Here is a 49,916-nt window from a genome sequence, read left to right on the forward strand (position 1 = left end):
GATGCGGTCGGTGTTCCCCGGAGGATCACCGATGAACATGTTGCGCAGCATCCGCTCGGTGACGTTGGGGGTGCGGGAATATCCGATGTAGTACGTACCGAATTCGCCCTTGCCGACCTCGCCGAACGGCATGTTGTGCCGAATGATCTTCAGCTCATTGCCGTCGGCGTCTTCGATGACGTTGAGGGCGAGATGAGAATTGGGTGGTTTCACCGCATCGGCCATCTCGATGTCATCGAGCTTGGTGCGGCCGATCACTCGCTCCTGCTCCTCGACGGACAACGAGTTCCACGATGTCATGTCGTGCAGGTATTTCTGTACGTGCACATAGCAGCCGCCGGCGAAATCGGGGTCCTCGTCGCCGATTTGGCTGGCGTTGGTGGCCACCGGCCCGTTCGGGTTCTCGGTGCCGTCGACGAATCCGAGCAGATCCCGATTGTCGAAGAACTTGAAGCCGTGCACCTCGTCGACGATGGTGATGGCACCCGCCATCGCATCGACGAGTTTGGTTGCGAGTTCGAAACATACGTCCATGGACTCGGCCCGCAGGTGGAACAGCAGGTCTCCCGGGGTCGCCGGGGCGTGGTGGCGCGCACCGTCGAGCGCGACGAACGGATGCAGTTCGGCCGGGCGGGGTCCGGAGAACAGTCGGTCCCAGGCCTCGGAGCCGATCGACACGATCGCCGACAAATGTTTGGTGGGGTCACGGAATCCGATTGCGCGGACCAGACCCGAGATGTCGGACAGAGCGTCGTGGACTGTCGCTTCCTGACCTTCGTCGATCGTCGAGACCATGAACACGGCAGCCGGTGTCAGCGGGGCCAGAACCGGCTGGGGCTGTGGTGCGGGCACACCAGGACCCTAGCGCGGACCGCCGTGAAATCCAGGCCAAGATAGAGATATGGCAGCTAGCCCCCATGGTCTGTGTGAGTTCATCGATGCCTCGCCGTCTCCGTTCCACGTGTGCGCTCACGCCGCACAACGACTGGTCGCAGCAGGCTTCACAGAGCTGGCCGAAACCGACGCGTGGCCCGCGAGCGGTCGCTACTTCACGGTGCGAGCCGGTTCGCTGGTGGCGTGGCGGTCCGACGAGTCCGGCCCGGTGACACCGTTTCGCATCGTCGGCGGGCATACCGACAGCCCGAATCTGCGGGTCAAGCAACATCCCGACCGCGTGGTGGCCGGCTGGCAGGTGGTGGCGCTGCAGCCCTACGGCGGGGCGTGGCTGAACTCCTGGCTGGACCGTGACCTCGGCATCAGCGGCCGGTTGGCGGTCCGCGTCGCGAACCGCGTCGAACACCGCCTGGTCTGCGTCGACGACCCGATCCTGCGGGTGCCGCAGCTGGCGATCCATCTGTCCGACGACCGCAAAGGAGTCAGCCCCGACCCACAGCGACACGTGAACGCGGTGTGGGGGTTGGGGGAGCAGCCGGGGTCGTTTCTCGGTTTCGTGGCCGAGCGGGCGGGCGTCGCCGAGGCCGACGTGCTGGGGTTCGACCTGATGACGCACGACACGAACCCGTCGGCAGTGACCGGTGTCGACGACGAGTTCGTCAGCGCGCCACGGTTGGACAACCAGGTGACGTGCTACGCCGGGTTGGAGGCCTTCCTCGCCGCGGGCGAATCCGACCACATCCCCGTGCTGGCGCTGTTCGACCACGAAGAGGTCGGTTCCACCTCCGACCACGGTGCCCAGTCCGAGCTGTTGCCCACCGTGCTGGAACGCATCACGCTGGCAGCCGGGGGCAGCAGGGAGGACTACCTGCGCCGGGTGGCCGGGTCGATGGTGGCGTCAGGCGACATGGCGCACGCCACCCACCCGAACTATCCCGATCGTCACGAGCCGTCCCACCAGATAGCGGTCAACGCCGGGCCGGTGCTCAAGGTGCAGCCGAACCTGCGCTACGCCACCGACGGCCGCACCGCGGCGGCGTTCGCGCTTGCGTGCGAGCAGGCAGGCGTGCCGCTGCAGCGCTACGAGCACCGGGCGGATCTGCCCTGTGGGTCGACGATCGGGCCGATGACCTCCGCCCGGACCGGCATCCCCACCGTCGACGTCGGGGCGGCGCAGCTGGCGATGCATTCCGCGCGGGAGTTCATGGGAGCCCATGACGTCGCGGCCTACTCGGCGGCGTTGCAAGCTTTTTTGTCACCGGCCTGATCTATCGTCGGCCGCATGACGCTGCATGTGGAGATGGTCACCGTCGACTGCGCCGAACCCGAGTCGCTGGCCCAGTGGTGGGCACAGGCTCTCGGCGGCACGGTAAACGCCGTGATGCCAGGCGAATTCATCATCGTCGAGTCGCCCGACGGCCCCAAGCTGGGATTCCAGCACGTCGATGATCCGACGCCGGGCAAGAACCGGGTCCACCTCGACTTCCACGCCGCTGACATGGAAGCCGAGGTGGCGCGGCTTGTCGGGCTGGGTGCCAGCGAAACCGGGCGGCACAGTTTCGGTGACGCGTTCTCCTGGGTGGTGCTCGCCGACCCAGTGGGCAACGCGTTCTGTATCGCCGGTCAATAACAGCTGCCAGCTGGCAGGATTCCGGCCATGCTGTTGTCGCTCGTCGCGGTCTCGGTGGTGCTGGCCTGCTGGTCGCTCTTCTCGCGGGGCTTCGAGCGGCTGCGGCTCACCTCGCCCATGCTGCTTGTGCTGGCGGGGATCGCGACCGGTTTCACCACCAAGGACGCGCTCGCGTCGACCCTGAACGCCGTCGCTGCCCAGCACGTGGCCGAAATCATCCTCGCTGTACTGCTTTTCGTCGATGCCACCGATGTGCGCGGTGGGTATCTCGGCGCTGACCCGCGCTCGGCACTGCGGTTGCTGTTCATCGCGATGCCGCTGGGCCTGGCCGCGTCGGTTCTGCTGGGCCTGTGGCTGCTGCCAGGCCTACCGTGGGCCGTGCTGCTGGTCATCGCGTGCGTGGTGGTGCCGACCGACTTTGCGCCGACGTCCTCGCTGCTGCGTGACGACCGCATTCCCGAACGGGTACGTGGCCTGCTCAACGTCGAGGCCGGCTACAACGACGGCATCGTCTCGCCGGTCTTCATCTTCGCCGTTGTCCTGGCCTCCGACCGCACCCAGGCCGAGACCCCGCTGGACGCGCTGGGCCGGGCAATCCCTGAGGCAGGCAAGGCGCTGCTGGTCGGCGCCATCGTCGGTGCCGTTCTGGCGGTGGCGACCAACACCGCCGAACGCCGGGCTTTGATGACCGGCCAGGCCAAACGCCTGATCCTGGTGACGGCCCCGCTGTTGTCGTTCGGAGCCAGCCTCGGCATCGGCGGCAACGGCTTCGTCTCGGCCTTCGTCTGCGGCATCGCGTTCAACTACTTCCGGACCTCGCCGACCTTCGCCACCGAACTGGAACTCGTCGACGACGTCGGATTCCTCCTGGCTTCCGGCATGTGGTTCGTGTTCGGCCTCACCGCCGTGCTGGCGCTCGGTTTCGGCGTGCCGTGGGGGATGGTCGTGTTCTGCCTGCTCGTGCTCACCGTGGTGCGCGTCGTCACGGTGCTGCTGGCGATGCTCGGCTCACCGGTCGGGTGGCCGGAGCGCTTACTGCTCGGCTGGCTGGGACCACGCGGTACCAGCTCCATCGTCTTCGGACTGCTGGCGTTCAACGCGCTCGAAGGCGTCGCCGAGGACACCGTCGTGCAGGTGCTGGTAATCGCGGTGCTGGGCAGCGTCATCGTGCACGGAGCGAGCGCGCCCGCTGCCGCCCGTGCGTACCAGCGGTCGCAAACCAGACTGGTCACCTGACGGTTGGGCTCCGCCGAGTATGCCGCTGACCTGCTCGGGGTCAAAGGCGCAGGGCCGGCAACGATACACTCTGAGCGTGACGTCTGAGCTCACCCACGACATCGACTCGGTGGAGCGGGCAGCCGCCACCCCCGATCACCCCCAGCCCTACCGCGAACTCGGCCTCAAGGATGACGAGTACCAGCGGATCCGGGAGATCCTCGGCAGGCGTCCCACCGACGCTGAACTGGCCATGTACTCGGTGATGTGGAGTGAGCACTGCTCCTACAAGTCCTCCAAGGTGCACCTGCGCTATTTCGGTGAAACCACCACCGACGAGATGCGCGCCGGCATGCTGGCCGGTATCGGCGAGAACGCAGGCGTCGTCGACATCGGCGATGGCTGGGCCGTCACCTTCAAGGTCGAGTCCCACAACCACCCGTCCTACGTCGAGCCCTACCAGGGCGCGGCCACCGGTGTCGGCGGCATCGTCCGCGACATCATGGCCATGGGTGCCCGCCCGGTCGCGGTGATGGACCAGCTGCGGTTCGGTGCGGCCGACGCCCCCGACACCCGGCGCGTGCTCGACGGCGTGGTGCGTGGCGTCGGTGGCTACGGCAACTCCCTGGGCCTGCCGAACATCGGCGGCGAGACCGTCTTCGACGCGTCCTACGCGGGCAACCCGCTGGTGAACGCGCTGTGCGTCGGCGTGCTGCGCAAGGAAGACCTGCACCTGGCGTTCGCGTCGGGCACGGGCAACAAGATCATCCTGTTCGGTGCCCGCACCGGCCTGGACGGCATCGGCGGTGTGTCGGTGCTCGCGTCGGAGACCTTCGGCGGCGACGAAGGGTCCGGCCCCGGCCGCAAGAAGCTCCCCGCGGTGCAGGTCGGCGACCCGTTCACCGAGAAGGTGCTCATCGAGTGCTGTCTGGAGCTCTACGCGGCCGGCCTGGTGGTCGGTATCCAGGATCTCGGCGGCGCCGGATTGTCGTGCGCCACATCCGAACTGGCGTCCGCCGGCGACGGCGGTATGCGGGTGGAACTGGAACGGGTACCGCAGCGCGCGACCAACATGACCCCGGCCGAGATCCTGTCGAGCGAATCGCAGGAACGGATGTGCGCGGTGGTCACCCCGGAGAACGTCGACGCGTTCATGGCGGTGTGCCGCAAGTGGGAGGTGCTGGCCACCGTCATCGGTGAGGTGACCGACGGCGACCGGCTGCAGATCACGTGGAACGGCGAGACCGTCGTCGACGTGCCGCCGCGCACCGTCGCGCACGAGGGCCCGGTGTACCAGCGTCCGGTGGCGCGCCCCGACAGCCAAGACGCGCTGATCGCCGACACCTCGGCGAAGCTGCCGCGTCCCACGACGGGCGACGAGCTGCGGGAGACCCTGCTGACGATGGTCGGCAGTCCGCATCTGTGTAGCCGGGCGTTCATCACCGAGCAGTACGACCGGTACGTGCGGGGTAACACCGTGCTGGCCGAGCATGCCGACGGTGGTGTGCTGCGCATCGACGAGTCCACCGGCCGGGGCATCGCGCTGTCCACCGATGCCTCCGGGCGCTACACCCAGCTGGACCCCTACACCGGCGCGCAGCTCGCGCTCGCCGAGGCCTACCGCAACGTCGCCGTCACCGGCGCCACACCGGTCGCGGTGACCAACTGCCTCAACTTCGGGTCTCCCGAGGACCCCGGTGTCATGTGGCAGTTCAGCCAAGCGGTCCGCGGCCTCGCCGATGGCTGTGCGGCCCTTGGCATTCCGGTGACCGGCGGCAACGTCAGCTTCTACAACCAGACCGGGACCACCGCGATCCTGCCGACCCCGGTGGTCGGCGTGCTCGGCGTGATCGACGACGTGAAGCGCCGGATCCCCACCGGTCTCGGCACCGAGCCCGGCGAGACCCTGATGCTGCTCGGCGACACCCACGACGAGTTCGACGGGTCGATCTGGGCGCAGGTCACAGGCGACCACCTCGGCGGGGTGCCGCCGAAGGTGGACCTCGACCGCGAGAAGCTCCTGGCCGAGGTGCTGGTGGCGGCGTCGCGCGACGGGCTGGTCTCCGCCGCGCACGACCTGTCCGAGGGCGGGCTGATCCAAGCAGTGGTCGAAGCCGCGCTCGCGGGCGAAACCGGTTGCCGGGTCATCCTTCCCGAAGGTGCTGACCCCTTCGTGGCGCTCTTCTCCGAGTCGGCGGGGCGCGTACTGGTGGCCGTTCCGCGGACCGAGGAGAGCCGGTTCCGGTCGATGTGCGAGGCACGCGGCCTGCCGGTGACCCGCATCGGTGTGGTCGACCAGGGTAGCGATTCGGTCGAAGTGCAGGGCCAGTTCAGTGTCACCTTGTCCGAGCTGCGGAGCACGTCGGAGGGCGTGCTGCCCGGGTTGTTCGGGTGATTGAACAGACCACAAATCGACATCCGTTACTGGTCTGGGCCTGGAACCTGGTCCGGCTCGATTTCGCAGGCATCGCCGTCGGCGCCCTGTTCTTCTGTTTGTCGCTGACCCCGTCGCTGCTGCCCAGAGACTGGTTGTTCGCCGGGCTGATCGGTGGGATCAACGCAGCCATCGGCTACGGCATCGGCGTCGTGCTCGGAAAAGTGCTGTACCGCTTGGTTTTACGGCGTAGACCGTGGTGGCCCCCGGGTAAGCGGGTGCTGTACGGCCTCAAGGCGGTCGTCGTCACCGGTGCGATCGCGGCGTGCATTCTGATGCTGATCCCGGCCGCGGCCTGGCAGCGGCAGGTGTCGGCGGTGATGGGCATGGAAGGTCCGGGCACCGCGGGCTATCTGCGCACATTGATCATCGCCGTGGCCGTCGGCACGGCGTTGATCTCCACCGCGCGGGTGCTGCGTGACGCCGTGCGGCTGCTGGCCCGGCTGTTCATCCGGCGGTGGCATCTGCACCGTGAGGTCGCGCAGTTCATCGGGACCGCGATCGTGGTGGTGCTGGTGGTCACGCTGGTCAACGGTGTGCTCTACCGCGGGTTTCTGGCCGGGGCGAGTCGGGTGTTCCAGCCGCAGAACACCACCACCCGCGAGGGTGTCAGCCAGCCCGATCAACCTGAAAGATCAGGAAGCCCAGACTCTTTCGCGCAGTGGAACACCCTCGGCTTTCAAGGCCGCAACTTCGTCGCCACCGGCCCGCACGCCGACGAGCTCACCAAGCTCAACGGAAGGCCCGCCAAGGAACCGATCCGGGTGTACGCCGGATTGCAGACCGGCGACAGTGATCAGCAGCGGATCTCGGTGGTCCTCAGCGAACTTGAGCGTACCCACGCGTTCGATCGCAAGATGCTGGTGATCGTCCCGACCACGGGTACCGGCTGGGTCAATCCGGTCGCGGCGCGGGCACTGGAGATGATGTACAACGGCGACACCGCGATGGTCGGCATGCAGTATTCCTATCTGCCGAGCTGGATTTCGTTCCTGGCGGACCGGGAGAAGTCGGTGGACTCCGGTCGGACCATGATCAATGCCATCCATGAACGCTGGGCCCAACTGCCCGCGGACCACCGGCCGGAACTGGTGCTCTACGGCGAGAGCCTGGGTTCGCTGGCCGGGCAGGGAGCCTTCAGCTGGCTGCCCGACATCGCGAGGATGGGTTTCTCCGCTGTGCTGTGGGTCGGCCCGCCGAACGCCAGCACGCTGTGGCACGGCCTGATGGTGCGCCGCGACCCGGGAACCCCGGCGGTCAGACCGCGTTACGACAACGGCCGTACGGTCCGGTTCTCCGAAGCCGTCGATCCCGGCGAAATCGCCGCCGACACGGCAGGCACGTGGGAGGGGACCCGGGTGCTGTTCCTGCAGCATCCGTCGGACCCGATCGTCTGGTGGTCGACGGATCTGCTGTTCTCCCGGCCGGATTGGCTCGTCGAGCCGCCCGCCCGCGACCGCACGGCGTCGATGCGCTGGTATCCGATCATCACGTTCTGGCAGGTCGCCGCCGACATCACCAACGCCTCGGGGGTGCCGGCCGGGCACGGGCACAACTACGGCGAGTCGGTGTTGGACGGCTGGGCGGCGGTGGCGCCGCCGGCTGGTTGGACACCGCATGACACCGAGCGCATCCGGATCGCGCTACAGAAGACCATGGCCGAGGACGGCCCCGAAAACTGATGCCCGCCAACAGGTTACGGGCGCTGCTGCTGGCCGGTGGGCTGGTGGCCTGGAGCTCCCTGGTGGATCCGCGGCTACCGGCGCGCTGGCAGCCCGCGCTGCGGGCGCTCGTGGGCACTGGCCTGGTCGCGCTCACCCGCGCGCCGACCGGCCTGCAGACGACTCGCGTGCGGCCCGGCCTGCGGTGGGGTGCGGTCGCGGCCCTCGCAGTCACCGCCGCGACCGCGGCCACGACGGCGGTGCCCGCCGCACGCGCCGTGATGCGTCAGCGGGAATTGCCCTCGGATCCGGTCGGATGGCTGATGCTGCGGATCCCGATCGGCACGGTGTGGGCGGAGGAGACGACCTATCGTGGCGCGCTCGCGAGCGTGGGCTCCGGCGCATTCGGTCCCCGTGGCGGGCGGGTTCTGCAGGCGGCGGCATTCGGCTTGTCGCACATCGCCGATGCGCGCGCGACAGGCGCCCCAGTCGTCGGCACCGTGCTGGTGACCGGTGGCGCGGGATGGGTGTTCGGATGGCTGGCCGACAGTTCCGGTGGACTGGCTGCGCCGATGCTGACGCACCTGGCCCTCAATGAGGCTGGGGCGCTGGCCGTGCTGTTCTTCCGACGCCGCTGAGCAGCGCCGCGACGCCGACGATCAGGACGGTGACGCCCAGCGGCCACCACGCTGCGATCGCGAAGTCCCTCGCGCGCAGTGGGATGAACACCACGCCGGCCGCAGTCGCCAACATCACGATGCGGGGCACCTGCATCGCGGCGGGTGCCCCCGATACCCGCGAGTTCGCTTCGGCGACCAGGACATACACCACGAGTAGGAGCAACGCCGCCACGATGGACAGCAGGCCGCTGATCTCGCGCTGGTAGCGGCAGAGCGCCACCGCGACGACGGCGGTGCCCGCAGCGACCAGGCAGGAGGTCGCCACCCCGCCACCGAACAGCCGCCCGGCGACTCGCGTCGCTGCCCACAGCAATGCAAGAACAGCCGCACACGACAGCGGTACAGGACCCGCAAGCAGCCAGAGACGGCTTGGCTCACCGAAGATTTCGATCGCGATCGAGGAGAACGAACCGGCCTGGTATTGGAAACCGCCTGCCGTTGCGACGTTCACCGCCACCAGCAGCGTGACCGTGCACACGGCGACCGCGGCCAGCACCACGCCGAGGGGCCGGCTCACCGAGCGCAGCCTGCCGTTGGCGGCGCTCGCCACTTCGAACCCGACCAATCCCAGGCCAAGGGGAATCACGACGGCCAGTGCGACCAGCGCCGAGGAAAACCGCTGCGGGCCGATGTCGAGAGGCGCGGCCCCGCTGAGCATTTTGGCGATGATCGCCAAACCGACGTAGAAGTACACCAACAGACCCACCGCAGCCAGCACCGCGGCGGTCGCGCCGATGGTCCGGGTCGGCAGGACGGCAACCAGGGTTGCGGCGAGGCCGACGAAGGCCAGGGACAACGTCGGCCACCACCAGCTGGCCATCGCCGAAGCCGGATCCGCCGAGTGGTAGAACGACAGGCCGCCCAGCGACACCGCGACGCCGGCAGCCATGACGGCGTAGGCCGCCAGCTGGATCATGCCGGTGAACCGCGCGGCCGACGGACCGAGCGTCGATCCGACCAGATCACCGGTAGCCGGCGCTTCCGGTGCCTGACGGTGCAACCGCCCGAGTGCGTAGACCACCACGACGGCGATCAGGACGGCACCGAGTGCGCCGACGCCGTTGAACACAGCGCTTCCGGCCACGGCGAGCGACAGGCCGGCCGCACGCCACATCGGCAGAACGCCGGGCACGAAGTACCCCGTGTCGTCGGTTTCGGACACGGGCCGCTTCGGCATCGTTCGATGGTAAGGCCGCCTACATCGTCCTGACGTCAGGAATCAGTTGGTGCGGTTCGGATTCCTGATCGTCGATACCGAAGCTGATGATCTTGTGCGGCGTGATGCGGATGATGGCGGTGTCCAACTCATCGCCCGCGGCGCCGCGGGCGGCAGGCACCTGGGCCTGCTCGGCGGTGCCCCTGATCTCCAGACAGCGAACCCGCCACGGATCGCGAGAGGTGATGTCGTCGACCACGAACGCGACCTTTGGATTGGTGGCGATGTTGCGGAATTTCTGGCTGTGCGACATCCGGTAACCGGCGATGTCGATCGTGCCGAGTTGTTCGTTGAACGTGAAGCCAACCGGGCTGTTCTGCGGCGTGCCGTCGGGTTGGATGGTGGCCAACCGACCCAGGTCGGCGCCGCGCAGAAAGGCGATCTCATGCGGTTTGAAGATCATGCCGTCACGGTAGAACCTCAACGAAAGTTGATGTCAACGGCGGCGTCACGGGTTGATGGTCGGCTCGCCGATCTGACGGCCCCACACGTAGTCGGTGAACATCGGTGAGCCGAACTCGAAATGGTTGTACGGCGCGATCGACAGCCCGGTGTCCATCACCAGATACGGAGCGGGCCACAGGTCGCGCGTGATCTTCTGCCAGCAGCCCGGCTTGCCCTCGGGACCGCCGTGAGCATTCACGCGCGGCAGGTTGTCGGGATACACATAGGCATTGGCCGACCCGATGCTGTACAGCGTGCCCGAGGACGCCAGCGAATAGCCGTTGTCCCCGCCGAGCGCCAGGTTCAGCTCAGGTGCGACATCGTGATAGTTGCGGATCATGCAGAGGATTTCGCCCTGATACTCGTCGAGCAGCTCCGACGTCGGAAGCAGATCCTGTGCCCCGCGCCGCAGGTACGGTCCGCCGCGTTCGGCGATGTCGGCCCCGGTGCCGGCGAACCCGATCGCCGCCATCAGCGCCGAATCGATGTTCTCCCGTTCGGCGTTGAACGTGGCTGCGGTGCGTGCCGCGTCGGTCAACCCGTCGAACAAATCTGGCGCGGCGCCGGTGTACACGTCGCCGAGATCGGCCAACGCGCTGATGTCGTGGTGCAACTGCGGCATCCGCGGGTTCAGGTCGTCGAGGATGGCGTTCCCATCGACCAGCGACCGGCCGAACTTGTCGCCGAGACCGGACAGCGCCTGGGCGGTGGCCGACAGGGTCTGGTTGAGCTTGATGGGGTCGACCTGCTCCGAGATGGCCGTGATGGTTTCGAAGAGCGTGTTGAACTCGGTGGTCACCGCGGACACGTCGATCGGTGTCGTGGTGGAAACCCGCTCGGCACTTGGCTTTTGCGGCGAGCGGAAGGCGACGTACTTGTTGCCGAACACGGTCGTGGCCTGGATCGAGGTTTCCACGTTGGCAGGTAACAGGTCCAGATAACGCGGGTCGATGTCGAGCATGACCCGCGCCTTGAGGTCATCTCCGTTGACTGTGCTGACGCCGGCGACCCGGCCGATCGGGACACCGTTGTAGGTGACCTTGGATCCGGGGTCCAGCACCAGGCCGGCACGTGAGGACACCAGGGTCAGCTGTGCCTTCGGCTGGAAAGCCCCGCGGAACTGCAGCGCGACCAGCATCAGCACAAGCGCCACGACCGCAAGGAGAGCGGCGCCGGCCGTCTTGTACGGCGGATTGTGGCGATCGGCAAACACTTTGAGACACTAAGGTATGGCCGCCCGTGGTAGTGCAGATCCGGTGAAGACCCGGGTCGCCGTGTCGGCGGTGGCCGACTGGTTGCGCGACGCCGGAGCCCCCGAACCAGGCCGGGCCGAGCTCGCCGACGCGGTGCGACTCACCGCGCGCACGCTGGCAGCGGTCGCACCGGGCGCGAGCGTCGAGGTCCGGGTACCGCCATTCGTGGCGGTGCAGTGCATCCAGGGGCCGCGGCACACCCGCGCCACGCCGCCGAACGTCGTCGAAACCGACGCCCGCACCTGGCTGTTGCTGGCCACGGGGCTTTTGTCGCTCGACGACGCCGGCGGCGCCGTGCAGCTGTCCGGTTCGCGCGCCACCGAGGTTGCGCGGTGGCTACCACTGGTCACGCTGTAGCGCTCAGCGGAAGAACGGATAATCCTGTACCCAGTGAAAACCCCTGTTGCGCAAGGTGAATCCGTTCTCATCGACCTGATCGAGCGTCATCGCAACAGGACGGCCCCGCAATGTGCCCGCCAGGTGCAGCTGTTGCCGCGTCGGGCGTGACACGGTGAGTTCGGCCAGCGCGGCGCCGCCCGGCTCCGAGGCTCGGATGGTGTCCGCCGTGACGTCGGCGGTCGTGTCCACCAGGTCGCCGCTCATCCGCTGATATGTCATTGCGCCGGGCTTGTCGAAAATCACCCGTTGCCAACGGGTCTGGTCGGTGGTCAGCGGCGGCAGCGGCTTGCCGTCGACGCTGAACTCGTGGACCGCCCAGATGCCGTACAACTCGGGCTTGGCGCTACCGCCACCGTATTGATTCCAGGCCTGCCAACCGGTCCACACGCAGCCGATCGCCACCCAGATGCCGAGCAGCGCCTGAGCTGCGGCCGCTCTCCGGTTGGCCCGCTCGGTGCCGAACAGTTCAGGTTGGCTGACGGGCTCCGACGCGCGTTGCAGGACAAAGAGGTTCGTCAACTGTCGCAGCTGCGGGGCGAGCAGCACCAAACTCATCAGCAGCAGATGGCCCGACAGGATCTTGACCGGGACGTCGAACGTCATGTTCAACAGGAACACCTGCGCCATGCTCACCAGGCCGACCAGCGCACCCAGCGTCGCGGTGCGCGGCAGGAACAGCAGCAGCCCCGCCAGCACCTCCGCGGCGCCCAATGCCATCTCGTAGGGCTGCGACGTGCCGACCTGCAGCCACAGCACCGAGGCTGGGCTGAAGTTGCCGTAGGGCTGCAGCAACGCCGTCAGCGGTGGGCTGGGCATCTGCGTCGGGATGAGTTTGGCGAATCCGTAGAACAACATCTGCCCGGCCACACACAACCGCACGAACGTCAGGAACCACGCCCAGAGCCGCGAGTAGTCACGGCGGGTACGGTCCACCAGCGACCACACCGCGGTGCCGATGACGGCGACGACCAGCAGGCAGAACACCATGACCCAGATGGCTGCCTGATCCCCGCTGCCCGAGTCCATGTGCAACACGGCTTCGACACCGAAGACATGCCTACCGACCCAGCCCAACACCGGGCCCAGCACCGTCATCTGCCACATCACGGCCGATTCCGGCAGCACCTGACCCAGGATGCCGAGGAAGGCGAACGTGATCTGTGCGAACAGCAGACAGAACAGGCCGAAGTAGATGAAGCAGAATCGGAATGAGGTCTTCGTCACGTTCGACCATGGGTGCGGCTGAGCGTCGTCGACGGATTCTGCAGGACCGGTTGCGGGCTTCTCCGAGAGTTGACTGGTCACGAAAGTCATCCTTGCCGTTGGCCAGTGGCGAATCGATGGGGTTATCCCGACGGATCGGGGTTCGGTTGTCCACACCATCGGGGCGGGCTCGGAAATGGGGCCGGGGCGTCCGTTGTTGCACGTCTGCGATACCAGAACCGGCCGTTCGATTCTTTTTCAGGCCCATCTGGACCGTAGACTCTGTGATGTCTCCAACCGCCGCCCCGGGAGCAGCCCTATCGTGACTGGTCAGGAACTCGACGACAACGAACCGCGCGAAGAGTGTGGTGTATTCGGGGTCTGGGCCCCGGGAGAAGACGTCGCCAAGCTCACCTACTACGGCCTGTACGCGCTACAGCACCGTGGTCAGGAAGCCGCGGGTATCGCGGTCACCGACGGCTCCCAGATCCTCGTCTTCAAGGATCTCGGCCTGGTCAGCCAGGTGTTCGACGAGCAGACGCTGGCCGCGATGCCAGGCCATGTCGCCGTCGGCCACTGCCGCTACTCGACCACCGGCTCCACCACGTGGGAGAACGCCCAACCCGTCTTCCGTAACACCGCGGCGGGCACGGGCGTGGCGCTGGGACACAACGGCAACCTGGTGAACACGGCTGAACTCGCCCGGCGGGCGCGCGAAGCGGGCCTCATCGACATGAAGGGCGCCCCCACGGCCACGACGGACTCCGACATCCTGGGCGCGCTGCTGGCCCACGGCGCCGCCGACGCCACTCTGGAGCAGGCGGCCCTCGAGCTGCTGCCGACCGTGCGCGGCGCCTTCTGCCTGACGTTCATGGATGAGACCACGCTGTACGCCGCACGCGACCCGCACGGCGTGCGGCCGTTGTCGTTGGGCCGGCTGGACCGCGGCTGGGTCGTCGCCTCCGAGACCGCGGCGCTCGACATCGTGGGTGCCTCGTTCGTCCGCGACATCGAGCCCGGCGAACTGCTGGCCATCGACGCCGACGGCGTGCGCTCGACGCGTTTCGCCAACCCGGAACCCAAGGGCTGCGTCTTCGAATACGTCTACCTGGCCCGCCCGGACAGCACGCTCGTCGGCCGTTCGGTCCACGCCACCCGCGTCGACATCGGCCGGCGGCTGGCCCGTGAACACCCCATCGAGGCCGACCTGGTGATCGGCGTGCCCGAATCGGGCACCCCCGCGGCGGTCGGGTACGCGCAGGAATCGGGTATCCCGTACGGGCAAGGCCTGATGAAGAACGCCTACGTGGGCCGCACGTTCATCCAGCCGTCGCAGACCATCCGGCAGCTGGGCATCCGGCTCAAGCTCAACCCGCTCAAAGAGGTGATCCGGGGCAAGCGCCTGATCGTCGTCGACGATTCGATCGTCCGCGGCAACACCCAGCGCGCCCTGGTCCGCATGCTCCGGGAAGCCGGTGCGGTCGAGGTCCACGTCCGGATCGCGTCGCCGCCGGTCAAATGGCCCTGTTTCTACGGCATCGACTTCGCGACCCCGGCGGAGCTGATCGCCAACGCCGCGCCCCAGGAGCACGAGGGGGAGATGCTGGAGGCCGTTCGACACGCCATCGGCGCCGACACCCTGGGCTACATCTCCCAGCAGGGCATGATCGCTGCCACAGAGCAGCCGGCAACCCGGTTGTGCTCGGCCTGCTTCGACGGCAACTACCCGATCGAACTGCCTGGTGAGACGGCGCTCGGCAAGAACGTCGTCGAGCACATGCTGGCCACCGCGGCGCGCACCGGAATCCCGGTCACCGCCGACAACGACAACGTCTCGGCGCTGCGCAGGCCCTGAGAGACGCGTCAGCGCGCCGGCGCTGTATCGCGCCGATCCCCGGGGCGGTAGCCTTATTTGCGATGACTAAAGGCGCCGCACAGCACGGCATCGCCGATCAGCAGGGCATTTCCTACGCATCGGCCGGGGTGGACATCGAAGCCGGTGACCGCGCTGTGGAACTCTTCAAACCGCTCGCTGCTAAAGCAACCCGTCCCGAGGTCCGGGGTGGTCTGGGCGGCTTCGCCGGACTGTTCGCACTGCGCGGCGGTTACCGCGAGCCCGTCCTGGCCTCGTCGACCGACGGCGTGGGCACCAAACTGGCGGTGGCCCAAGCCATGGACAAACACGACACGGTCGGGCTGGACCTGGTCGCGATGGTGGTCGACGACCTCGTCGTGTGCGGGGCCGAGCCCCTGTTCCTCCAGGACTACATCGCCGTCGGGCGGACGGTCCCCGAACGCGTCAGCGCCATCGTGTCCGGCATCGCCGACGGGTGCGTGCTGGCCGGCTGCGCGCTGCTCGGCGGGGAGACGGCCGAGCACCCGGGGCTGATGGAGCCCGACCACTACGACATCTCCGCGACGGGCGTCGGCATCGTCGAGGCAGACGATGTGCTGGGGCCCGACCGGGTCAAGCCGGGCGACGTGATCATCGCCATGGCCGCCAGCGGCCTGCACTCCAACGGCTACTCGCTGGCCCGCAAGGTGCTGCTGGAGATCGACCGGATGAACCTGGCCGGCCACGTCGAGGAGTTCGGCAGGACCCTCGGTGAGGAGCTGCTGGAGCCGACGCGCATCTACGCCAAGGACTGCCTGGCCCTGGCGGCGGAAACCCAGGTCCGCACGTTCTGCCACGTCACCGGTGGTGGCCTGGCCGGCAACCTGGAACGGGTCATCCCGCACGGCCTGACCGCGACGCTCGATCGCGGCACGTGGACGCCCGCGCCGGTGTTCCAGATGATCGCGCAGCGTGGCCGCATCGAACGTGTCGAGATGGAGAAGACGTTCAACATGGGCGTCGGCATGGTCGCCGTCGTCGCGCCGGAGGACACCGACCGTGCGCTGGCGATCCTGACTGCGCGACACCTGAACTGCTGGACGCTGGGCACCGTCGAGAAGGGCGGGAAGGACAGTTTGCGCGCCCAACTCGTCGGTCAGCACCCGCGCTTCTAACCCGGGAAGGGTTCTCCTCGCGGATAGAGGAATCCGGCCCTGCGGCCAAGCTGCCGTGGGGCCGGAATGCCGGTCAGCTCAGCGCCGCCAGTCGTCCTCGTTGGCCCACTCGTCGGCGTCGTCGTTTGCATCCTCGGAATCGGGAGCACCCGACAGCTCACGTTGGAGCTGGGAGAAATCGGTCTGCGGTGAGCTGTACTTGAGCTCACGTGCAACCTTGGTCTGCTTTGCCTTAGCCCGGCCGCGGCCCATGGGGGGACCCCCTCGCGCAATAACGGAGCGGCCCATTTGCTAGGCGGCTCCGATCTGTGTGTCTTTATTGTCCTGCCAACACTTTACCGTGCCCGGCGGCGAAGTGCTGGCAGGCCCTGCCTCCGACGGGGCGTGAGGGCCGTTACGCGCCGCTGCGCAGCCGGTCCACCGCAGCTCGTCCGGCGCCCGCACTGGTATCCGCGGACGGCAACGAGTCGGGGTCGATCACCGCCGCCACGGCCACCTCACCACCTGTGAGCAGCTCGGTCTCGACCGGAATACCGCGTTTGAGCAGCGCGAGCGCAATCGGTCCTTCGTCGACGTGGTCGACGACGGTGCCCAGCCGGCCCACCGTGCGGCCGCCCGCGGTCACGGGATCCCCCGCCGAAGGACGCTCGGAGGATCCGTCGAGCTGCAGCAGGACCAGCATCCGGGGCGGTTTGCCCAGGTTGTGCACGCGGGCGACGGTCTCCTGGCCTCGGTAGCAGCCCTTGTCCAGGTGGACCGCGGACCCGATCCAGCCGACCTCGTGCGGGATGGTCCGTTCGTCGGTGTCGATTCCCAGCCGGGGGCGACGCGCCGCCACCCGGTGCGCTTCGTAGGCCCAGACCCCGGCTCGCTGCACGCCGGCCGCCTCCAGTCGCTGTTTCCAGGCGTCGACCTGGTCGCGGGGCACCACGAGATCCAGTTCCAGCCCATCGGCCCGCATGCGCCGGAGGAAACCGCCGTCGGCCAGCGCCACCGCGGAAAGCTCGGCGGGCAGGGCGTCGAGGCCCAGTGCAGACAACACTGCCGAGTCGGCCAGCGCCGGACCCAGGAGGGAAAGCACCGCCAGTTCGGCGGGCTCAACCTGCACGTCGGCCCAGAACACCATCTTGCGCAGGTAGCTCAACAGCGGCTCGGCCCGCCACGCCTCGGTGTCCAGGTAGGTGGTGCCACCGAGTTCGGTCTGGATCCAGTGATCCTCGACCCGGCCCTGCAGATCCAAGCTGAGGTTTTCCGTCACGGCACCGTCGGGCAGCGCGCTGACGTGCTGCGTGGAGATGCTGTGCAGCCAGGTCTGGCGGTCTTTGCCCGTGAGGGTGAGCACTGCGCGGTGGGACCGGTCGACCACGACGGCGCCCCGGTCCGCGGCTCGCTGTTCACCGAGGGGATCGCCGTAGTGCCACACGGCACCGGCATCAGGGCTGCTGTCGGGCGCAGGAACGGCTGTCGGTACTTCTGACATGGTCCAACTCTACGGCGCTAGGGTGAGGCCCCATGGCGAGTCAACCAGCCGTCGTGGTCACCCTGGACGGACAACTCCACGATCCGACGGCACCTCTACTGCACGCCGACGATCTGGCCGCGGTGCGCGGCGACGGGGTCTTCGAGACGCTGCTGATCCGCGACGGCAGGCCCTGCCTGCTGGAGTCGCACCTGGCGCGGCTGAGCCAGTCGGCCCGGATGCTCGACCTGCCCGAGCCCGATCTGCCGGCCTGGCGCACTGCGGTGGGCATCGGCGCGCAGCGCTGGGCGGCCGAACATGCCGGCGACGGGGTGTTGCGCCTGGTGTACAGCCGGGGCCGCGAAAGTGGCGGGTCACCGACGGCGTTCGCCACCATCGGCGAACTGGCCGACCGGGTCGCCGGTGCCCGGCGCGACGGGGTCGCGGCGATCACGCTGGACCGCGGTCTGCCGCTGGGGGCCGCCGACATGCCGTGGTTGGTCGCCGGCGCCAAGACGCTGTCCTACGCGGTCAACATGGCCGCGTTGCGGCACGCCGCGCGCCAGGACGCCGGGGACGTCATCTTCGTCAGCTCCGACGGGTATCTGCTGGAGGGACCTCGGTCCACCGTCGTCATCGCGACCACAGACGAATCAGGGGCGCTGTTGCTGCTCACGCCGCCGCCGTGGTACCCGATCCTGCGCGGAACGACGCAGCAGGCGCTCTTCGAGGTGGCCCGCAACAAGGGTTACGACTGCGACTACCGCCAGCTCACACCGGCGGATCTGATTACCGCACAAGGGGTTTGGCTGATATCGAGCATCACACTCGCCGCGCGGGTGCACACCCTGGACGGACACCGCCTACGCGATGCCCCGCTGCATGACGAACTGGCCGGTCTCGTGGACGCGGCCATCGTCAGCGATCGCTGACAGTAAATCGCTTGTCGCGGTGCGCATACGGGGGTACGGTCGCTCGTACACAGGGAAGGAGGTGGTCCGACAAATTGATTGATTTATGGACATGTGAGGTGGCTGCCCGCTAGCAGCGCGGGGTGAATTGCCTGCGCGCGCTGGCGAATTCCCCGCAGCCACCCGGCCCCCGAGCCCCTCGGTCAGTCCAACCCAGGAACCAAGGCTCGGGGGCCGCTCCATGTCCGGGGCGGCATTCTCGTTACCGCGGCGGTGGCGCCGGCGCCAACGAAGCGCACGCCTGCAACGCGTTGTTCCAGGCGTTCTGATCTACTCCCGGCGGCGGAGGGGGTGTCGCACGGTCACCGTGGTTTCCCGGTGGCGGCCCGGCTGGAGGAGCTCCCTCGGGAGGCGTCGCACCGTCGGGCGGAGGGCCGTCCGGATGCCCCGGCGGCCGCTGGCCGAACCCGCCCGGAGGGGCGGGCATGCCGTGATCTTCCATGCACTGGCCGTACGCGTCGGGTGCTGCCGATTCCGGCGCCGCTGACGTTGCGGCCGGGGTCGACGCAGACGCTGCAGCCGACGAGCTGGTCTGCCCACTTGACGGTTGGCTCGACGAACAGGCGGCGACACCACCGATGAGCGCGGTGGCCGCCATGCCGGTCAAGACCGTTTTCAAGATCGTCTGTCTCATGGCGGTGACGCTATGCGGCCGTGCTGGGCGCGGGTTATCCGATAGCTATGTGTGCGCTGTGTGGCCGGTTAGCGCGGCCCGGGAGCCAGGTCCGAGCATGCTGTCATGGCCTTCTGCCAGGTGCCCGGGTCGACGCCCTGCGGCGGGCCCGCGACGGGGCCGGGTGCTGCTGGCACACCATGCTCGGTGAGGCAATGCGCGAACGAGCCGTGTTCGGGAGGCGTCGACGTGGGCGCCGGTTGCGGAGCGCTCTCGGTCGAACAGGACACCAGGGTGGCCGCGGCGGCCAGGGCGGCCACCGCATACGCGAGACGGTGCACTAGCCGACGAACCTGCTCAGCCGGGCCGACAGATGCGGGACGAGGCCGCCGTCGGCGTCGACGCGCTCCTCCACATACGCCAGATCGCCGCCCTCGATGATGCCGTAGAGCCGTTTTGCGCCACCGACAAGCACTCCGGAGCGACTGCGGGCCAGCGCATCGGTGGCCAGTTCCCACGACGACTGGTTGAGCGGCTGGCCGTAGAACAACTCCACGTAGCCGGCGGAGTGCGCGAGCAGCAATTCGATGGCCTGTGCCTCGGACGGATCCGACGGATCGTCGACGAAGCGCCAGTAGCCGGTTTCCCGCAGGGCGGGGGAGTCGTAGTCCCCGGACTCGTTGAGCCGCCAGGACCGGGCTTCCCAGTTCAGGTAGTCAGAGCCGTCGTGGGATACCACGATCTGCTGGCCGAACCGGTAGTCGCCGTCGGCGTCGCGGCCTTCGCCCTCGCCGCGCCAGACTCCGACGAGCGGCAGCAGCGCCAGCAGGGCGTCGTTGAGTCCCACGCCGTCGCGCAGGTTGGCGGTATCGGCGGGAAGCGGTAGATCCTGGAAGGCCGGGATGTTGCGGGCTGCCGTGGCCTTGGCCCGTTCGGCAGCCGCGGCGACCGCGCGGTCACCGGAGCCCGGTACGACCGATTCGGGACCGTCGGCCGGAACGTCCTGCTCGGACGTCACGACTCGTCGGTGACGAGCCGGTAAAGGGTGTACAACGCAAACCACGTGATGACCACGACGGCCGCGACAAGCATGATCTCGAAGAAGAGCACCACGGCGATGAGTCTAGTTCCTCAGCGAAGGTCTCGCGGCCCCGGGTGGTGTGCCGACGGTCACTCGCCGAACGTGAGCTTGTGTGCCAGATACGGGCGAATCCTCGCACGCAAGCTCACGTTCGGGCGAAGAGCTATGCGACCTTGACGTCGACCTCGTGGATCCCGGCACCGGTCGGCGCGACGCTGGCGTCACCGTTGCCGGCAGGCGACAGGGCGCGCAGCGTCCAGGTGCCCGGCGCGGCGAAGAAGCGGAAGTCACCGGTCGCCGACGCCACCACCTCGGCGGTGAACTCGTCGGAGGAGTCGAGCAGGCGCACGAAAGCCCCGCCGACAGCCTGGCCGGAGCCGTCGACCACGCGTCCGGTGATCACGGTTTCCTTCTCCAGGTCGACGCCGGCCGGCAACGTCTGTCCTTGCTTGGGTGCAGAGCACATATCAACTTCCCAACTCGATCGGGGCGCCCACGAGGGAGCCGTATTCCGTCCAACTGCCGTCGTAGTTCTTGACGTTCTTGTGTCCCAGCAGTTCCTGCAGCACGAACCAGGTGTGCGACGAGCGCTCACCGATCCGGCAGTAGGCGATGGTTTCCTTCTCGCCGTCCAGGCCCGCCGCGGCGTACAGCGCCGCGAGCTCCTCGTCGGACTTGAAGGTGCCGTCCTCGTTGGCGGCCTTGCTCCACGGAACGTTGATGGCTCCGGGGATGTGTCCGGGCCGCTGGCTCTGTTCCTGCGGGAGGTGCGCGGGGGCCAGGATCTTGCCGGAGAACTCGTCGGGCGAACGCACGTCGACCAGGTTCTTGACGTTGATCGCGGCGATCACGTCGTCACGGAAGGCGCGGATGCTGTGGTCCTGCGGCTTGGCCGAGTACGACGTCTCCGGGCGGCTCACCGCGTCCTTGACCAGCGGGCGGCCATCGAGCTGCCAGCGCTTGCGGCCGCCGTCGAGCAGCTTGACGTCGGTGTGGCCGTACAGCTTGAAGTACCAGTAGGCGTAGGCCGCGAACCAGTTGTTGTTGCCGCCGTACAGGACCACGGTGTCGTCATTGCTGACGCCCTTGTCGCTCAACAGCTTCGAGAACTGCTGCTGGTCGACGAAGTCGCGCTTGACCGCGTCCTGCAGGTCGTCTTTCCAGTCCAGCTTGACGGCGCCGGGGATGTGGCCCTCGTCGTCATAAGCGCTGGTGTTCTCGTCGACCTCGACGAATACCACGCCAGGAGTTTCGAGATTGCTCCCGGCCCATTCGGTGGAGACCAGGACGTCGGAGCGTGCCATAGACGAGATCCTTTCGGTTGCTTGATATTTGAGGGTCAGGCGGGACTTGGCGTGCGACGGAACCGGGCCACCAGCGGATAGATCTGGCAGCCGAGGCAGATGCCGAAAGCGGCATTGAGGAACGCTGCCACCAAGGCCAGCGCGGTGGCGGCCAAGCCCAGCGCGGGGACGCCGAGCGCGAAGCCGACGGTACCCACGACGGCGAACACGAAGCCGACCAGTTGAGCGAATTTCAGCGGAGCAACCGGTTCACGTTCGGTGACGGGACCGAGACGGGGCGCTACGAGCTTGGCGAACAACCGGCCGTACGGATGACGGCGGGGGCCGCCGATGGCGCCGATGGCGAACACCACCGCCTGCAGGCCGAGCACGACGGCGGCCGCGGTATTGCTGACCCCGGAGACCAGCAGGGTGAGAATCAATGCACCGGTGGTGACCCAGGCGGCGAATCGTGGGCCGCGCACGTCGACCTGACCGACGGTCTCGAGGTGGGGACCTGACATGTGAAGAAGCTCCTGTTGTTGTTGGAAGGCTGGAAGGTGAGCAGGCCGGAGACAAGACTCCGAGCGGGCACGTCAAGACGCGCGGAAGCGCTCAGCAGCAACAACAACAACAGCAACCCGCGACGCGGCACAGATCGACTGCGCGGCGCTTGGTGAGCACAAGCTCAATGCGGGCGGACACGAGCGACAGCTTACCCAATAACGGCCGAGTCAGGCCAACAGCGGTTCGAGCGCCGCGCGCAGGTCAGCAGCCTTGGGCACCCCGCTGGTGCGGTACCGCTGATGCCCTCCGGCGTCGAAGATGAACGTCGTCGGCAGCGACAAAACCGAAAGACGCCGCGCCGCCGCCGGATTCGCGTCCATGTCGATCTCGACGTGCGCCACCGCGGGCAGCTCGGCGCATACCTGGTCGACTACACGGCGTACGCCTGCGCACGGCCCACACCATTCCGCGCTGAAATGCAGGATGGTCGGCCCGGTACTGGACAGCCCGAGGTCGGAGGTGTCCAGCTCGGTGGCGGCCTCGTCGGTGACCCGCAGCTTCCCGGCGCGCCGGGTCACCAGCCGGCCGATCACATACGCCACGCCCAGCGCGGCGATCAGCACCGCGATCACGGTGATCATGGAAGTGCTCATGTCTGTCTGAACTCGCTCAGCTCGACGGTTACTCCCTCGGCGATGCCCTCGATGATGATGTCGGAGCCGCGGGCGCCCTCACTGGTCGGCGCGATACCGAAGGGCAGTCGCTGTCCGGTGATGGTGCTGCTGAACTCTGCGAGCACCGCGGCGGTCTTGTCCTCGGGAACCGGCTGGTCGGCAGTGCCTGCGCCGGTGAGTACCCCGGTGGCGGTCATCACCAGCGTGCTGTGGTCATCGCCGGTGATGGACAGATCCACCGTGACGCTGACGCGCTTGTCGATGCCCGCTGCCCGGGGAGTGCCGGTGAAGACCAGGCCCTGGTTGCTCGATATGCCCGATTCGGTGGTGCCGCCGGTGGGATCGTTGGTCTCTCGGGACGGCGCCTCCACCAGCAGGTCGTCGATACCCATGAACCGCCCCACGTGGGTGGAATCGATGATGATGCGGCTCTCCAGCTTCCCGACGTGCATGGGGGCGTTCGGCCGGATGAGCCAGGACGCCTCGGTCAGGTTGATGTGGTGCATGGTGGCTTCCAGCGATGCCTTGCCGACCACGGGGTGGTCCACCCCGATCGCCCGCAGCTCCACCTCGTTGTAATGGTGCCTGCGGGCCTGGGTGATGAACGGGAATCCGAGGATCGCGGCGGTGGGGTCCCAGTTCAGGGCCGCGACTGTGCGCAGCGTGCGGGCCAGGCGGTATTCGGCGTAGATGGCGGCGCCGAAGTCGACGCCGACGGCCGCCACGACGAGCGCAAGCACGGTCGCGACGAAGCCGATCACCAGTTTCCGCACCGGCATATTGTTGCCCACGTTCGGACGGGCGCTTCTCGCGACGCGGCCGAACCGCAGGTAAGGCGTTATCGTTAGAAGACAAATGGCCGGTAACGGCCATGTGTCAGCCATGAATCCGGGTAACCACCTCCGACATCGGCGTCCGGGCGGTTCCGAAGTGATTCCCGGTGCGCCGGAGGACCTGTTGGATCTGCTGCTACTCACCCTCGACTCGCATCCGGAGTCTGTCCTGCCTTCCCTGTCGCTGCTGGCCCATAACGTGCGGACAGCGCCGACCGAGGTGTCCTCCCTGCTGGAGGCGGGCAACGCCGACGTGGCGATCGTCGATGCGCGGGTGGATCTGGCCGCCGCCCGCGGCTTGTGTCGGTTGTTGGGCACGACCGGGACGTCCGTGCCGGTCGTCGCGGTGCTCAACGAAGGCGGACTCGTCGCTGTGACCCACGAGTGGGGCCTCGACGAGATCCTGTTGCCGGCCACCGGCCCGGCCGAGATCGATGCGAGGTTGCGGCTGCTGGTGGGGCGCCGTGGTGGCGCGGCCAGCCAGGAGAACGTCGGCAAGATCTCTCTGGGTGAGCTGGTGATCGACGAGGGCACCTACACCGCGCGGCTGCGCGGCCGCCCGCTCGACCTCACCTATAAGGAGTTCGAGCTGCTGAAGTACCTCGCACAGCACGCCGGACGGGTGTTCACCCGCGCCCAACTGCTGCAGGAGGTATGGGGGTACGACTTCTTCGGCGGCACCCGCACCGTCGATGTGCATGTGCGGCGACTGCGCGCCAAGCTGGGGCCGGAGTACGAATCGCTGATCGGAACCGTGCGCAACGTGGGCTACAAGGCGGTCCGCCCGTCGCGCGGACGCGCCCCTGCCGTCGGGCACACCGCAGAAGACAGCGACGATGACGACGACGACTACTCGCCGCCGGTCGCCAAGGGTCCGCTGGCCGATCGGCTGTCCAGCCAGTGACAACGATCACCTGGCGCACGTCGTTGTCCGGCGGCGATCAGCAGCAGATCCGTGCGCTCATCGTGGCGGCGACCGAGCACGACGGGATCGCGCCGGTCGGTGATCAGGTCTTGCGTGAGCTCGGCCGTGACCGGACCAGGCATCTCGTCGCTGCCGACGGCGACGAGGTGATCGGTTACCTCAACCTGACCCCGGCAGGCGGTGACGACCCGGCGATGGCCGAGCTGGTGGTGCACCCGGATGCCAGGCGGCAGGGGATCGGGTCGCAGCTGGCTCGCGCGGGACTCTCCGCGGGCGGTCCCGGCGCCAGGATCTGGGCGCACGGCAACCTCGAGCCCGCCCGTGCCCTCGCGTCGGAATTGCGGCTGGTCATCGTCCGTGAACTGCTGCAGATGCGCCGTCCGCTGGCCGACCTGCCGCCGCAGCAAGAAGTGGCCGGCGTGACGATCCGGACGTATCAGGGTCCGCAGGACGACGCCGAGTTGCTCCGGGTCAACAACGCGGCCTTCTCGTGGCACCCCGAGCAGGGCGGTTGGACCGAGCACGAGATCGCCGAACGTCGCGACGAGGCGTGGTTCGACCCCGAGGGCCTGTTTCTGGCGTTCGGTACAGAACCAGAATCATCCGGACGCCTGCTGGGTTTCCACTGGACGAAGATCCACCCCGGCGGCCTGCCGGACGGCGCCGGTCTCGGCGAGGTCTACGTGGTGGGCGTCGATCCGTCCGCCCAGGGCCGCGGGCTGGGGTCCGCGTTGACGTTGACCGGGCTGCATCAGCTGGCGGCGGCGCTATCAGGGACTTCACAGCCTGTCGTCATGCTTTACGTCGAGGCAGATAACTCGGCGGCGGTGAACACTTACCGAAAACTCGGTTTCGAGGTAGCTGTTGTCGATGCGGCCTATGGGGCTTCGCAACGCGACTAGCAGTGAACACGCTGAACCTGTTCACCGTGCGTTCATATTCCATCACCACACCGTCCACTGCGGCCGCATACGTTGCCGGGGAGTCTGACGCCGTCAAACGAAAGTGGGATAAGTGAAGCTCAACAGCATCGGTAAGAGGGTCGGCACTCCGCTGGGAGTGTTCTTGTCTGCGACGGCCGTCGCTGCGCTGACGTTGACCGCGTGCGGCAGCGACAACAACAGCGGCACCAAGTCGACCTCGGCCGCCTCCGGCAGCGCTGCGGCGTCCGCAGAGTGCGGTGGCAAGAATGCGCTGACCGCCGAAGGCTCGACGGCCCAGCAGAACGCCATCGCGCTGTTCAACCAGGCTTGGGGCCAGGCGTGCCCGGGCAAGAACCTGTCGTACAACCCGACCGGCTCGGGCGCAGGGCGTGAGCAGTTCATCGCCAAGCAGGTCGACTTCGCCGGCTCGGACTCGGCGCTGAGCGGCGATCAGGTCAAGGCCGCCGCGGATCGCTGCGGCGGAAACCCGGCCTGGAACCTGCCGCTGGTGTTCGGCCCGGTCGCCCTGGCCTACAACCTCGAGGGCGTCGACAAGCTCGTCGTCAACGGCGACGTGCTGGCCAAGATCTTCCAGGGCCAGATCAAGAAGTGGAACGACCCGGCCATCGCGGCGCTCAACGCGGGCACCAATCTGCCGGACGTCGACATCAAGCCGGTCTACCGTTCGGATTCCTCGGGCACCACCGACAACTTCCAGAAGTACCTGTCCGCCGCCGCTCCGCAGGCGTGGACCAAGGGCGCAGGCAGCGAGTTCCAGGGCGGCGCAGGCGAGGGTGCGCAGAAGTCCTCGGGCGTGGTGCAGGCCGTGCAGAACACCCCAGGATCGATCGGCTACGTGGAAAAGGGCTTCGCCGACAAGGCCAAGCTGACCGCCGCGCAGATCGACAGCGGCGCGGGCCCGGTCGCGCTGACCAACGAGTCGGCAGCCAAGGCCATCGATTCCGCCAAGTTCGCGGCCGAGGGCAACGACCTCAAGCTCGACCTGAACTCGCTGTACGGCTCGAAGGAAGCGGGCGTGTACCCGCTGGTGCTGGCGACCTACAACATCGTCTGCTCCAAGGGGTATGACGCCGACACGTCCGCAGCGGTCAAGTCGTTCCTGACGGTCGCTGCCAACCAGGGCCAGTCGGGCCTCGGCGATGCCGGTTACGTCCCGCTTCCGGACGCCTTCAAGCAGCGCCTGCTCACTTCGGTCAACGCGATCGCCTAGTTCGCTGGCGCAATTATTCTGGTGAGGATGGATTTTCGATCGTATGACCGACAGGGGCCCGGACGGGACAACCGTGACAACACCTGATCCTGCCGACGCGGGGTCGGGCGAGGCCATCGCCGCGCCCACCCCGAAGGCAGAACCCATCTCCACCGATCCGTCCCGTGGGGCGGCGAAAGTACGGCTGGGCGACCGCGTTTTCCGCGGCCTGGCCGAAGGCTCGGGCATCCTGATCGTCGCGCTCATCGCGGCGATCGGGGTGTTCCTGCTCTGGCGGGCCATCCCGGCGTTGGCCCGCAACCAGGAGAACTTCTTCCTCTACGGCGGTAACTGGGTCACCACCAACACGTCGGCGATGCACTTCGGCATCCTCGACCTGCTGCAGGTGACCGTGTTCGTGTCGGTGTTCTCCCTGGTGCTGGCGATGCCCGTCGCACTGGGCATCGCGATCTTCCTCACCCAGTACGCCCCCAAGCGGCTGTCCAGCCCGTTGGCGTACATGGTCGACCTGCTCGCGGCGGTGCCGTCGATCGTCTACGGCGTCTGGGGCCTGTACGTCCTGGCCCCGGTGCTCAAGCCGTTGGCGGTGTGGCTCAACGAAAATCTGTCGTGGCTGTTCCTGTTCAAGACAGGCAATGTGTCGCTGGCCGGCGGCGGCACCATCTTCACCGCGGGCATCGTGCTGGCGGTGATGATCCTGCCGATCATCACCGCGGTGACCCGCGAAGTGTTCGTCCAGACGCCCCGCGGGCAGATCGAGGCCGCATTGGCCCTCGGCGCCACCCGCTGGGAGGTCGTGCGCACCACCGTGCTGCCGTTCGGCATGTCGGGCTACATCAGCGGCGCGATGCTCGGCCTGGGCCGCGCACTCGGTGAGACCATCGCCCTGCTGATCATCCTGCGCGGCACCCAGACGGCGTTCGGCTGGTCGCTGTTCGACGGCGGCTACACCTTCGCGAGCAAGATCGCCGCCACGGCAAGCGAATTCAACGACCAGTACAAGGCAGGCGCCTACATTGCGGCCGGCCTGGTGCTGTTCATCCTCACATTCGTGGTCAACTCACTGGCGCGCGCCGTCGTCGCCGGAAAGGGACGCTCATGACCGCGACACTCGACCAGCCGGTCAAGGCACCGGCGTTCCAGGGCGTCAGCGTTCGTCGCAAGCTCACCAATCACCTGGCCACCGTGCTTGTTTCGGCCTCCATGCTGATCGCGCTCGTGCCCCTGCTGTGGGTGCTGTGGTCAGCGATCGCCAAGGGGTGGAGCGCGCTGACCTCCCCGGTGTGGTTCACCAATTCTCAGTCAGGCATGACGGCGTTCGCCCCCGGCGGCGGTGTCTACCACGCTCTGATCGGCACGCTGCTGCAGGGCGTCGTGTGCTCGATCATCTCCATTCCGATCGGTGTCATGGTCGCGGTGTACCTCGTCGAATACGGCGGCGGCACCCGGCTGGGCAAGCTCACCACCTTCATGGTCGACATCCTCACCGGTGTGCCCTCGATCGTGGCGGCACTGTTCATCTACGCGCTGTGGGTGGCCACCCTCGGCTTCGGACGGTCCGGCTTCGCGGTGTCACTGTCCTTGGTGCTGTTGATGATTCCGGTGATCGTGCGGGCCACCGAGGAGATGCTGCGGATCGTCCCGATGGACCTGCGCGAGGCCAGTTACGCGCTGGGCGTGCCGAAGTGGAAGACCATCCTGCGCATCGTGATCCCGACGGCGCTGTCGGGCATCGTCACCGGCGTCATGCTGGCATTGGCCCGCGTGATGGGTGAGACGGCGCCGCTGCTGATCCTGGTCGGTTACGCCCAGGCCATCAACTTCGACATGTTCAACGGGTTCATGGGATCGCTGCCGGGCATGATGTACGACCAGATCTCCGCGGGCGCGGGCGCCAACCCGGTGCCGACCGACCGGCTGTGGGGTGCTGCGCTGACGCTCATCCTGTTGATCGCGGTGCTCAACGTTGCGGCCCGGTTGGTCGCCAAAATCTTTGCCCCCAAGAAGTTCTAGGAGCACACCCAATGGCCAAACGGCTTGATCTCAAAGACGTCAACATCTATTACGGCTCCTTCCACGCGGTCGCCGATGTCGCGCTGTCGGTGCAGCCGCGCAGCGTCACCGCGTTCATCGGCCCGTCCGGCTGCGGCAAGTCGACCGTGCTGCGCACGCTGAACCGCATGCACGAGGTCATCCCCGGGGCGCGTGTCGAGGGCTCGGTACTGCTCGACGGCGAGGACATCTACGGCGCCGGCGTCGACCCGGTCGGCGTGCGCAAGACCATCGGCATGGTGTTCCAGCGCCCGAATCCGTTCCCCACCATGTCGATTCGCGACAACGTGGTGGCGGGCCTGAAGCTTCAGGGCGTGCGCAACAAGAAGACCCTGGACGAGGTCGCCGAGCGCTCGCTCAAGGGCGCGAACCTGTGGAACGAGGTCAAGGACCGGCTCGACAAGCCCGGCGGCGGCCTCTCGGGCGGTCAGCAGCAGCGGTTGTGCATCGCCAGAGCCATTGCGGTGCAACCCGATGTGTTGCTGATGGACGAGCCGTGCTCGGCCCTCGATCCGATCTCCACGCTGGCCATCGAGGACCTGATCTCGACGCTGAAGCTGGACTACACGATCGTGATCGTCACGCACAACATGCAGCAGGCGGCCCGGGTGAGTGATCAGACGGCGTTCTTCAACCTCGAGGCCACCGGAAAACCCGGCAGGCTCATCGAGATCGATGACACCGAGAAGATCTTCTCCAACCCGAGCAAGAAGGCCACGGAGGATTACATCTCCGGCCGTTTCGGCTGACGTCCCTGCCGCTAGGGCGTCAACACCACCCGGGTTCCCGACGGTTCGCGGGCGGTCCACACCTGCTCGACATCGGCCAGCGGCCGGGCCTCGGTGCGCAGTTGCAGCTCGCCCGCGGCGACCATGGCGAACATCCGGGTGAGACCTTCGGTGCGGGCCCGCGTAACGGCCTCGGGCGACACGCTGCCGATGCCCACGCCGCACAGGGTGATGCCGTTGCCGCGCAGCACCCCGGCATCGAGTTCGAGCGTGGGGCCTGCCATCGAGCCGATCTGCACGAATCGCGTGGCGTGGTAGTGCGCCGACGGATGGCTCGCTGCCAGCGCCGCCAGCGCCTGCGCCGCGGGGTTGCCCCAGAGATAGTCGAGCACGGCGTCGAACGGCTGCTCGGCGTGGAGAGCCTCGACCCTGCCGGCGAGATCCTCTGTGCCGAGGGTGATCACGTCGTCGGCGCCGACCGTGCGCAGCCACTGCAGCCGGTCGGCGTCGCGGCCGGCGACCACCACGCGGCCTGCGCCGAACACGGACTTCGCGAGCTGCACGGCCGTCGCGCCGGTGACTCCGGTGGCGCCGAGCACCAGCACGTGGTCACCGGTTTTGACTGCGCCGGCGGCGGCCAGCGCGGTCCATGCGGAGATGCCCGGGTTGGGTAGGGCAGCAGCAGTCACGGAATCCAGCGTGTCGGGGATCTCGATGCCGCCGCTCGGGTCGATCAGGGTGCGTTCGGCCATCATGCCGTCGGGCGCGAGTGCGCCGGTGTAGACGCGACGCCCGTCGGCCAGCCGGGCCACGCCATCCACGCCGGGTATGGCGGGGAGCTGAATTTCCTTGCTGGCGTAGTGCTTTCCTGACACCAGCGCCCGGGTGAGATTGGTCAGGGCCGAGGCCTCGACGGCGACCACCTGGGCCCCGTCGCGGGGCTCGGGCTCGGGAACGTCGGTGTAGGTGGGTGCCTGGCCCCAGTGATCGACGACGGCGGCTTTCATGCCTGCTCCTATGGTTTCCGCAGATATCGTTTCCGTAGAAACCATATACGTGGCCGGGTCGAGATGGCAATATGGTTTCCGTGAAAACCAAGCTCGCGCTGGTCGACGACATCACCGCGCTGATCGGCGTGGTCGGTGACAGGTTCGACGACGGCGGCGACGGTGACGCCGAACGGGATTTCGTGGTCGACCGGTGCCCGGCCCGGCTGGAGCGGGCGCTGCGCGAGCTCCCCACGCTGAGCCTGCACCTGCTGGCCGACATCGCCGAGGGGCCGGTCAGTGTGGTCGGGTTGGCCGCGCGGTCGGGCAGACTCAAAGGCACGGTGTCCAAACACGTTCAGCGCCTGGTGGCCGCCGGACTGGTGACGCGGGAGGCAATTCCCGGCAACCGCAAGGAAATCGAGCTCAGCCTCACCGCCGACGGCGAGCTCGTGGCCGAGGTGCACCGGCAGATGCACACCGAGATGGATTCCGGCTGGCGCGATTTCCTGCTGCGTTACAGCAGCGCAGAACTGCAGGTGATCACCAAGGTGCTCGGTGATCTGGCGGCCGCCCGTAAGGTCGGCGTCCGGCTGGTGCCGGACTAGCCCCGGTTACTGCTGCTGCGGAATGGTCTCGCCGTCCGGGTAGACGCCGGTGACCTGGAAGATCACCCGGCGGGCCACCTCGACGGCATGGTCGGCGAAGCGTTCGTAGAACCGGCTCAACAACGTCACGTCGACCGCGGCGGTCACGCCGTACTTCCAGTCCCGGTCCATCAGCACGGTGAACAGGTGACGATGCAGATCGTCCATCGCATCGTCTTCCTCCTGGATCCTGGCGGCCTTCTCGGGATCGCGGGTGATCAGCACCTCGCGCGCGGCGTGGCCCAGTTCGACTGCTACGCGGCCCATTTCGGCGAAGTAGCCGTTGACCTCCTCCGGCAGGGCATGCTGCGGGTGGCGACGGCGGGCGATCTTGGCGACGTGCAGCGCCAGCGCGCCCATCCGGTCGACGTCGGCCACGATCTGGATCGAGCCCACCACCGAACGTAGATCGCCTGCGACCGGGGCCTGCAGGGCCAGCAACACGAATGCGGATTCCTCGGCGCGGGTGCTCAGCGCGCTCATCTGGTCGTGGTCGGTGATGACCTGCTCGGCCAGGACCAGATCAGCCTGCAACAACGCCTGGGTGGCGCGTTCCATCGCGGTACCCGCCAGCTCGCACATCGCGCCGAGCTGATCTGTGAGGGAATCCAATTGTTCGTGGTACTGGGTACGCATGCGACAAGATTAGGCTGTCAGTCGCTAGGTAGTCACGACGCTACCGGTGAACGGAGGGTGAATGCCCCTCGATTATTCGCAGGTGGTGTCGGCGGCGTTGGTGACGGTCAGATCCTGGGGCAGCTCGGTGTGTGCGGTGCTCGTGCCGTGCACCACGTTGACCTGCACCTCCGACCCGCTCGGCGTTGGCGCATTCACGTTGTGGAAGTCGGAGCCCAGCACCACCCGCACCACGCTGCCCATGCCGCTCACCCGCTCGATCGTCGGGTTGGCGAACGAGGACGCGACCGTGGCCGCGGCCTGCTCGTTACCGGGGGAGAAGAACACCGTGGTGGACGGCAGCGCCTCCGGATAGTCGTCCGGGCTCGACACGTTGAAACCGTGCTGCTGCAGCTCTTGGGCCGCGGTCGCGGCGAGCCCGTCGGCGCCGGTCGAGTTCGACACCCGGACCGTGACGTCCTGCGGGTCGGTGGTGACGGCGTTGACCATCTCCGCGGGCGCCGGGTCGGCCGGGGCGGGGGCCGTGGTCGCTGTCTGGGGCGCCTCCGACGACCGTGCGGCCGAGGTGCTCGACGGTGTGCTCCCCGGCACCGGTGTGTTGTCGGCGTTCTTCTCGCCCGGCAGCGGGTCGTCGTTGATGATCGCGTCGAACAGGGCGCGCATGTCATCGGTCCGCGGGGTCTCGTTGCCGCTTTCGTCGGCGTATCCGACGGTGGGCACCGTGACGAAGCTGATCCGGCCCGCGTTGACGCCCTGCACCGACTGTCCGAGGTCGACGAGGTCCTTGGTCTTGATGTTGTCGACGTAGCTGTCGCTGATGAACATGTTGACGACGTTGTTCAGCTTGCTCAGCGAGAAGAACGTCTCCTTGGAGATCAGCGAGCGCAGCAATGAGGACAGGAAAAGCTGCTGACGTTTGATGCGGCCGTAGTCGCCGTTGAACTCGGTGGTGACCTGGCGAGCCCGCACGTAGTTCAGCGCGGTGTGGCCGTCGACGATCTGGCGTCCGGCGTTGGGCAGCACCGTGCCGAGTTCGTAATCCTCCAGCGGGGTGGTGCTGCACACCTCAACGCCACCGACGGCGTCGACCATCTTGGAGAAGCCGGCGAAGTCGACGGCCATGAACCGGTTGATCGACAGGCCGGACAGCTTCTGGATGACCTTCACCAGGCACCTGGGGCCGCCGAACGCGAAGGCCGAGTTCAGCTTGGTCTCGGTGTACACCTCGTCCGGGCCGTAGGTCCCGGTGTCCTTGTCGTACAGCGGGCCGTACGTGGAGGTTTCGGGGTTCCAGGGCTCGCATTTGGTCGGTGTGATGGCCAGGTCCCGAGGGAACGACACGGCCACCACGCGCTTGCGGCTGGCCGGGATGTTGACCAGCATGATCGTGTCGGAGCGGGCGCCGCCGGCATCCTGCGTGTCGCCCGCACCCATCTGGGCGTTGTCGCCGAAGCGGCTGTCGATGCCGACGATGAGGAAGTTCTCGTCGCCGAACTGAGCATTGGGGTCCATGATGTCGCGCGAATTCGGGTCGAGCGCCGACACCTTGTTGAGCATGTTGTTCTTCGAGGACTGCCATTGCCACGCACCGCCGGTCAGGACCAACGCGAGCACGGCCAACAGCGCCGCGGCCGCCCGGCCGGCCAGCTTCACCCGGTGGTGGCGAGCCGGCACCGGCTCGATGATCTCGGTCAGCGGATCGGAATCGAGCGGTCGACCGACTGCGCGGGCGGGCAGCATGCGCGACCCCCGCCACGACCGACGGCCGGGCTCCGGCGAATCCGGATCGTCCTGCGGCTCGTCATCGATCACCACCGGGATGACCGTGGTCTCCGCCATGTCCTCGCGGTCCACCGGGTCTTCGACGTGGCCGGCGTCCTCGGGATACACCGAGTCCTCGACATAGCCCGGGTCCTCGACATATCCCGAGTCCTCGACGTAGCCCAGATCACCGGCGTAGACCGGATCCTCGGGGACGTCTCGCACGGCCTCGATCACCTCGGTGGGGTCGGGCCGCTCGGGCTCGGGAGGGGGTTCGTACTCGGGTTGGGGCTCGGGCTCAGGGTCCGACTCCGGCTCGGCTCGGTGCCGCGAGCGCCGTGGCACGGGAGCGTCGCCGGTGCGGGTCATCCTGGCGATGAGGTCGGCCACGGTGACACCGTCGGCGTGATTGCCGGTCGGCTCGTCGGGTGCCGGATCAGCACCGGTCAGATGATCTGCGCGTTCCCACGGCGCGGCGCCTGGCAATGGCTGCGGGGATCGGGTAAGCCATTGGTTGTCGCCGTCTTCTGCACGTCGCCGACGGCCGGGAGTGGCGTTGTCACCGTCACTCATGTCCCTACGGGCCTCCGACTCTGTGGGCGTGCGCGTCGGTGCGCATCAAACGTTTCGCGACGCGATAAGCGTCTCTAGCTGCAGTAAGTGTGGTTCCGGGCCCCGGCACCGGCCACGACCGAGCCCCCATCGTAACGAGAAGCCCGGGGTGTGGGCCAGCCAGAGGAGATGACGGAGTCATCTCGAAACCGGGTCGGAACGGCCACCGATCAGCCTCCCGAGTGCATCACGTCTGCGCCGAACGGCACCGCGCAGTCGTCGGGATCATCCAGCCAGCCCTCCGGCAGCGAGACCGACGCCGCTGAACCCTGACGGCCCCGCGGGCCGGTGGCGGCCTCCGGAAACGCCGTCTCGCCGTCCAGCTGGCGCAGCAGCTCGTCGAGTTCGGCGCGGGTCTTGACCAGCGCCAGACCGCGACGCAGCTCGGCGCCGGCCGGGAACCCGTGCAGATACCACGCGACGTGCTTGCGGATGTCTCGCATGCCCTTGTCCTCGCCGAAGTGGGCGCTGAGCAGCTCGCCGTGGCGTCGGACGATGTCCGCGACCTCGCCGAGCGTCGGCGGCGTGGGGGCGGGACGGCCGGTGAACGCGGCCGACAGCTCGGCGAACAGCCAGGGCCTGCCCAGGCATCCGCGGCCGATGACGACGCCGTCGCAACCGGTGGCCGCCATCATCGCGAGCGCGTCGTCGGCCTCGAAGATGTCGCCGTTGCCGAGCACCGGAACGCTGGTGACGTGCGCTTTGAGGGCGGCGATCTGCTCCCAGTCGGCGGTGCCGGAGTAGCGCTGCGCCGCGGTACGGGCGTGCAGTGCGACGGCGGCCGCGCCTTCCTCGGCGGCGATGCGGCCCGCGTCGAGGTGGGTGTGGTGGGCGTCGTCGATGCCGATGCGGAACTTGACCGTCACCGGAATATCGGTGCCCGCGACACCACGCACCGCGGCCGCGACGATCTGACCGAACAGGCGCCGCTTGTACGGCAACGCGGAGCCGCCGCCACGCTTGGTGACCTTGGGCACCGGGCAGCCGAAGTTCATGTCGATGTGGTCGGCCATGCCTTCGTCGGCGATCATCTTGGCCGCCCGGTAGGTGGTCTCCGGGTCAACCGTGTAGAGCTGCAGTGACCGCGGCGACTCGTCGGGAGCGAACGTCGTCATGTGCATGGTGACGGGATGGCGCTCGACAAGCGCGCGGGCCGTGACCATCTCGCACACGTACAGGCCGCTGACGGTGCCGGCGCGGGCGACTTCCAATTCGCGGCACAACGTGCGGAATGCGACGTTGGTCACACCGGCCATGGGAGCCAGTACGACCGGGCTGCGCAATGCGATCGACCCGATCTGCAGTGCAGACCGGGTCGACGTCGCAGTCGTGGGTGGCGATGTCATGCAGTCGACGACGACACCAGAAGGTTCTTCATGGCCTTCTTCTCGGCCATCTTGCGCTCACGCTCCAGGCGGCGCTCCTTGGCGACCTCGAACTTCTCGCAGGCGTCCTCGAGTTCCTTGACCAGGCGGCCGAGGTCGTCACGAAGGCGGGCGCCCTCACCGGTGAAGTCCTCACGCTCGAAGATGCGCCACTTCTTGAGCACCGGCATCACCACGTCGTCGAGGTGGATCCGCGGGTCGTAGACGCCGCCGACGGCGATGACCACGGCCTTGCGGCGGAAGTCCGGCACGGTGTAGCCGGGCATCTTGAAGTTGTCGAGCACCCGGTGCAGCGACGCCATCGCCTGGTTGGGGGAGATGTCCAGCCCGGCGGCGCTGACATCGCGGTAGAAGATCATGTGCAGGTTCTCGTCGCCCGAGATGCGCTGCAGCAGCTGGTCGGCGATCGGCTCGTCGCAGGCCTTGCCGGTGTTGCGGTGCGACACGCGGGTGGCGAGCTCCTGGAACGTCACGTAGATGACCGAGTCGAACAGGCTCTCGGCAAACAGGTCGCCCTGCTGGTTCTGGCCCGGGGAGAAGCCGCGCGTGACCTGCTCGACCCGCAGCTCTTCGAGCTCCACGGGATCGATGGCGCGGGTGACGACGAGGTAGTCGCGCAGCGCGATGCCGTGCCGGTTCTCCTCGGCGGTCCAGCGGTTGACCCACTGGCCCCAGGCGCCGTCCATGCCCATGTTCATCGCGATCTCGCGGTGATAGGACGGCAGGTTGTCCTCGGTCAGCAGGTTCTGCACCATCGCGGTCTGGGCGACCTCGGAAAGCTTGGATTGACCGGGCTCCCAGTCCTGTCCGCCGAGCGCGTAGTAGTTCTTGCCGTCAGACCAGGGGATGAAGTCGTGCGGATTCCAGTCCTTCCGCATCTGCATGTGCCGATTCATGCTCTTCTCGACGACAGGTTCGAGCTCCTGCAGCAGCTGCAGGTCGGTCATTTCCTTCGACATGGGTGCTCGCTTTCTCGTAACCATGTGTCCGAGTTATCTGTACCCGTTGGTTGCACTCAATATATCTGTGTATCCCGGTGACATTCAAGTTACTCCGGCTTGTGTCGCAGTGGCCTGCGCCACGCCCGGGATGGCGGTAGCATCCGTCAATACTTCACAGCAGACTCGGAGGTACGGCACAGGTGAAGAAGCTTTTCGTCGTCGGGGCAGGCTCGGCCATCGCGGCAACGGCGGCCATGACAACCGTCCTGTTCGGGGCCGGTGTCGCCGCCGCCGACGACTACGCCGGGCAGACCTACGCCGACGCGTCGTCCGCGGCCGGGGATGCGGGAAAGACCGTCAAGATCGCGGCCCGCGTGGGCGACACGTTGTCGGACGACGAGTGCATCGTGACGCGCTCGCAGACCTCTCCTTTCACCAGCGCCAACGACGGCGCGCACCGCAGCGACGAGGTGCAGTTCTATTTGAACTGCGCCGGTGCGTACGCGTCGGCAACCAAGCCCGGAGCCTCGGTGGCCAGCCCCGAAGGTCGGCAGGCCAAGTCCGCCGCCGATGCCGAGGCGGCGAAGGCCGAGGCCGAGGCGCAGGCTGCTGCGGATGCGTCTGAGGAGCAGGCGATCATCGACACCAGCACGCCCAACCGCTGACTCTTCAGAAACTGACGACGCGTCCGACCAGCATGTCGACGCAGTAGTCGATGAACTGATCGCGCGTCACCGGCAGTCTGTCGTTGAGATATGCGGTGAACAGCGCGGTCAGTGCGCCGATCAGGCTCGTCGCCATCATGGCCTGACGAACCGGATCGGCGATCCGCGTGAGCTTCTGCTGCAGCAGGTCGATGAAGCTCGGCATCCACTCAGCCCCTGAGCGGGTGAGTACGGGCTCCGATTCCGGTGCCAGCAGCAGGACGCGGCCGCGGGTGGGGTCGTCGACCATCAGGGCGACGAACCGCTCCACCGCTTCGCGCGGGGTGGCGGCGCTGGTCAACGTGGTCATCGCGCCTGTGCACACATCGTCGTACACCGCGCGCACGAACTCGTCGCGGTCGGTGAAGCTCTCATAGAAGTAGCGCTCGGTGAGTTCGGCCTCCCGGCATACGGCCCGCACGGTCAGGGCCGGGCCTTTGGCGCCGCCCAGCAATTTCACCCCGGCGGCGATCAGTTCGTCGCGCCGCAATTCGGCGCGTTCCCGCAGCGGGACACCCGCCCATCGGCGCGAGCGTTGACCGGACGGCACATATGCTCCTAAACTCTCGCTGACAACATGCGTAGTCAAAATCGCGTGAGACGACCGTTTCTGCTGGCAGAAAGTGCACTTGTGACTCAAGATACGTCTGAGACATGCCCGGTGACCAGCGCATCGCCCGCCGTTGCGGCGGGGTGCCCGATGGCGCCGGGAGGGTACGACGCGCCGCCGGTGCCGCTCGGTCCCGATTCGCTGACGTGGAAATATTTCGGTGACTGGCGGGGCATGCTGCAAGGCCCGTGGGCCGGCTCGATGCAGAACATGCACCCGCAGCTCGGCGCGGCCGTCGAGGAGCACTCGATCTTTTTCCAGGAGCGGTGGCCGCGGCTGCTGCGCTCGCTGTACCCGATCGGTGGGGTCGTATTCGACGGGGACCGCGCGCCGCTCACCGGCGCCGAGGTGCGCGACTATCACGTCAACATCAAGGGCGTCGACGCACAGGGCCGTCGCTACCACGCACTGAATCCCGACGTCTTCTACTGGGCGCACGCGACGTTCTTCGTCGGCACCATCATCGTGGCGGACCGACTGGCCGGCGGCATCTCCGAAGCCGACAAGCGGCAGCTGTTCACCGAGCACAAGCAGTGGTACTCGATGTACGGCATGAGCATGCGGCCCGTCCCGGAGACCTGGGAGGACTTCCAGGTCTACTGGGATCACATGTGCCGCAACGTGTTGGAGAACAACAAGGCCGCACGGGACGTGCTGGACCTGTCCGAGCTGCCCAAGCCGCCGTTCGCCTCGAAGATGCCGGACTGGATGTGGGCGCTGCAGCGGCGCTACCTCGTGCACCCGTTGTTCGTCTGGTTCACCGTCGGCCTGTACGACCCCGCCGTGCGGGAGCTGATGGGCTACACCTGGACCGAGCGGGACGAGCGTCGACACCGCTTGCTGGGCAAGGTGATCGGGCACGTGTTCAAGCTGGTGCCGAGGCGCTATCACCATCATCCGAGGGCTCGCGCCGGCTGGGACCGTGCCGCGGGCCGGATTCCGGCCGATGCGCCCTTGGTGCACACCCCGGCTCGGAATCTGCCGCCGGTCGGGCACCGCGACAACGGGATGCATTACAGCCCGGCCGTGTGACCGCTTCCGGCTGCGTCAGCGGCCTGCCTCAGCGGCCGACGAGCGAGCGGTACTGCGGGCAGTAGACGTCGACCGCACCCCAGATGAGGTTGACGGCACCACCCTTCTGCAGACCACTCGCGGTGAGCTGACCGAGGATGCTGCGTACCGTGCGCGCGGGCTCGATCTTGCCCGCCGCGACCTTGTCACAGATCCCGTGACCGGCCTGCACGGCCTGCTCGGGGGACTCCATCGGGACGTTGAGCTGTTTGACGATGTCGAGGAACCTCGCGTCGTCGGCCGGGTCCGCGTGGGCCGGGGCGATCCCGAACGCCATGGCGGCGACGAGCGCGCCTGCGCCGACCGATGTGGCGATGGCCCGGGTGGGCCGCCGGGACAACATAGGGCGCTCCTCCGATTTTCAACTACCGACCCTGAGGACAAACCCTACGTTAGCTGCCCGCGGCCACGCGTAGCGCCTGACAGCTGGATGGGTGTGTCACAGTTGACCGGTGAAGTACGGGCAGGGTTGGGAACCGAAGCCGGTCGATTGGACCTCGACGCGTGGCCGGATCCTGCTGGCGGCGTCGGTCCTGTTCGCTCAGCGCGGCTATTTCGGCACCTCGACGCGAGACATCGCCGAGGCCGTCCAGATCCGGCAACCTTCGCTGTTTCACCACTTCCAGGCCAAGCACGAGATCTTTCGGGCGTTGATCGAACTCGACCTCGGTCCGTCCATCGACCGGATGAACCAACGGCTGAACGAAGATTCGACTTGGGCCGAGAAGTTGCACCTCGCCATCGCGTGCGACGTCCGGGAGATCCTGTTGCAGCCGTTCGACGCGCGGGGGCTCTACCAGGATGCTGTTCTCGCCCTGGACGACTTCGAGGCCGAACGCGAAGGCATTGCACTGTTTCACGATCAGGTCGAGCGCGTGATCGACGGCGGCCGCCGCGCAGGCGAATTCGTCTCCTTCGAACCAAGTTTCGTGCTGCGGGCCATCAACGGCATGCTGTTCGAGACGCTGCGCGAACAGGGCGGGCCGTCCGGGCAGATGCGGCATGAACGTCCCCTGCAGGCAGCGGACTTCGTCCTGCGTTCACTGCTGGTCGACCAGTCGCGATTGGCGGGTATCCGAGAAGTGACGAGCACCCGGCTGCACGATATGGAACTGGCCAGGGCCAACTAGCCACCTACCCGGTCAACTCCCGAGCTGTTCCAGCACCCCGGGCTCGCGCCACCGCGTGCTCGGAATGCTGGCCTTCAGGCGCCGGGTGTACGGCTCCCGCGGAGCGTTCAGAACCTGTTCGGTACTGCCCCATTCGACGATCCGGCCGCGATGCATGACGACGACGTCGTCGGTCAGCTGACGCACCACGCCCAGGTCGTGCGAGATCAGCAGGTAGGCCGTGCCCAGCTCGTCGCGCAGGTCGGCAAGCAGGTTGAGGATCTGGGCCTGAATCGAGATATCCAGTGCCGCAACGGCTTCGTCGAGGATGACGATACGGGCCTCGACAGCAAGGGCGCGGGCGATCGCGACCCGCTGGCATTGGCCACCGGACAGTTCCCGTGGTGTGCGATCCAGCTGTGCCGTCGAGAGACCGACCAGGTCGGCGAGCTTCCCGATGCGGTCGGCCCGCGACGTTCCGTCGGCAGGTGGATGCAGCCGCAGCACCTCGTCGAGGCAGGCCCGCACGGTCGAGCGTGGGTCGAGAGAACCGTACGGGTCTTGATAAACCATCTGCATCATGCGGGCGCGCCGTAATCGTTCGCGTTGCCGGTGCGCGGGGCGGGTCAGATCTTCGCCGAGCACCTTCACCGTCCCCGCGGTCGCTGTCTCGAGACCCATGATGATGCGCGCCAGAGTGGTCTTGCCCGAACCGGATTCACCGACGATGCCGAGATCGCGGCCGGCGGTCATCCGGCACGAGACCCCGTCGACGGCGAGGGTGTCGACGCCACGGCGGCTGAAGATCCGCGATACGTCGGTCACCTCGATCAGGGTTTGCGGTTCGGTGCTGTCGGTCATGGGGAGGTTTCCTCCAGGACGGATCCGAAGGCTTCGCGGTCAGCGGGTGTGATGACCGGAAGCCGGTGCGGGCGTTCGTCCACCGACGGCCGGGAACGCAGAAGTGCCACGGTGTAGGGGTGTTTGGCGTCGGTGTGCAGGCGATCGGCCTCGATTTGTTCGACGATGCGTCCGCGGTACATCACGCACACGCGGTCACACAGTGCGCCGGCCAGTTCCAGGTCGTGCGTGATGAACACCAGGCCCAGGTCACGGTCGCGGCACGCCGTTCGCAGGATCGCCGCAACCTCGGCCTGCCGGGTCACATCCAGGGCCGTGGTGGCTTCATCGGCCAGCAACAACCGGGGATCGGTGGACAGCGCCGCCGCGATCACTGCGCGCTGCAGCATGCCCCCGGAGAACTGGTGCGGGTACTCGTCGAGCCTGCGATCGGGCTCGGGAATGCCCACCTCGGTGAACAATTCGACGGCCCGGGCCCTGGCCGCCGCACGCGACATCCGGCGGTTCACGCGCAGCGCCTCCGTGACGTACTCGCCGACGCGGGCCACCGGGTTGACCGCAGCCCGAGGATCCTGGAACACCATGCCGAGGTCGACGTCACGGAACCGGTTGAGCTCACGCGTGCCGAGCGTGAGTACGTCGCGGTCGTCGAACAGGATCCTGCCGGTGACCGTCGCGCGCTCTGGCAAGAGTCGCGCAATTGCGTTGGCGGTGGTGCTCTTGCCTGATCCGGATTCGCCGATGAAGCCGACGATCTCGCCGCGGTCGACAGTGAACGACACCTCGTCGATGGCGCGGGTCCCGTCCGGCATGGTCACGGCGAGGCGGTCGACCTCCAGGAGATGGCTCATCGACGCTCTCCGTTCAGACTGACACGATCGGCGATCCGGTCGCCCAGCAAGGACACGCACGTCACGATGACAACCAGGGCGGCACCCGCGAAAAGTGCCTCTTCCCAATAGCCCTGGATGAGACCGCGCTGCCCTTCAGCGACCATCAGGCCCCAGTCGGAGTCGGGTGGCTGCACCCCGAGACCGAGGTAGGACAGAGCCGCCAGATCGACCAGCGCGTAACCGAAGCAGATCGTGGATTGGGCCAGCGCGGTGGGGAGCACCGCGCGCAGCAGGTGCCGGGTCGCGATGCGCCATCGCGACTGACCGAGTGTCACCAGCGCGGTGACGTAGGGCAGGGTCAGTTCTCCGATGGCGACGCTACGCACGATGCGCGCCACGAACGGGATGTAGGAAACCGACAGCGCCAGAACGGCTGTCGTGAAACCGGGGCTCAACACCGACACCGCGAGGATGGCCAGCAGCAGGCCGGGGAAGGCAAACCCGACGTCGAACAACCTGCTGAGCCCGCGGTCGACCCAGCCACCGCTCATGGCGGCCGTCAAAGCGAGGGCCGTTCCGAGCGCTGCCGAGATCAGCACCACGAGTGTCGGGCCCAGCAGGCTGGTCCGAGCTCCGTCGATCAACCGGCTCAGGATGTCGCGGCCCGAGCCGTCGGTGCCCAGGAGTGCACCGGCTCCGCTCGGGCGGTAGGTGTTGGAGAAGTCGACCACCGCGGGATCTGCCGGGGTCACCCAGGGCGCACACAGCGCGATGACCGCAACGCCGCCGACGATGACGGCCGCGGCGATTCCCAACGTGCCCAGGCTGTCCCGCCGCTTGTCAGGAACGCGGCGGCGACGCAGCGTCTCGAACAAGACGGCGGTCATGCTTCGATTCCGAAGCGGTTGCGCACCCTGGGGTCGATCACTACCTGGAGCACGTCGACGGCGAGAACGACCACGACGATGACGGTGATCAGCACCAGTGAGACGGCTTGAACCACGGCGAAGTCCTTCTTGGCGACAGCTTCGGTGAGCAGCGACCCGATGCCGTCGAGCGCGAAGGCGCGTTCGACGACCACCGATCCGACGACGAGGCTCGTGAGCGTCAGCCCCACGACGGTGGCAACAGGGGTAAGGCCGTTGCGCAGAATGTGTTTGGTGATGATCGTGCGGCGTGGCAGCCCGCGGGCCACGGCCGAGCGCACATGGTCGCGGGCCGCCTCTTCGCGCAGCGCAGCACGGGTCACCCGGATGACGTAGGACCCGGATGCCAGCGTCAACGCCAGCACCGGGAGCGTCAGGTGGTAGAGCCGATCGGCCACGCCCTCGCCCGATCCGAAGGTGGGGAACCACCGCAGCGTCACCGAGAACGTGAAGATGAGTACCGCTGCCGCAACGAAACTCGGCACCGCCACGCCCACCGACGTCAGCCCCAGGATCACGTCGCTGACAGCGCGCCGTGCCAGCGCGGCGACGATGCCAAGGCCGATACCCACCACGACGATGACCACCATCGAGTACGCCACCAGGCTCGTCGTGGTGATGAGCCGCGGGCCGAGCAGGTTCGACACGTCGTCACGGTAGGTGATCGATTGCCCGAACTGACCGGACAGCACGTCTCCGAGCCAACTGAACCAGCGGGTGAAGAACGGATCGTCGAGGTGGTAGTGCTCACGCAGCGCTGCAATCGCCTCGGGGGACAGGGTCCGGTTACCGATCAGGTAGGCGAGCGGATCGCCGGGCGCCAGGTAGAGCGCGCCGAAGATCAGCAACGACGACAACAGCAGCGTCACTACACCTTCGGCCAGCCGGATGGCGATGAACCGGATCATCCCCATCCCTGCTTTGTCCTCCTCGCGTGCGGCCGCATTCCCATTCGGCTCACGCGGCGCCCACCTTCGCCGCCCACGGAAAGTACAGGAACGCAATGGACGGTGTCGCCCCGGTGATCCGGTCGTTCATGTACATCGGGATCCTGGGATTGGCGACATTGATCATGGCCACCTCGTCGACAGCGGCCGCCTGGGCTTCGACGAGTTTGCGGGCCCGCTCGTCGTCGTCGAACGTCGCGTAGGCTGCGCGCACGTTGTCGGTGAGCTTGGGTGCGTTGAGCGCGCCGTAGTTGTAGGCGCTCAGCGGGGTGAATTCGCTCAAGCTCACCAACGGTTCGGCAACCCCGGCCCCGTACTCGCCCACGATGAACGCGTCATACCCGGCGCGGGCGGCCTTGTCGAAGTAGAGGTTGGTGAAGCTCGTGACCGGCAGTGGAACGGTTTTCACGTCGATCCCGATTTCACGGCCGGCATCGGCGAGCAATTGGGCGGTCTTGCTTTCCGTTTCGAGCTCGGTGGGGTAGGCCACCGTGATGATCTGTCCCTTGTGCCCGCCGTCGGTGATGAGCTTCTTGGCGCCTTCGACATCACGGGCCGGGTTGGCGTACTGGGCCGCGGCCGCCTCGAAGATCGGCCGACTGTAGCCCCACGCGCCGGACTGGATGGGCGTCGACGACGCCTCGGCGGTGCCGCGGTATACCCCGTTGACAATGCCCTGCCGGTCCAACGCCATGCTCAGTGCCCGCCGAACGTCCTTGTCCTGCATTGGCCCGGGGCGTTCGGTGGGCCGGATGGCCAGCCAGTCGGTGCTCGCGCCGAGATAGAACTTGCCCTTGCCGGAGGAGCGCAGCGGTTCCATGGCCGAGAGCGGCGTGCGGTGCGTGCCGTCGATGTCACCTGATAACAGGCTGCTGGTGATGGTCGCCTCGTCGGTGACGAAGGTGAGTATGACGCGGTCGGCCTTGGCAGCGTTGGACGCATTCCAGTAGTTCGGGTTCTTCGTCATCTCGATGGTCTTGCCGGGCTTCCAGCTGTCCAGGCGCAGCGGGCCGGTGCACATGATGCCGCCGTTCGCGGTGCCGTAGGCCGGACCCGCCTGTTGCACGAACTGCTTGTTGCCGATCACTCCCGCCGCGGTGGCCAGCATGCGCTCGAACACGGCGTCGGGCTCTTTGAACTTGATGGTGACCTGGCGGTCGCCGGTGGCCTGGATCGACGCGACCCGGTCGTAGAACGGTGAGGCCCAATAGGATCCGGCCTTCGGGTCGAGATTTCGGGACAGGCTGAACACCACGTCGTCGGTGGTCATCGGGGCGCCGTTCCAGAACTTCACGCCGTCTCGGATGGTGACCACCATGGTCTTGTCGTCGGGTCGGTCGATGCGTTCGGCCAGCCCAGGGGACAGCGTCATGTCCTCGTTTTGGACCATGAGACTTTCGCACATGTTGGCCAGGGTGGCGTTTTCGGAGTCGGAGTAGTCCAGGATCCAGTCGAGCGACGCGGGCTCACCGGTGGCCAGGTTCCAGGTGAAGTGATCGATCGGACCCTTGGCCGGTGATGTGGTGAACACAGTCTCCACCGAGCCGTTGGCTGAGCTGCCGGCGGGCGGGCGGTCGCCGGAACAGCCGGTCATGGCCGCCGCGACAGTGACGGTGAGCGCGGCCGCGATGAGCGCGGAACGGGCATTTGTCGGCATGGACGACTCCTTTGTCGGACAGATCAGTTTTCGGACCAGATGTCGATGACGGGATGCAGGTCGCGGGGGCCGTCCTCGGTCACCACGATGTTGCGTTCGAAGGTTGCGCCGGTGCCGTCGCGAATCACGAAGCGCTCCAGCGCAAGTGTCATCCCGACCTCGATCGGCCGTGGGTCGCCCGTGCGGATCCATGGCGCCTCGAACCCGAGGCCGAGGCCGTGGCCGCCGGCCTGGAATTCCGCACCCGCAAAGTCGTAGTCCTGTGCCCGCAGCAGTTCGTCGGCAGCCTCGGCGACGTCGGACACGGTGGCGCCGGGTACTGCCGCGGCGACAGCGGCATTCACCGAATCCTGCGCGAGCGCAAATGCACTCGCCTGGGCATCGGTCGGAGCTCTGTCGATGACGCGACTGCGCGCCAAATCGAAGAAATAGCCGCGGTAGGCGCCGCTGAAGTCGACGGTGAACAGGTCACCCGGGCGCAGCACGCGCTGCGACCAGGTCGGGGCTCCGTCGGGGAGACCGTCGGCCTCGTCGCCGAACGTCGCGACGAAAGCGTTGGCGACCACCGCGTCGCTGCGCGTGGCCTCGGCCACGAGTGCGGCGACCACGTCGGCTTCCCGGGCGCCTGCCCGCAACACATCGAGCGCCGCCCGAAACGACGCGTCGGCGATGGCACCCGCCTGCTCGAGCATGGCGATCTCGCCCGGCGACTTGACCGAACGGAGCCGTTCGACCAGATCGTCGACGATGACGAGTTCCCCGTCGCCAACGGGCGCCACCGCCTTCTCGAGGTGATCGAATTGGCGAGCGGTCATCGTGTCGGTGCCGCACACCGCAATTCGGCGCCGTTTGCCCGCGAGCACACTGGCGATCAGGTCGCCGAGGGTTTCTCCGTTGCCGACGTCGAGCGCGCGATGGTCGGTGACTGCGCGCGGCTCGGAGAAGCGGTCATCGGAACACAGCACCGCGCTGTCGTGGGTGACGACCAGCGCGGCATAGCCACGGTCGGCCCATGCGCCCGGGACGTCACGGATGATCGGGAAGAATGGGTAGTGGCCGCACAGGTACTGAACATTCGCGAACCGCTCCACCGTCCCCCCGCCGCGAGCCCAGATGACGATGGCATCGATATCGTCGGCGGCGAGCTGGTTGCGCAGGTTGGCCATTCGCCGTTCGTATTCGTCGGTGGCGATCGATGCTGTGCTCTGCACGTCTTGGTCCCTTCCGTCTCCGAGGTGGCTAGCTGTTGGTGCCGAGTGCGCGCGGAAAATGTGCGACCGCGGCCGCACCGTCGGATCGAGGATCCGAGGCGGCGGTCATACGACCGTCCGGTTCTGAGAAGACGACATTGGCTTGGCCGAGCGCCTCGGTTCTCGGTGGAACCTCCAGTACGAACAGCCCGCTGCCGATCAGCGCTTCCCGGGCGGCTGCCGGTGAATCGGATTCATATGACACCAAATCGTCTGTTGCGCCGTCATATTGAGGACCGACGACGCTGCGGGGCGCGGCGACTGCGGCCTGCGCCGTGGCGCCACGGGTGGCGTGCAGCAGGATCTGCGCGAGGATCTGTGGCTGGCCCTGTCCGCCCATCGTGGACAGGATGTGCCGAACGGATCCGTCGTGCAACGTCATCGCCGGCATCAAAGTGTGGGCGGGTCGTTTACGCGGGGCAATGACGTTGGGTGCGTGCTCGTCGAGTGAGAAGCTGGTGCCGCGGTTGTGATACAGGATGCCGGTCTGCGGGTCGATCAGTCCGGACCCGAACGCGTAGAACACGCTCTGGATCAACGAGACTGCGTAGCCGTCGCTGTCCATCGCCGATACTCCCACGGTGTCACCGTGCGGGATGAGCGACGCGTCGCGAGCCTGGCCGACGGGCGCGAACGACGTCAGGTCGTCGTGCACAAGAGCACCAACGTCCACGCCAACCTGGCGTGGGTCGGCCAGCGAATCGTCACGAATTCGGTTGGCGCGGTGGAAGAGTCGCATGACGGTACCGAAGTCGGCGCCCAGCGGGTCAGCGAGGCCCAGTTCCTCCACCGCGCGAAGGACGCGCAGCAGGATGAAGCCATGGGTGTTCGGCGGGCTCGTCAGGACGGTGAGATCGCCGAACGTGGTCTGCAACGGTGCGGTGGTCTCGGGCTGGAAGTCCGCGAAGTCGTCTGCGGTCAGCTGGGATCCGCGGGATTGCAGGTAGGTGATGGAGCGGGTTGCGAGAGCACCTTGGTAGAACTCGTCGGGGCCGCCGGCGCGCAGGAGCGAGAAGCTCGCGGCAAGTTCGGGCTGCCGCAACAGATCTCCGGCGCGGCGAGACTGCCCGTCGGGGCGGAACACCCGGTCGAAGTCGGATGTGCCGTGCAGGTCCGCGTTCTCGGGGTGCAGCAAATGCCGGGCGACCGAGGGGGCCAGCTCAACGCCGGATGCGGCGGCGTCCTCCGCCGCGGCCAAGGTGTCGGACCAGGAGAGTCGAGATCCATGGCTGCGCAGTGCCTCCCAGCCCCGCACCCCGCCGGGGACCGTCACCGTGTGCACATCGCGGGCGGGCAGGCTCCGGCCGAACGTCGACCGCAGCACGGCCGCATCGGTGGTGCCGGCCGCCCATCCCGACGAGTTGATGCACTGCACCTTCCCGTCGGGGCCGCGCACCAGCGCGATCAGATCGCCGCCGAGTGCGACGTTGTGCGGGTAGACCACGGTGAGTACGGCAGCGGCGGCGATGGCCGCATCGATCGCCGTGCCGCCGTCGCGCAACGCGTTCAGACCCGCCTCGGTGGCGAGGGAGTGTGGGGCGGCGATGGCCCCGATGATCGACGCTCCGGCGGCGTCGGGGGATCCGACGGGGTTGGTCAAGGTGGCCGCAACTCCTCTCGTGAGTGCCCAACCCGTACGACGGCGCGGGCGGGCGCTTCGGGATCGCGGTGTGACCGCGACCCGGGTGAGCTGTCGACGTGGCGTGGACCACAGCAGCCTATCGAATGATAGGGGCTATTGATCGATAGGGGAAGGCTTCGGCGAGATGTCGCCGGTGTCGTCAGCCGATCCGGATGAGTTTCATCTCGGCGAGCCGTTGCACGAGAGTGTCGACGTGCTCGGCCAGCACGTCGCGCCGCGGCCGGCCGGCGTCGTCCTCGACCACGATCGGGTCCTCGGCGTCGATCGCCACGAGCGCGTCGACGAGAGCATCGTGGTCGCGGGTGCCGTCCAGTAGTGGAACGAGGTGCCGATCGACGTCTGACAGGACCAACGGCTCGTGCCACGGATTGAACGTCGAGGATTCGCCGCCGCCTGTGAGGCTTGCCATGCGGCGGGCGGACTCGTCGACGCGCAACGACGCAGGCGTCGGCTCTGGCAGCACCGGATCGAGCCGGAACCGGGCCTGCCCTTGCCCGATCAACACTCCCATCAGGTTGTCGACGGTGTCGGCGATGGTGGCGCTTGGTGTGAAACCCGCGGCGATCAGCCGGGCTGTGACGGTGTCGATCAACTCCTGCCGGGACAGGGTCCACGGCCACCGATCGTTGAGTGCTTCGAGCGCCGCCTTGATGCCCGGGTCGTTGGTGAACAGGGTTGCCCCGTCCGCCTCGACGTACTCCTGGCGGGACTGGTCCATCCTCGTTTCGCCGTCGGCCGGGGGAGTCCAGGCCGCGAAATGCAGCGTTTGGTAGCGGCGTGGGTCAGGTTGGTAGTCGATCTGCCGCGCGCGTTCGGTGTGGACGAACAGGGACTCCCGGAACGAGCGGTTGATGGCGAAATCGATGTACTGCTCGACGAGAACCTGAACACCCGCGCACTTCTCGGCGAGGAATTCGGCGACCTTGGGGCCGTGGTTGGCGGGCACCATGGTCTCGGGGCGTGCTTCCCCGAGATACACCAGGCCCTTCTCGGCGGCGCGACCCACCATCTCGTAGAAGTAGCACGGTGAGTTGAACGATTCGAGTTCGTCGTGCAGAAGGAAGAAATCTCCGAAAGCCTCATCGCGCGAACGGAATTCGGCGAGCACGCGGGCCAGCACGCCATCGGCCGGGGCGACCTCCTCCAGGAAGTCGACCATGCGGCGGGCATCGGTGACCCGTTGTTCGGGAGTGCCACTGGCGCCGCCGGCCAGCAGCATCGCGTCGCGCATCACCTCCTTGGACTTCCAGCCGGGGTAGGTGTTGTAGCTGAGGTACGCCACCCCGTCCGGCGCCAGGAGCCGGCGAAATGCCGTGAGGATCGCGTCCTGCACGTGGTCCGGTACCCAGCTGTAGACGCCATGGCAGATGATGAAGTCGAACTGACCCAGAGCCGTGAGATCCGTCGTGGCGATGTCACCGACCGTCAGTTCCACGTTGCCCAATCCCAGGGCCGCCACGTACGCCCGCCCTTGTTCGATCTGGACCGGCGACAGATCGATGCCCACCACGCGTGCCTCGGGATGCGCGGCGGCGAACGGGATGATGTTCCCGGCCGTGGCACAGCCGATCTCCAGGACCCGGGCCGTCGCCACGTCGGCGGTTTCCAGCCCGAAGAGGTGCGCGATCGCCGCCAGCACGCCCGGCGCGGACGGCGGGATTGCATACGACTTGTAGGGCGTCGCGTCGTAATCCGCGCGCAGCGCATCGGTGGCTGCGTGGCGCTCTGGTGCCGTCAACGGCGCTCCCTCCGGCCTGAGCGACCCTCTCGGTCGTGCGCCTCATTCGAACATGCCGACGCCGGGCCGACCACGCCCGCCGAATGCGGAAAGCTGGGCTTTGCCGCCTGTTCAGGCGCCGTTAACGGCCCGTCGGCCGGTTGGGCAAAAAATGAGGCCGGTACGGAAACTCCAGGTACCGGCCTTGCCAGTGCCCCCAGTAGGGCTCGAACCTACGACCTGCGGATTATCAGATCCGATGATTCGCCGGAGATCACCAAGGTCGTCGAACCCGAGCCCACC

51 protein-coding genes (1 of these 51 cut by a window edge) are annotated in these 49,916 nt (G+C 67.3%); 20 read left to right on the forward strand and 31 right to left on the reverse strand.

Going from position 1 to position 49,916, the window contains the following annotated elements; translation table 11 throughout:
• Positions 1-852, reverse strand: partial view of a Dyp-type peroxidase gene (locus BST13_RS22890; RefSeq protein ID WP_083166309.1) — the 5' portion only. 186 nt of this gene lie to the left of the window's left edge; the window shows 852 of its 1,038 coding nt (coding positions 1-852); the start codon lies at positions 850-852; its stop codon lies beyond the left edge, outside the window.
• A 49-nt stretch (positions 853-901) separates the two neighbouring features.
• On the opposite strand from BST13_RS22890, the gene BST13_RS22895 reads away from it, so the two are divergent.
• The 6 genes from BST13_RS22895 (at position 902) to BST13_RS22920 (ending at position 8,472) form a co-directional block, all read left to right on the forward strand.
• Positions 902-2,161, forward strand: a complete 1,260-nt coding sequence (locus BST13_RS22895) for a M18 family aminopeptidase (protein ID WP_083166310.1) — start codon at positions 902-904, stop codon at positions 2,159-2,161.
• Between the two features lie 15 nt (positions 2,162-2,176).
• The gene (locus tag BST13_RS22900; RefSeq protein WP_083166311.1) at positions 2,177-2,524 is read left to right on the forward strand and encodes a VOC family protein; all 348 of its coding nucleotides are present in this window, start codon (positions 2,177-2,179) and stop codon (positions 2,522-2,524) included.
• A gap of 27 nt (positions 2,525-2,551) precedes the next feature.
• Positions 2,552-3,760 carry a cation:proton antiporter domain-containing protein gene (locus BST13_RS22905; RefSeq protein ID WP_083166312.1) on the forward strand — a complete coding sequence of 403 codons (1,209 nt, stop codon included), beginning with the start codon at positions 2,552-2,554 and terminating at the stop codon, positions 3,758-3,760.
• Between the two features lie 76 nt (positions 3,761-3,836).
• Positions 3,837-6,134 (forward strand): phosphoribosylformylglycinamidine synthase subunit PurL, encoded by a 2,298-nt coding sequence (gene purL / locus BST13_RS22910; protein ID WP_083166313.1) that lies wholly within the window; start codon positions 3,837-3,839, stop codon positions 6,132-6,134.
• Positions 6,131-7,855 (forward strand): alpha/beta hydrolase, encoded by a 1,725-nt coding sequence (locus BST13_RS22915; protein WP_083166314.1) that lies wholly within the window; start codon positions 6,131-6,133, stop codon positions 7,853-7,855. Before purL ends, BST13_RS22915 begins: the two co-directional genes overlap by 4 nt.
• Complete coding sequence (locus BST13_RS22920; protein ID WP_083166315.1) at positions 7,855-8,472, forward strand: Rv0804 family intramembrane glutamic endopeptidase; 618 nt, start codon at positions 7,855-7,857, stop codon at positions 8,470-8,472. Before BST13_RS22915 ends, BST13_RS22920 begins: the two co-directional genes overlap by 1 nt.
• Here the strand turns inward: BST13_RS22920 and BST13_RS22925 are convergent.
• Genes BST13_RS22925 through BST13_RS22935 form a run of 3 tightly spaced genes read right to left on the reverse strand, consistent with a single transcriptional unit; the run spans position 8,426 to position 11,387 of the window.
• A complete protein-coding gene (locus BST13_RS22925) occupies positions 8,426-9,691 on the reverse strand; it encodes an APC family permease (protein WP_083166316.1) in 1,266 nt (421 codons plus the stop codon). The two genes, BST13_RS22920 and BST13_RS22925, sit on opposite strands and share 47 nt — an antisense overlap.
• 19 nt (positions 9,692-9,710) lie before the next feature.
• Positions 9,711-10,133 (reverse strand): PPOX class F420-dependent oxidoreductase, encoded by a 423-nt coding sequence (locus BST13_RS22930; RefSeq protein ID WP_083166317.1) that lies wholly within the window; start codon positions 10,131-10,133, stop codon positions 9,711-9,713.
• A gap of 45 nt (positions 10,134-10,178) precedes the next feature.
• Positions 10,179-11,387: an MCE family protein gene (locus tag BST13_RS22935; RefSeq protein WP_083166318.1), complete on the reverse strand. Its 1,209-nt coding sequence runs from the start codon at positions 11,385-11,387 to the stop codon at positions 10,179-10,181.
• Positions 11,388-11,403: 16 nt separating this feature from the next.
• Between BST13_RS22935 and BST13_RS22940 the strand changes: the two genes are divergently transcribed.
• On the forward strand, positions 11,404-11,784 hold the full coding sequence (locus BST13_RS22940) for a sterol carrier family protein (RefSeq protein WP_083166319.1): 381 nt from the start codon (positions 11,404-11,406) through the stop codon (positions 11,782-11,784).
• Between the two features lie 3 nt (positions 11,785-11,787).
• On the opposite strand, the gene BST13_RS22945 is transcribed toward BST13_RS22940, so the two are convergent.
• Complete coding sequence (locus BST13_RS22945) at positions 11,788-13,140, reverse strand: DoxX family protein (protein ID WP_245839773.1); 1,353 nt, start codon at positions 13,138-13,140, stop codon at positions 11,788-11,790.
• A 211-nt stretch (positions 13,141-13,351) separates the two neighbouring features.
• Between BST13_RS22945 and purF the strand changes: the two genes are divergently transcribed.
• Both purF and purM read left to right on the forward strand, forming a co-directional pair.
• Positions 13,352-14,884 (forward strand): amidophosphoribosyltransferase, encoded by a 1,533-nt coding sequence (gene purF / locus BST13_RS22950; RefSeq protein ID WP_083166320.1) that lies wholly within the window; start codon positions 13,352-13,354, stop codon positions 14,882-14,884.
• 62 nt (positions 14,885-14,946) lie between these two features.
• Entirely contained in the window at positions 14,947-16,038 is a 1,092-nt protein-coding gene (purM, locus tag BST13_RS22955) for a phosphoribosylformylglycinamidine cyclo-ligase (protein WP_064942171.1), read from the forward strand.
• Positions 16,039-16,116: 78 nt separating this feature from the next.
• On the opposite strand, the gene BST13_RS22960 is transcribed toward purM, so the two are convergent.
• Positions 16,117-16,290, reverse strand: coding sequence for a DUF3073 domain-containing protein (locus BST13_RS22960; RefSeq protein ID WP_072278584.1), 174 nt, complete (start codon positions 16,288-16,290; stop codon positions 16,117-16,119).
• Positions 16,291-16,432: 142 nt separating this feature from the next.
• Entirely contained in the window at positions 16,433-17,518 is a 1,086-nt protein-coding gene (ygfZ, locus tag BST13_RS22965; RefSeq protein WP_083166321.1) for a CAF17-like 4Fe-4S cluster assembly/insertion protein YgfZ, read from the reverse strand.
• Between the two features lie 32 nt (positions 17,519-17,550).
• Between ygfZ and BST13_RS22970 the strand changes: the two genes are divergently transcribed.
• Entirely contained in the window at positions 17,551-18,429 is an 879-nt protein-coding gene (locus BST13_RS22970; RefSeq protein ID WP_083166322.1) for an aminodeoxychorismate lyase, read from the forward strand.
• Positions 18,430-18,670: 241 nt separating this feature from the next.
• On the opposite strand, the gene BST13_RS22975 is transcribed toward BST13_RS22970, so the two are convergent.
• From BST13_RS22975 to lmeA, 9 genes are all read right to left on the reverse strand, one after another.
• On the reverse strand, positions 18,671-19,102 hold the full coding sequence (locus BST13_RS22975) for a hypothetical protein (protein WP_083166323.1): 432 nt from the start codon (positions 19,100-19,102) through the stop codon (positions 18,671-18,673).
• 68 nt (positions 19,103-19,170) lie between these two features.
• Positions 19,171-19,422, reverse strand: coding sequence for a hypothetical protein (locus tag BST13_RS22980; protein ID WP_083166324.1), 252 nt, complete (start codon positions 19,420-19,422; stop codon positions 19,171-19,173).
• The gene (locus tag BST13_RS22985; RefSeq protein ID WP_083166325.1) at positions 19,422-20,099 is read right to left on the reverse strand and encodes a heme-binding beta-barrel domain-containing protein; all 678 of its coding nucleotides are present in this window, start codon (positions 20,097-20,099) and stop codon (positions 19,422-19,424) included. The genes BST13_RS22980 and BST13_RS22985 overlap by 1 nt, the downstream gene beginning before the upstream one ends.
• Before the next feature lie 226 nt (positions 20,100-20,325).
• Positions 20,326-20,628 (reverse strand): DUF1416 domain-containing protein, encoded by a 303-nt coding sequence (locus BST13_RS22990; RefSeq protein ID WP_029369850.1) that lies wholly within the window; start codon positions 20,626-20,628, stop codon positions 20,326-20,328.
• 1 nt (position 20,629) lies between these two features.
• Entirely contained in the window at positions 20,630-21,466 is an 837-nt protein-coding gene (locus BST13_RS22995) for a sulfurtransferase (RefSeq protein ID WP_083166326.1), read from the reverse strand.
• A 35-nt stretch (positions 21,467-21,501) separates the two neighbouring features.
• Positions 21,502-21,969, reverse strand: a complete 468-nt coding sequence (locus tag BST13_RS23000; protein ID WP_083166327.1) for a DUF4395 domain-containing protein — start codon at positions 21,967-21,969, stop codon at positions 21,502-21,504.
• A 91-nt stretch (positions 21,970-22,060) separates the two neighbouring features.
• Positions 22,061-22,150, reverse strand: coding sequence for an Ms5788A family Cys-rich leader peptide (locus tag BST13_RS40430; RefSeq protein ID WP_425437039.1), 90 nt, complete (start codon positions 22,148-22,150; stop codon positions 22,061-22,063).
• 29 nt (positions 22,151-22,179) lie between these two features.
• The gene (locus BST13_RS23005) at positions 22,180-22,605 is read right to left on the reverse strand and encodes a thioredoxin family protein (protein ID WP_083166328.1); all 426 of its coding nucleotides are present in this window, start codon (positions 22,603-22,605) and stop codon (positions 22,180-22,182) included.
• Positions 22,602-23,405 carry a mannan chain length control protein LmeA gene (lmeA, locus tag BST13_RS23010; RefSeq protein ID WP_170064315.1) on the reverse strand — a complete coding sequence of 268 codons (804 nt, stop codon included), beginning with the start codon at positions 23,403-23,405 and terminating at the stop codon, positions 22,602-22,604. The genes BST13_RS23005 and lmeA overlap by 4 nt, the downstream gene beginning before the upstream one ends.
• A gap of 175 nt (positions 23,406-23,580) precedes the next feature.
• Between lmeA and BST13_RS23015 the strand changes: the two genes are divergently transcribed.
• The 6 genes from BST13_RS23015 (at position 23,581) to pstB (ending at position 29,339) form a co-directional block, all read left to right on the forward strand.
• Positions 23,581-24,363: a winged helix-turn-helix transcriptional regulator gene (locus BST13_RS23015; protein ID WP_170064316.1), complete on the forward strand. Its 783-nt coding sequence runs from the start codon at positions 23,581-23,583 to the stop codon at positions 24,361-24,363.
• Entirely contained in the window at positions 24,360-25,286 is a 927-nt protein-coding gene (gene mshD, locus BST13_RS23020) for a mycothiol synthase (RefSeq protein WP_083166330.1), read from the forward strand. The genes BST13_RS23015 and mshD overlap by 4 nt, the downstream gene beginning before the upstream one ends.
• A 112-nt stretch (positions 25,287-25,398) precedes the next feature.
• The gene (gene pstS / locus BST13_RS23025) at positions 25,399-26,538 is read left to right on the forward strand and encodes a phosphate ABC transporter substrate-binding protein PstS (protein WP_083166331.1); all 1,140 of its coding nucleotides are present in this window, start codon (positions 25,399-25,401) and stop codon (positions 26,536-26,538) included.
• A gap of 43 nt (positions 26,539-26,581) precedes the next feature.
• Positions 26,582-27,640, forward strand: coding sequence for a phosphate ABC transporter permease subunit PstC (gene pstC, locus BST13_RS23030; protein WP_083166332.1), 1,059 nt, complete (start codon positions 26,582-26,584; stop codon positions 27,638-27,640).
• Positions 27,637-28,551, forward strand: coding sequence for a phosphate ABC transporter permease PstA (pstA, locus tag BST13_RS23035; protein WP_083166333.1), 915 nt, complete (start codon positions 27,637-27,639; stop codon positions 28,549-28,551). The genes pstC and pstA overlap by 4 nt, the downstream gene beginning before the upstream one ends.
• An 11-nt stretch (positions 28,552-28,562) precedes the next feature.
• Complete coding sequence (gene pstB / locus BST13_RS23040) at positions 28,563-29,339, forward strand: phosphate ABC transporter ATP-binding protein PstB (RefSeq protein WP_083166334.1); 777 nt, start codon at positions 28,563-28,565, stop codon at positions 29,337-29,339.
• An 11-nt stretch (positions 29,340-29,350) separates the two neighbouring features.
• Here the strand turns inward: pstB and BST13_RS23045 are convergent, their stop codons facing one another.
• Complete coding sequence (locus tag BST13_RS23045; protein ID WP_083166335.1) at positions 29,351-30,325, reverse strand: quinone oxidoreductase family protein; 975 nt, start codon at positions 30,323-30,325, stop codon at positions 29,351-29,353.
• Between the two features lie 80 nt (positions 30,326-30,405).
• Between BST13_RS23045 and BST13_RS23050 the strand changes: the two genes are divergently transcribed.
• Positions 30,406-30,912 carry a MarR family winged helix-turn-helix transcriptional regulator gene (locus tag BST13_RS23050; protein WP_083166359.1) on the forward strand — a complete coding sequence of 169 codons (507 nt, stop codon included), beginning with the start codon at positions 30,406-30,408 and terminating at the stop codon, positions 30,910-30,912.
• 6 nt (positions 30,913-30,918) lie between these two features.
• On the opposite strand, the gene phoU is transcribed toward BST13_RS23050, so the two are convergent.
• The 4 genes from phoU to BST13_RS23070 form a co-directional block, all read right to left on the reverse strand.
• A complete protein-coding gene (gene phoU, locus BST13_RS23055; protein ID WP_083166336.1) occupies positions 30,919-31,587 on the reverse strand; it encodes a phosphate signaling complex protein PhoU in 669 nt (222 codons plus the stop codon).
• Positions 31,588-31,659: 72 nt separating this feature from the next.
• Positions 31,660-33,921: an LCP family protein gene (locus tag BST13_RS23060; protein ID WP_083166337.1), complete on the reverse strand. Its 2,262-nt coding sequence runs from the start codon at positions 33,919-33,921 to the stop codon at positions 31,660-31,662.
• Between the two features lie 209 nt (positions 33,922-34,130).
• Positions 34,131-35,306, reverse strand: a complete 1,176-nt coding sequence (gene dusB, locus BST13_RS23065; protein WP_095533672.1) for a tRNA dihydrouridine synthase DusB — start codon at positions 35,304-35,306, stop codon at positions 34,131-34,133.
• Positions 35,303-36,304, reverse strand: coding sequence for an acyl-ACP desaturase (locus BST13_RS23070; RefSeq protein WP_083166338.1), 1,002 nt, complete (start codon positions 36,302-36,304; stop codon positions 35,303-35,305). Before BST13_RS23070 ends, dusB begins: the two co-directional genes overlap by 4 nt.
• Positions 36,305-36,486: 182 nt before the next feature.
• Between BST13_RS23070 and BST13_RS23075 the strand changes: the two genes are divergently transcribed.
• On the forward strand, positions 36,487-36,951 hold the full coding sequence (locus tag BST13_RS23075; protein ID WP_083166339.1) for a hypothetical protein: 465 nt from the start codon (positions 36,487-36,489) through the stop codon (positions 36,949-36,951).
• A 4-nt stretch (positions 36,952-36,955) separates the two neighbouring features.
• Here BST13_RS23075 and BST13_RS23080 read toward each other — a convergent pair whose 3' ends face one another.
• The gene (locus tag BST13_RS23080) at positions 36,956-37,540 is read right to left on the reverse strand and encodes a TetR/AcrR family transcriptional regulator (protein WP_083166340.1); all 585 of its coding nucleotides are present in this window, start codon (positions 37,538-37,540) and stop codon (positions 36,956-36,958) included.
• 81 nt (positions 37,541-37,621) lie between these two features.
• Here BST13_RS23080 and BST13_RS23085 point away from each other — a divergent pair, with 81 nt between their 5' ends.
• A complete protein-coding gene (locus BST13_RS23085; RefSeq protein WP_083166341.1) occupies positions 37,622-38,632 on the forward strand; it encodes an oxygenase MpaB family protein in 1,011 nt (336 codons plus the stop codon).
• Between the two features lie 28 nt (positions 38,633-38,660).
• On the opposite strand, the gene BST13_RS23090 is transcribed toward BST13_RS23085, so the two are convergent.
• Positions 38,661-39,014, reverse strand: a complete 354-nt coding sequence (locus BST13_RS23090; RefSeq protein WP_083166342.1) for a DUF732 domain-containing protein — start codon at positions 39,012-39,014, stop codon at positions 38,661-38,663.
• A gap of 109 nt (positions 39,015-39,123) precedes the next feature.
• Here BST13_RS23090 and BST13_RS23095 point away from each other — a divergent pair, with 109 nt between their 5' ends.
• Positions 39,124-39,801 carry a TetR/AcrR family transcriptional regulator gene (locus tag BST13_RS23095; protein ID WP_083166343.1) on the forward strand — a complete coding sequence of 226 codons (678 nt, stop codon included), beginning with the start codon at positions 39,124-39,126 and terminating at the stop codon, positions 39,799-39,801.
• Positions 39,802-39,813: 12 nt separating this feature from the next.
• On the opposite strand, the gene BST13_RS23100 is transcribed toward BST13_RS23095, so the two are convergent.
• The 8 genes from BST13_RS23100 to BST13_RS23135 all read right to left on the reverse strand — a co-directional run bounded on the left by BST13_RS23100 (position 39,814) and on the right by BST13_RS23135 (position 49,634).
• Entirely contained in the window at positions 39,814-40,641 is an 828-nt protein-coding gene (locus tag BST13_RS23100; protein ID WP_083166344.1) for an ABC transporter ATP-binding protein, read from the reverse strand.
• A complete protein-coding gene (locus BST13_RS23105; protein WP_083166345.1) occupies positions 40,638-41,492 on the reverse strand; it encodes an ABC transporter ATP-binding protein in 855 nt (284 codons plus the stop codon). The genes BST13_RS23100 and BST13_RS23105 overlap by 4 nt, the downstream gene beginning before the upstream one ends.
• Positions 41,489-42,361: an ABC transporter permease gene (locus BST13_RS23110; protein ID WP_083166346.1), complete on the reverse strand. Its 873-nt coding sequence runs from the start codon at positions 42,359-42,361 to the stop codon at positions 41,489-41,491. The genes BST13_RS23105 and BST13_RS23110 overlap by 4 nt, the downstream gene beginning before the upstream one ends.
• A complete protein-coding gene (locus tag BST13_RS23115) occupies positions 42,358-43,308 on the reverse strand; it encodes an ABC transporter permease (RefSeq protein WP_211296162.1) in 951 nt (316 codons plus the stop codon). The genes BST13_RS23110 and BST13_RS23115 overlap by 4 nt, the downstream gene beginning before the upstream one ends.
• A 49-nt stretch (positions 43,309-43,357) precedes the next feature.
• On the reverse strand, positions 43,358-45,004 hold the full coding sequence (locus BST13_RS23120; RefSeq protein ID WP_083166348.1) for an ABC transporter substrate-binding protein: 1,647 nt from the start codon (positions 45,002-45,004) through the stop codon (positions 43,358-43,360).
• 23 nt (positions 45,005-45,027) lie between these two features.
• A complete protein-coding gene (locus BST13_RS23125) occupies positions 45,028-46,215 on the reverse strand; it encodes a M24 family metallopeptidase (RefSeq protein WP_083166349.1) in 1,188 nt (395 codons plus the stop codon).
• A gap of 28 nt (positions 46,216-46,243) precedes the next feature.
• The gene (locus BST13_RS23130) at positions 46,244-47,854 is read right to left on the reverse strand and encodes a gamma-glutamyltransferase family protein (protein WP_083166350.1); all 1,611 of its coding nucleotides are present in this window, start codon (positions 47,852-47,854) and stop codon (positions 46,244-46,246) included.
• A gap of 181 nt (positions 47,855-48,035) precedes the next feature.
• Positions 48,036-49,634, reverse strand: a complete 1,599-nt coding sequence (locus BST13_RS23135; RefSeq protein WP_083166351.1) for a class I SAM-dependent methyltransferase — start codon at positions 49,632-49,634, stop codon at positions 48,036-48,038.
• Positions 49,635-49,916 lie beyond the last annotated feature (282 nt).

Source organism: Mycobacterium aquaticum (assembly GCF_002086485.1).
In the GTDB taxonomy this organism is placed as follows: Bacteria; Actinomycetota; Actinomycetes; order Mycobacteriales; family Mycobacteriaceae; genus Mycobacterium; species Mycobacterium aquaticum.

What these genes read in the sequence shown, in the direction of transcription:
- BST13_RS22945 (WP_245839773.1), bottom strand. Translation starts at nt 13,140, where the DNA reads ATGACTTTCGTGACCAGTCAACTCTCGGAGAAGCCCGCAACCGGTCCT.
- BST13_RS22970 (WP_083166322.1), top strand. Translation starts at nt 17,551, where the DNA reads ATGGCGAGTCAACCAGCCGTCGTGGTCACCCTGGACGGACAACTCCAC.
- BST13_RS23045 (WP_083166335.1), bottom strand. Translation starts at nt 30,325, where the DNA reads ATGAAAGCCGCCGTCGTCGATCACTGGGGCCAGGCACCCACCTACACC.
- BST13_RS23000 (WP_083166327.1), bottom strand. Translation starts at nt 21,969, where the DNA reads ATGTCAGGTCCCCACCTCGAGACCGTCGGTCAGGTCGACGTGCGCGGC.
- BST13_RS23110 (WP_083166346.1), bottom strand. Translation starts at nt 42,361, where the DNA reads ATGACCGCCGTCTTGTTCGAGACGCTGCGTCGCCGCCGCGTTCCTGAC.
- BST13_RS22895 (WP_083166310.1), top strand. Translation starts at nt 902, where the DNA reads ATGGCAGCTAGCCCCCATGGTCTGTGTGAGTTCATCGATGCCTCGCCG.
- BST13_RS22905 (WP_083166312.1), top strand. Translation starts at nt 2,552, where the DNA reads ATGCTGTTGTCGCTCGTCGCGGTCTCGGTGGTGCTGGCCTGCTGGTCG.
- BST13_RS22930 (WP_083166317.1), bottom strand. Translation starts at nt 10,133, where the DNA reads ATGATCTTCAAACCGCATGAGATCGCCTTTCTGCGCGGCGCCGACCTG.
- BST13_RS22940 (WP_083166319.1), top strand. Translation starts at nt 11,404, where the DNA reads ATGGCCGCCCGTGGTAGTGCAGATCCGGTGAAGACCCGGGTCGCCGTG.
- dusB (WP_095533672.1), bottom strand. Translation starts at nt 35,306, where the DNA reads ATGACATCGCCACCCACGACTGCGACGTCGACCCGGTCTGCACTGCAG.
- BST13_RS23105 (WP_083166345.1), bottom strand. Translation starts at nt 41,492, where the DNA reads ATGAGCCATCTCCTGGAGGTCGACCGCCTCGCCGTGACCATGCCGGAC.
- BST13_RS22975 (WP_083166323.1), bottom strand. Translation starts at nt 19,102, where the DNA reads ATGAGACAGACGATCTTGAAAACGGTCTTGACCGGCATGGCGGCCACC.
- pstB (WP_083166334.1), top strand. Translation starts at nt 28,563, where the DNA reads ATGGCCAAACGGCTTGATCTCAAAGACGTCAACATCTATTACGGCTCC.
- lmeA (WP_170064315.1), bottom strand. Translation starts at nt 23,405, where the DNA reads ATGCCGGTGCGGAAACTGGTGATCGGCTTCGTCGCGACCGTGCTTGCG.
- BST13_RS22990 (WP_029369850.1), bottom strand. Translation starts at nt 20,628, where the DNA reads ATGTGCTCTGCACCCAAGCAAGGACAGACGTTGCCGGCCGGCGTCGAC.
- BST13_RS23115 (WP_211296162.1), bottom strand. Translation starts at nt 43,308, where the DNA reads ATGATCCGGTTCATCGCCATCCGGCTGGCCGAAGGTGTAGTGACGCTG.
- BST13_RS23060 (WP_083166337.1), bottom strand. Translation starts at nt 33,921, where the DNA reads ATGAGTGACGGTGACAACGCCACTCCCGGCCGTCGGCGACGTGCAGAA.
- BST13_RS23100 (WP_083166344.1), bottom strand. Translation starts at nt 40,641, where the DNA reads ATGACCGACAGCACCGAACCGCAAACCCTGATCGAGGTGACCGACGTA.
- BST13_RS22995 (WP_083166326.1), bottom strand. Translation starts at nt 21,466, where the DNA reads ATGGCACGCTCCGACGTCCTGGTCTCCACCGAATGGGCCGGGAGCAAT.
- ygfZ (WP_083166321.1), bottom strand. Translation starts at nt 17,518, where the DNA reads ATGTCAGAAGTACCGACAGCCGTTCCTGCGCCCGACAGCAGCCCTGAT.
- BST13_RS22920 (WP_083166315.1), top strand. Translation starts at nt 7,855, where the DNA reads ATGCCCGCCAACAGGTTACGGGCGCTGCTGCTGGCCGGTGGGCTGGTG.
- pstA (WP_083166333.1), top strand. Translation starts at nt 27,637, where the DNA reads ATGACCGCGACACTCGACCAGCCGGTCAAGGCACCGGCGTTCCAGGGC.
- BST13_RS23120 (WP_083166348.1), bottom strand. Translation starts at nt 45,004, where the DNA reads ATGCCGACAAATGCCCGTTCCGCGCTCATCGCGGCCGCGCTCACCGTC.
- BST13_RS23070 (WP_083166338.1), bottom strand. Translation starts at nt 36,304, where the DNA reads ATGTCGAAGGAAATGACCGACCTGCAGCTGCTGCAGGAGCTCGAACCT.
- pstC (WP_083166332.1), top strand. Translation starts at nt 26,582, where the DNA reads ATGACCGACAGGGGCCCGGACGGGACAACCGTGACAACACCTGATCCT.
- BST13_RS23090 (WP_083166342.1), bottom strand. Translation starts at nt 39,014, where the DNA reads ATGTTGTCCCGGCGGCCCACCCGGGCCATCGCCACATCGGTCGGCGCA.
- BST13_RS22900 (WP_083166311.1), top strand. Translation starts at nt 2,177, where the DNA reads ATGACGCTGCATGTGGAGATGGTCACCGTCGACTGCGCCGAACCCGAG.
- BST13_RS22960 (WP_072278584.1), bottom strand. Translation starts at nt 16,290, where the DNA reads ATGGGCCGCGGCCGGGCTAAGGCAAAGCAGACCAAGGTTGCACGTGAG.
- phoU (WP_083166336.1), bottom strand. Translation starts at nt 31,587, where the DNA reads ATGCGTACCCAGTACCACGAACAATTGGATTCCCTCACAGATCAGCTC.
- BST13_RS22925 (WP_083166316.1), bottom strand. Translation starts at nt 9,691, where the DNA reads ATGCCGAAGCGGCCCGTGTCCGAAACCGACGACACGGGGTACTTCGTG.
- BST13_RS23005 (WP_083166328.1), bottom strand. Translation starts at nt 22,605, where the DNA reads ATGAGCACTTCCATGATCACCGTGATCGCGGTGCTGATCGCCGCGCTG.
- purM (WP_064942171.1), top strand. Translation starts at nt 14,947, where the DNA reads ATGACTAAAGGCGCCGCACAGCACGGCATCGCCGATCAGCAGGGCATT.